Here is a 57,211-nt window from a genome sequence, read left to right as displayed (position 1 = left end):
CTCGGCTCGCTGAAGTCCTTCTCCGGGGCCGACCTCGGCGGATTCGCGATCAAGGCCGCCCTCGACCGTGCGGGCATCGGCGGCGACCAGGTGCAGTACGTGATCATGGGCCAGGTGCTCCAGGCCGGGGCAGGGCAGATCCCGGCACGCCAGGCCGCCGTCAAGGCGGGCATCCCCATGAGCGTCCCGGCTCTCACCATCAACAAGGTGTGTCTCTCCGGCCTCGACGCCATCGCCCTCGCGGACCAGCTGATCCGCGCCGGCGAGTTCGACGTCGTCGTCGCCGGCGGCCAGGAATCCATGACCAACGCCCCGCACCTGCTCCCGAAGTCCCGCGAGGGATACAAGTACGGTGCGATCGAGATGCTCGACGCCATGGCCCACGACGGCCTGACCGACGCCTTCGAGAACATCGCCATGGGCGAGTCCACCGAGAAGCACAACACCCGCCTCGGCATCGAGCGTCCCGCGCAGGACGAGATCGCCGCCCTCTCCCACCAGCGCGCCGCCGCCGCCCAGAAGAACGGCATCTTCGAGGCGGAGATCACTCCCGTCGAGATCCCGCAGCGCAAGGGCGAGCCCGTCGTCTTCAGCAAGGACGAGGGCATCCGCGCCGAGACCACCGCCGAGTCCCTCGGCAGGCTGCGCCCCGCCTTCACCAAGGACGGCACCATCACCGCGGGCAGCGCCTCGCAGATCTCGGACGGCGCCGCCGCCGTGGTCGTGATGAGCAAGGCCAAGGCGCTGGAGCTGGGCCTTGAGTGGATCGCCGAGATCGGCGCCCACGGCAATGTGGCGGGGCCGGACAACTCCCTCCAGTCGCAGCCCTCGAACGCGATCCTGCACGCCCTGAAGAAGGAGGGCCTGGAGGCCGGTGACCTCGACCTGATCGAGATCAACGAAGCGTTCGCGGCGGTCGCGGTCCAGTCGATGAAGGACCTCGGGGTGTCCACGGACAAGGTGAACGTGAACGGCGGAGCCATCGCCCTCGGCCACCCGATCGGCATGTCCGGCGCCCGCCTCGTCCTCCACCTCGCCCTCGAACTGAAGCGGCGCGGCGGCGGCGTCGGCGCGGCCGCCCTGTGCGGTGGCGGCGGCCAGGGTGACGCGCTGATCGTGCGGGTAGCCAAGGCCTGACACGCGTTCCACCCTGATCTCTCGTGAACGGAGCTGTGATGCAGGACGTCTCCTCGCTGGTGTCCCAGGCCAGAGAAGGGCGACCGCGGGCGGTGGCCCGGCTGATCTCCCTGGTGGAGGGGGCGGCACCGCAGCTCCGTGAGGTCATGGCGGCCCTGGCCCCGCTGGCCGGCAACGCCTACGTGGTGGGGCTCACCGGATCACCCGGCGTCGGCAAGTCCACCTCGACGTCGGCGCTGGTGACCGCCTACCGGCGGCAGGGCAAGCGGGTCGGCGTCCTCGCCGTCGACCCGTCCTCGCCGTTCTCCGGCGGCGCGCTCCTCGGCGACCGCGTCCGGATGTCCGACCACTCCTCCGACCCGGGCGTCTACATCCGCTCCATGGCGACCCGCGGCCACCTCGGCGGACTCGCCTGGTCGGCCCCGCAGGCGATCCGGGTCCTGGACGCGGCGGGCTGCGACGTGATCCTCGTGGAGACCGTCGGGGTCGGCCAGTCGGAGGTCGAGATCGCGCGCCAGGCCGACACCTCGGTCGTCCTGCTGGCCCCCGGCATGGGCGACGGCATCCAGGCCGCCAAGGCCGGAATCCTGGAGATCGGCGACGTGTACGTCGTCAACAAGGCCGACCGCGACGGCGCCGACGCGACCGTCCGCGAACTGAACCACATGCTCGCGCTCGGCGAGTCCCGCGGCCCGGGCGACTGGCGCCCCCCGATCGTCAAGACGGTCGCCGCCCGCTCCGAGGGCATCGACGAGGTGGTCGAGGCGCTGGAGAAGCACCGGGCGTGGATGGAGGAGCACGGCGTGCTCGCCGAACGGCGGCTCGCCCGGGCGTCCCAGGAGGTCGAGACGATCGCCGTGACGACCCTGCGCCGCCGCATCGGCGACCTGCACGGAGACCGCCGCCTCAGCGCCCTCGCCGAACGCATCGTCGCCGGCGAGCTGGACCCCTACCGCGCGGCGGACACCCTCGTCGAAGGCCTCACGGAGAGCTGAACGACCCCCGCGTAGCGGGCTGTTCACGCCCGCAGGGCGAGAGAGCCCCCTCGCCCCGCGGCGATAGGCGCAAGCGCACCGACGCCGGGCGGCGCCGGATGCCGGGCCGCCCCGACGTTGAGCCGTATTGGCGTTGAGTAGCACCGGCGCCGGGTCGCACGGTGTCGGGTCGCACGGGCATCGGGCCGCACGGATGCGCAGCCGCACCGCGTCGGGCCGCACGGACGTTGAGCCGTACTGGCGTTGAGCCGTACTGGCGTTGAGCAGCACCGGCGCCGGGTCGCACGGACGCCGGGCCGCACGGATGCGCAGCCGCACCGCGTCAGGCCGCACCGGCGCCGGGCCGCACGGTGTCGGGCTGCACGGGCGTCAGACCGCACCGGCGTTGAGCCGTATTGGCGTTGAGCGGCACCGGCGCCGGGCCGCACGATGTCGGGCTGCACCGGCGTCGGGTCGCGCGGAGATCGGGCCGCACGGATGCGCAGCCGCACCGCGTCAGGCCGCACCGACGCCGGGCCGCACGGTGTCGGGCTGCACGGGCATCGGGCCGCACGGTGTCGGGCTGCACGGGCATCGGGCCGCACGGACGTTGAGCCGTACTGGCGTTGAGCAGCACCGGCGCCGGGTCGCACGGACGCCGGGCCGCACGGATGTGCAGCCGCACCGAGTCGGGCCGCACCGGCGCCGGGACGTGACCACGGAGACGGCATGCCGCCGTCCGAGCGGTGACGCGAGTCCGACTGCCCCGTCCCGCGTCGCGGGCGACGCGAGTCCGGCTGCCCCCTCCGGCGTCGGCGGTGACGCGAGTACGCCTGCCCCCTCCGGCGTCCAGGAGGTGATGGGAGTACGCCGCCCCTTCCGCGCCCGCGTGGTGACGTCGGCAGGCCTGCCCCGACGTCCTCCCGCGGTCGAGGAGCGGCTGCCCGGCGGCCGCCCACCCTGCGGATGCCCGGCGCCGATGCCGGCCCCGGCCGCCGCGAGGCCTCCGCGCCGGTACCCGCGTGATGCGGCGCGGCCGGGAATCCCCTGGCCGACTTCCCGCGCCTGCTGTTACGTTGACCGCATGTTCCTCCTCCTGGCATAGGGCCCGCCCAGGCCCGCGACGCACCCTCAGCACCGAGGCTGCGGCGTCGCGGCACTCCGGCGTCCCCCTTCCCGCCTCGCAGTTGAGGAACCACAGCCATGTCCGGGTCATCCCCGCGGCCTTCGTACGCCGCGCTCCTGCGCATCCCCCACGCCCGCCGCACCTTCGCCGCCGCCCTGACCGGCCGCCTCTCGTACGGCCTCGTCTCGCTGGCGATGATGCTCACCACCGCCCGCGCCACCGGCTCGTACGCCGTGGCCGGCACCGTCATGGCCCTGTTCGGCGCGGCGAGCGTCTTCCTGTCGCCCGCCCGGGCGGCCCTGATCGACCGGCACGGCGCCCGCCGTGCCCTGATCCCGATGGCCTCGCTCTACGCGGGTCTGCTCACCGCTTTCGCGGCGGTCGCCTGGCGGCCCGGCGCACCGGCCCTCGCCATCGGCGCGCTGGCCGTGGCCGCGGGCACCTGCACCCCGCCTCTCGGCCCAACGATGCGCACCGTGTGGAGCCGCATGGTCCCCGACGAGAAGCTGCTGCAGCGCGCGTACAGCCTCGACGGCGTCCTGGAGGAGATCCTCTTCGTCTCCGGGCCGTTGCTCGTCGGAGCCGTCGTCCAGTGGGCGCCGCCCGCCGCCGCGGTCGCGCTGAGCGCCCTGCTGGTCTGGTCGGGAACCCTGGCGTTCGTCCTGTCCCCGGCCGTCGCCGGGGTCCGTCCGGCCACGGCGAAGGCGGCGCACCCGGGGCCGCGCGGGCTGGGCGTACGCGCCCTCGCCCGGCCCGTCGTCGTCGCGCTCGGCGTCGGCCTGTCCCTGGGCGCCGTCGACCTCCTGGTCATGGCGTTCGCCGAACAGCATCACCACCGCACCGACACCGTGGCGTGGGTGCTCGCCGCCCTGTCCCTGGGCAGCGCGCTGGGCGGCCTGCTCAACGGCGCCGTCGACTGGCGCCTGTCCCCGGGCGCGCGACTGCCCCTGACGGCCGGCGGTCTGGGCCTCGCGCTCCTCGCCGCCGCCCTCGCCCCGGGCCTCGGCACCCTGACCGCGGCCGTCGCCTGCGCGGGGTTCTTCGTCGCCCCGGCCCTCACGACGTCCTACCTGGTCGCGGACGCGGCCGCCCCGTCGGACTTCCGTACCCAGGCGGGCGCCTGGGTCAACACCGCGGTGAACGCGGGCAGTTCGGGCGGCGCGGCCGGAGTGGGCCTGATGGTGGGCCATGTGCCCCTGAGCTGGTGCTTCGCGATCTCGGGAGCGGTGTCCCTGACGGCGGCGCTCGTCTCCCTGTGCACGGCGCCCACGGCACCCGGGGCGTCCGCGGCCGGGCGGGAGGCCGGGCCGGAAGTCACCCCGGAGGGCGCCGAACCCAGCCGCGTCTGACCGGTCGGGAGCGGGGCCGGGCCCACGGCAGCGGGGCCGGGCGCGGGCGATGCCGGTGTGCATCGCCCGCGCCCGGCCCTGTCGTTCCCCGGCCGTCCGGTCAGTCGTCGTCCGACCCGTGCCCGGAGCCGTGCCCCGAGCCGTCGTCCGAGTCGTCGTCCGACCCGTGCCGCGCGTGGTGCTCCGTCCCGTCGTCCGACCCGTGCCCGGCCCCATGACGCCCGGTGTGCCCGGCGTCGTCGTCCGAGCCGCGGGCCGCCCCGTCGTCCGAGCCGCGCGCACGCCCCGTACGGTCGTCCGGAGCGTGCGTGGGGTCCGTACGGTCGTCGGCGGAATCGTGGTCGGCGCGGTCGTCCGCCCCGTCGTGCGACCTGTGGTCCGCGGTGACCCGTGCCGTGTCGAGGCCGACGCGCCACTCCTGCTCGACGCCGTCCGACGTCAGGGTCTCCACCTTCCAGGCGGGCGTCCCGCTGTCCTCGTCGACGTCGATCTCCGTGACCCTGCCCTTGGCGGCGGCGGCCCGGGCGGCCTCGGCGGCCGAGACGGACGTCCCGTCCAGCGCGGCCCGCACCCGGGCGGCGTCGTCCTCGTGCCCGGTCCGGGAACCGAGCACCGTACCGGCGGCGGGGGAGACCCGGACCTCGTGCCAGGTGCCGTCGCCGCCGATGATCTCCACCTCCCAGACCACCGAACCGTTCTCGTCGTCGAGTTCCGCGCCGACGGCGGTACCCGGCGTGTGCTCCAGGGCGCGGCCGATGGCGTCCTGCGCCGTCACCGCCTTGCCGCCGGCCAGGTTCGTTCCGTCGACGGTCCTGTCGTCCCTGCGGTCGTCCGCCCCCGGCTGTCCGCTCGCCCGCGTCGCCGGCGCCGCCGTGCCGCCCCCCGTGACGGCGAGGGACGTCGCCGTGCCCCCGGCGATCAGAGCCGCGGCCGCGACCGTGGCGATGACGATGTTGCGCTTCATGGAAAGCCCTCCCGAAGTCCACTGGTTCACGCTGTCCCGCCCCGGACGTCTTGCCGCAAGCGGTGCGGCCGGGACGACGTGGACCAATCTGCGGGACGGACGCTGAAGGCAGCCTGAAGGAACCTGAAGCCGTCTTCAGGTTCGGTTTGCGACCCTGTCTCCATGCGCCTGTTGATCGTGGAGGACGAGAAGCGGCTCGCCCTGTCGCTGGCCGGGGGCCTGCGGGCCGAGGGCTACGCCGTGGACGTCGTGCACGACGGCCTCGAAGGACTGCACCGGGCCGCCGGGGGAGGCTACGACCTCGTCGTCCTCGACATCATGCTGCCCGGCATGAACGGCTACCGCGTGTGCGCCGCACTGCGTGCCGGCGGACACGACGTCCCGATCCTGATGCTCACCGCCAAGGACGGCGAGTACGACGAGGCCGAGGGACTCGACACCGGCGCCGACGACTACCTGACGAAGCCGTTCTCCTACGTGGTCCTCGTCGCCCGGATCAAGGCGCTGCTGCGCCGCCGCGGACAGGCCGGAGCGTCCCCCGTGCACGTCCTCGGCCCGATCCGCGTCGACACCGCCGCCCGCCGGGTCCTGCGCGACGGAGACGAAGTCGCCCTCACCACCAAGGAGTTCTCCGTCCTCGAGCACCTCGTCCTGCGGGCCGGCGAGGTGGTCTCCAAGGCCGACATCCTCGAACACGTCTGGGACTTCGCCTACGACGGCGACCCCAACATCGTCGAGGTGTACGTCAGCGCGCTGCGCCGCAAACTCGGCGCCGAACTCATCCGGACCGTACGCGGCGCCGGATACCGCCTGGAGGCGCGGTGAGGCGGCTGTTCGGTTCCGTCCGGGCCAAGGCGACCCTCGGAGCCACCCTGGTCGTCGCCGTCGTCCTCGTCCTCGCGGGCACCGCCGTGCTCCTGTCGCTGCGCGCGGACCTCGTCGGCCAGGCGGACGCCCAGGCCGACACGGCGGCCCGCCACGTGGCCTCGCAGCTCGCCGCGGGCATCGCCTACAAGGACCTCGAACTCGGCGACGCCGAGGAACACCCCGTCCAGGTCGCCGACGAGGAGGGACGACTCGTCGCCGCGAGCGACGACCTGGAGAGGATCAGCGGTACGGGAGTCACCGCCGTCCGGCCGGTCCCGGCTCCCACCGCGTCCTCCACCCCGTCCGCGTCCTTGGCGCCCCCCACTCCGTCCGCGAGCGCGACGGACGACGACGGCGAGGACGGGGAAGGGGACAGCGGCGGAGACGACGGCAGGCGGGGCCGGGGCGGCGGCAAGGGCAGCGGGAGCGACGACGGCGACAGCGGCAGCGGGAAGGGCAAGGGGAGCGACGACAGCGGAAAGGACAGGGGGAGCGGCGACGACAGCGGCGGGGACGACGATCCCGCCGTCGGGGAGATCTCCGAGGACGTGCACACCAGCCAGGGCACTGCCACCGTCGACGGCGACACCACGGACCACCGGTTCGCGGCCGTCGAGGTCACCACCCCTCAGGACGTCACCCTCACCGTCTGGGCCGGCGCGCCCCTCGCCGCCGAACAGGGCGCCGTCCGCACCGCCCTGACCTCCATGCTGATCGGCCTCCCGCTCCTCCTCGCGACGGTCGCCGCGGTGACCTGGCGGGTGACCCGTCGCGCACTGCGGCCCGTCGAGGGCATCCGCGGCGAGATGGCCGCCATCACCGCCTCCCAGGACCTCGCACGCCGCGTCCCCGTCCCGGACTCGCACGACGAGGTCGCCCGGCTCGCCCGGACCACCAACGAGACGCTGTCCGCGCTGGAGGAGTCGGTGGAACGGCAGCGCCGGTTCGTCGCCGACGCCTCGCACGAACTGCGCAGCCCCATCGCCTCGCTGCGCACCCAGCTCGAAGTGGGCGCGGCCCACCCGGAGCTGCTCGACGTGGCGGGCGCGGTCGAGGACACCGTACGACTGCAGCGGCTCGCCGCGGACCTGTTGCTGCTCGCGCGGCTGGACGCGGGGGAGCGGCCGGCCGACGGGCGCTTCGACCTGGGCGCCCTCGCGGCCGAGGAAGCGGAACGCAGGACCGGGATCGCCGTCACGGCCGAGGACGGGGTCCAGGTGTCGGGGTCCCGCGGGCAGGTGGCGCGGGTGCTGGCCAACCTGCTGGACAACGCCCGGCGCCACGCGTGTGAACGCGTCGAGGTGCGGGTGCGTGCCGACGGCCGCTGGGCGGAACTGACCGTCGCCGACGACGGGGACGGAGTCCCCGCCGGTCAGCGTGAACGGGTCTTCGAACGGTTCGTGCGCCTCGACGACGCCCGCAGCCGGGACGACGGCGGCGCCGGTCTGGGTCTGGCGATCGCCCGGGACGTCGCCGTACGGCACGGCGGAACCCTCACCCTCGGTGAGGCGCCCTCCGGCGGCGCGCTGTTCGTGCTCCGGCTCCCGCGCTCGGCTGCCTGAGGGCCCGGCGCCCCGCGGATTCTCCGGGGTGCCGCACGGAAAAGCCGCGGCGCACTCGCGATGAGTGCGCCGCGGCCCTGGTTCCCTGCCCCCGAGGGGGTACTACGGCTTGCCGCGCTGCCCGCGCAGGTGCTCGGCGATCGGCCGCAGCGACTTGTGCAGGTCCTCCAGCGCCTCGGGCGACAGCAGGTCGATGAAGTGCCTGCGCACCGAGGCGACGTGGTGCGGAGAGACCTTCTTCATGGTCTCCGCGCCGTGCTCGGTCAGGACCGCGTACAGCCCCCGCCGGTCGGATTCGCAGTTCTCGCGGCGCACCAGGTCGGCGCTCTCCATCCGCGTGATCTGGTGCGACAGGCGGCTCTTGGACTGGAGGGTCGCGGACGCCAGGTCACTCATCCGCATACGGTCGCCCTCCGACTCGGAGAGGTTCACCAGAATCTCGTAGTCGTTCATCGTCAGCCCGAACGGCTGAAGATCCCTTTCGAGCTGGTACGTCAACAGCCTGTTGACCTCCAGGTGGGTGCGCCAGGCGCACTGCTCCGCATCGGTCAGCCAGGGTGTGGCCGTCTCGGTCTCCATAGATGAAGTCTACCTAAAATGTTGAAAGGCGAACTAGTGAGGGTGGTGTGACGGTGCGCACGCGTTCGAAGTCACACCCCGCACACTATCGCTCACAGCCCGAAGCGACGCTGGAGGTCCCCCAGCTGTCCGGGAAGGCGCGGTGCCCCGGACTGCTGCCCGTGCTGACCCGGCATCCCGCCCGCACCCGGCACTCCGGGCTGCTGCGGCACCGCCCCCGTCGCCTGCTCCGCCATCAGGATCTCGGTCGACTGGAGCAGCACCGTACCCGCCCCCACGAACTCGAACTGGTGCTCCTCCCCGGACGCCCCGCCGAGGCCCGTCATCGCACGTAGACCGCCCATCACGCCCGTCATGTACCCATGGTCGTAGTGGTGGCACGGGGACGGGCAGTCGGCCCACCCGACAAGGGCCTGCGGGTCCACCCGGATCGGGGGTTCCATGAACACCACCGGACCGTTGGACGCGGCCACGAACTTGCCCGTTCCGATCAGTGTCAGAAAGCCCGGCACGATCGACTGCTTCAGCGCGAGACTTGGCTGAAAAGCGAGCAAGTTGCCAGAGCGAATGGTCAGGTTGCCGTCGTCCAGGTCGTACGAATTCACGTCGAAGGCCCGGTCGGCGAGCAGCATCTTGCCCGAACCCTCCGCCACGACCCAGTCGCTCGCGTGCAGAGGCGAATGGAACGAGGTACGCACCAGACGGTCCAGACGGCCGTGCCCGATCCCGTTGAACTCCATCGATCCGTAATAGGCGATCATCTTGCCCTTCTGCAGGAACCACTGGCTCCCCTTGAGTTCCACGCAGAAGGTGTAGTTGTTCACGTTGTCGTCGACCGGCAGCGACATCGGATCGTGGATCACCGGGCCGCCCGGGACTCCGTACCCGCTCACAGCTTCTCCTCCGAGGCCTGCACGAACACCGAACCGTTGCCGCTCAGCTCCAGCTGGAACGCCTCACCCGAACCGCGCCCCACCATGTCCCGCCAGCCCAGCGCCGTCGACAGCTTGTTCCGCACGTCCCCGTGGTGCGCCACGTACGCCTGCGGATCCACATGCACCGGACGCTGCGGAGTGATCGGCACCTCGAACACACCCCCGTGCGCCATCACCGCCACCGCGCCGTGCCCCTTCAGCGTCGTCGTGAAGAGCCCCTGACCCGTCACCTGGCCCCGGACCATCCCCATCACGCCGCCCTGCGAGCCCAGGAACATCGTCCCCTGCTGCAACGCGCCGTCGAAGGCCAGCAGCCGGTCCGCCTCCACGTACAAGGTGTCCCCGGACAGCTCGATCACCTGCACGTGGTGACCGCCGTGCCCGAACAGCACCGTCCCCGACCCCTCCACCGTCATCAGCGGAGTCGCCTCGTTCGCCAGGCGGCGGCCGATCATCGACATCACACCGCCCTGACCGCCCTGGACGTTCGGCGTGAACGACACCTCGCCCCGGTACGCCAGCATCGCGCCCCGCTGACTGAACAGCCGCTGCCCCGGCAGCACCGTCGCCTCGACCACCTTCGAATTCACCTCGCGGAACGGCATCTCACACATCCCCCGCGATCGTGTTCCGCTCACTGGGCTGGACGTAGACGAGACCGTCGCCCTCGAACCGCATCTGGAACGCCTCGCCGCCGCCCTCTCCCAGCAGAGTGCGGAACGTCACACCCGACTGCAGGGACTGCCGCACGTTCCCCTGATGCGCGATGTACGCCCCCGGGTCCACCGTCAGCGGATACTGCGCACTCACCCGCAGCACCACCGCCGGCCCGTCCGACATGATCGCCGCCTGGCCGTGCCCCTCGACCGTCGTCGTGAACAACCCGTTGCCCTGCGACGCGCCCCGCAGACCCGTGAACGTCGTCCCGGTCCGCAGCCCTGCGTCCGTCACCAGCAGATTGCTCGACTCCACATACAGCTTGTCCCCCTGAAGCCCCACCAGATTGATCTCCGAGGCCCGGTCCGCGAACCAGCACGTCCCGTGCCCCCTCACCTCCATCACCGTCATCTGCTCACCGGTCAGGCGTCGGGTGACCATTCCCCGGACCCCCTCACCGCCCCCGCTCAGCTTCTTGAAGGCCATCTGGCCGTCGTACGCGACCATCGAGCCGTTCTTCGCCTTCACGGCGTCCCCGGTCACATCGACGGCCAGCACCTTGCTGCCTTGAAGTCGAAACATCGCCACGAAGCGAAGGTAGCCCCAGCGTCCGGCCACCGACAGAGTCCTCGGGTGGATCCCACCCCCGAACCGCCCCTCAGGGGACCGCCGGGACACCCGTCCGAACACCCGCCCGGCCCCTCGGACCGGCACCCCACCCCCGGATGCCACAATGGGCACGACGCTTGTGCTTGCGTTCACAAAGCAGCGTCACCCCGCCAGCGAAACTCCCACCGAAGGTGACCCGTGGACATAAAGACCGCCAGCGCACTCCGCCGCCTCCGCCTGGTCTCGGCCCCCGAAGCCGTTTCCTTCCTGCTGCTGCTCGTCTGCTCGGTGCTGAAGCGGACCACGGACTTCAACGCCGTCCCCGTCATGGGCGCGGTCCACGGTGTCCTCTTCGTCCTCTACGTGATCTTCTGGGCCGACGCCTGGAACCGCGCCCGCTGGAGCGCCCGCACCGGCATCCTCTACTTCGTCCTCTCCGTCCTGCCCACCGGCGGCTTCTTCGCCGAGCGCAGGCTCAAGCACGAGGCCGAGAACGCGGTCATCGCCTCGCGCGCCCGCCAGGAAGGGATCGTCAACGCATGATCGTCGCCTTCTCCGTGACACCGCTCGGCGTCGGCGAGGACGTCGGGGAGTATGTCGCCGACGCCGTCCGCGTCGTCCGCGAGTCCGGCCTCCCGAACCGCACCGACGCGATGTTCACCTCCGTCGAAGGCGACTGGGACGAGGTCATGGCGGTGATCAAGCGCGCCGTCGCCGTCGTCGAGGAACGCGCACCCCGCGTGTCCCTCGTCCTCAAGGCCGACATCCGGCCCGGCGTCACCGACGGGCTCACCAGCAAGGTCGAAACCGTCGAACGGCACCTGTCCGCCTGACGGCACCTCACCTCACCGTCCGAGAAACCCCGGTCCCCAGGGCCGGGGTTTCTCGTGTGCCCGCGGCAAAGACCACCCGGCCGCCCGGCCCGCGCACCCCATCGGACGCACCCCGTTCGACACCCGGCGGAAACTCACCTTGTGTGTTGACAACGGCCAGTCAGGCCACCTCGACCACAGGAGGGCGCGTGCGGCCCGAGGGCTACGACTACGACACCTACAGCCGACTCGCCGGACCCCTGACCCACCCCGCCGGCACGGCCCAACAGGTGCAGTACACCAAGCTCCTCCCACCCGGGCCGCGCCGAACAGGCGCTCTCCTCCTGATGACCCTCGCGCCGGCCCTCACCGCCACCCTCCTCGTCTATCTCCTGTGGCCCACCCACTGGGTCGAACGCGAGAACGGCGAGACCTGGCTCGTCGGCCTCGACACGGTCATGCTCGTCGCCATCGGCCTCATCGAGCTCTTCATGCTCGTCAACGTCCTGAGCATCGCCCACGCCACCCTCACCGCGCGCGACCCCGTCCCCCTCGTCCCCGAAGAGGGAACCCGGGTCGCCTTCCTCACCACCTACGTCCCCGGCAAGGAACCCCTTGCCACCGTCCGCGCCACCCTCGAAGGCGCCGTCCGCGTCACCCACGCCGGGCTCCTCCACGTCTGGCTCCTCGACGAAGGCGACGACGACCGGGCCAGGGACCTCTGCGCCGAACTCGGCGTCCGCCACTTCACCCGCCACGGCATCCCCGAATGGAACCGTCCCCACGGCGCCCACAAGGCCCGCACCAAGCACGGCAACTACAACGCCTGGCTCACCCTCCACGGCCACGCCTACGAGTACTTCGCCTCCGTCGACGCCGACCACACCCCCCTGCCCGGCTTCCTCGAGCGGATGATGGGCTACTTCCGCGACCCCGACGTCGCCTTCGTCGTCGGCCCCCAGGTCTACGGAAACTACGAGCACCCCGTCACCAAGGGCGCCGAGTCCCAGCAGTTCCTCTTCCACGCCCTGATCCAGCGCGCCGGCAACCGCTACCGCTCACCCATGTTCGTCGGCACGAACAACGTCGTACGCATCGCGGCCCTCCGCCAGATCGGCGGACTCCAGGACTCCATCACCGAGGACATGGCCACCGGGTTCGAACTGCACCGCCACCGCAACCCCCGCACCGGCCACCACTGGCGATCCGTGTACACACCCGACGTCCTGGCCGTCGGCGAGGGCCCCGCCTCCTGGACCGACTTCTTCACCCAGCAGATGCGCTGGTCCCGGGGCAGCTACGACACGCTCTTCAAGCAGTACGGGAAGGCGGTCCTCACCATGCCTCCGGGCCGCCTCTTCTCCTACACGATGATGCTCATCTACTACCCGATGACCGCCGTCAACTGGCTCCTCGGCATCATCAGCTGCGTCCTCTTCCTGTGGTTCGGAGCCTCCGGAACCCAGGTCAACGCCTCCCTGTGGCTCATGCTCTACAGCGACGCCGCCGCCCTCCGGATCGCCCTCTACCTCTGGAACCGGCGCCACAACGTCTCCCCGCACGAACCCGAGGGCTCCGGCGGCCTCGCCGGCATGGCCATGTCCGCGCTCTCCGCCCCCATCTACCTCAAGGCGCTGGCCGACGCCCTCACCCGCCGCCCCAGCCGTTTCGTCGTCACCCCCAAAGGGGGCGACACCAGCCCCGACCGGCTCCGCACCTTCCGCATCCACCTCGGCTGGGCCGCGCTCCTCGCCGTCTCCCTCGGCGCCTCCACCGTCCTCGGCCACACCCACGCGGCCATGCGGACCTGGGCTCTCCTCGCCATGGCGCTCTCCCTGGCACCCGTCGCCGTATGGATCAGCACCCTCCTCGAGGAACGCCGGACCCGGCGGCGGCACCCCGTCCGCGCCCGCGTCCCCCAGCCCAAGGAACCGGCCCTCGCCGCCCGGACCTCCGCCCCGGTCACCGGCTCCACCCCAGGAGGTAGCTAGGCCATGGCCGACCGGCCCTCGAAGAAGACGCGCAAGACACTCCTCGGCATCACGGGGATCGCCGTCCTCGCGGGACTCAACGCCCCCGCCGCACTCGGTCTCGCCGGCGAGACCTACCACGCCTACACGATCTCCCGGCCCTCCTACCAGGCCGCCTACGGCTCCTGGAAGCAGATCGACATCCCCCGCGCCTACCGCACCAACGCCATCCACGCGGCCCTGCTCCACACCGGGAAAGTGCTCATCGTCGCCGGATCCGGAAACGAACAGAGGAAGTTCGACAAGGGATCCTTCGACACCGTCCTGTGGGACCCGAGGAACGACACCTTCAAGAAGATCCCCACCCCGGACGACTTCTTCTGCTCCGGCCACGCCCAACTGCCCGACGGCAGCATGCTCGTCGCCGGCGGAACCGCCCGCTACGAACAGCTCGACGGCGAGGTCCGGCGGGCCGGCGGCGGCATGCGCGTGAAGAACGAGAACCCCGACAAGGACATCGTCCTCAAGAAGGGCACCGTCTTCCGTTCACCCGCGGGCGTCACGTACGCCAGCCGTTTCGACGTCACCGTCCCCAGGGCCAGACGCGACCAGACGGCCACCTACGACCGGGCCGGCGTCATGCAGCCGTGGCGGACCACCGTCACCGCCGGTGAGGCACGCGTCTTCGTCGAAGCCACGGAGACGGGGCCCCTGGCGGTCACCGGCACCCCGGCCCAGTACGAGATCGCCGGCCTGCGCGGTGCGGACGCCGCCAACACCTACGGCCTCTCCGAGAAGATCACCCTCGACAAACAGGACTTCCAAGGCATCAGGGCCGCCTACGAGTTCGACCCCCGCGCCGAGAAGTACATCCCCGTCGACCCGATGGACAAGGCCCGCTGGTACCCCACCCTCGTCGGACTCGACGACGGACGCGTCCTCGCCGTCTCCGGCCTCGACGACGTCGGAACCATCGACCCCGGCGACAACGAGATCTACGACCCCCGCACCAAGAAGTGGTCCCCCGGCCCCAAGCGCTACTTCCCCACCTACCCCGCGCTCTTCCTCACCCGGGGCGGCAAACTCTTCTACCCGGCCTCCAACGCCGGATACGGGCCCGCCGACCAGGGCCGCGACGCCGGTCTCTGGGACCCGAGGACCAACACCTTCGAAAAGGTGCCCGGGCTGCGGGACGCCGACGAGACCGAAACCTCCGCCTCGCTCCTCCTGCCGCCCGCACAGGACCAGAAGGTGATGATCCTCGGCGGAGGAGGCGTCGGGGAATCGAAGCGGTCCACCCCCCGCACCGCCGTCGTCGACCTGAAGAAGGACAACCCCGCCTTCGAGGACGGACCCGACCTCCCCCAGGGCACCCGCTACCTGAACAGCGTGATCATGCCCGACGACACCGTCTTCACCACCAACGGCTCCCAGGACTACCGGGGGCGCAGCGCCAGCAACATCCTCAAAGCCCAGTTCTACGACCCCAAGGCCAACACCTTCCGCGAGGCCGCGTCCCCGACCGTCGGCCGCAACTACCACTCCGAGGCCCTGCTGCTGCCCGACGGCCGCGTCGCCACGTTCGGCTCCGACCCGCTCTTCGACGACCGGCGGAACACCAAGCTCGGCCACTTCGAGCAGCGCATGGAGATCTACACCCCGCCCGCGCTGCACCGGAACGGGAAGAACCGGCCGGAACTGGGGGAGGGGACGGACAGGCTGGACAAGGACGGACGGGCCACGTTCGCCACGGACCATCCGGAACGCGTCACCAAGGCCCGCCTGATGCGCCCCAGCGCCGTCACCCACACCACGGACGTCGAACAACGGTCCATCGAACTCGGGCTGACGAAGACCGGGAACTCCGTGACCGTCGAGGTGCCGAAGGACCCGGCGCTGGTGCCGCCGGGCTGGTACATGCTGTTCGTGACGGACGCCCAGGGGACGCCTTCCGAGGCGAAGTGGGTGCGGGTCGGATGAGGGGCGGGTGCCGGACCCGGCTGATCCGCACCCTCGCGGCCCTCGCGGCCCTCGCGGCGCTCGGCCTCACAGCGGGTTGCTCGTCCGCCTCCCGGGCCGACGGGACCGCCGTCGCCGAGACCCGGCGGGCCGACACCGGCGACTCCCCCTTCTGGGTCGACCCCGCCGGCCCCGCCGCGGCGCAGATCCGGGCGTGGCGACGCCAGGGCCGTACCGAGGACGCCGCGCTGCTGGAGCGGATCGCCGACGAACCCACCGCACTGTGGCCGGCCGGCGAGGCCGACCCGGGCCCGGTCGTCCGAGCGGCCACCACGGCGGCCGCGCGGCAGGACCGCACGGCACTGTTCGTGGCGTACAACATCCCCCACCGCGACTGCGGCCGGCACTCGGCGGGCGGTGCGGCCGACGCCGACGTCTACCGGCGATGGATCGGACAGTTCGCGGACGCTCTCGCCGACAGCCGGGCCCTGGTCGTCCTCGAACCGGACGCGATCGCCCACATCGTCGACGGCTGCACACCCGGCGAGTACCGGGACGAACGCACCCAGTTGCTCAGCGACGCGGTCAACCGGCTCAAGCACCAGCCCCGCACCAAGGTCTACGTGGACGCCGGCAACCCGGCCTGGATCCGCGACTCAGGCAGACTCGTCGAACCCCTCACACGGGCGGGCATCGCGAACGCCGACGGGTTCTCGCTGAACGTCTCGAACTTCCAGACGGACGCCGTGACCAGGACGTACGGCGTCGAGCTCGCGGCGAGACTCGGCGGGAAACACTTCGTCGTCGACACCAGCCGCAACGGCAACGGCCCCCTCCCGGGTGTCTGGTGCAACCCGCCCGGCCGCGCCCTCGGCACCCGCCCCGCCACGGCCACCGGCGAACCGGCCCTGGACGCCTACCTGTGGATCAAGAGGCCGGGCGAATCGGACGGAGCGTGCGAGGGCGGGCCGGCGGCCGGGCAGTGGTGGCCCGACTACGCGCTGGGGCTGGCCCGCGGTTCCGGGGGCTGACCGACGCCCGCGCCCGGGCGGTCGCCCGCGCCCCGCCTCACCCTCCGCCTCCGCCCGAGGCGAGCGCGATCCCGAGCGGCGTCCGTTCGTACAGCACCTGGTGACCGTAACGGCGTGAGACGAGGAGGCCGGTGTCGCGCAGAGCGGTGAGGTGGGCGGAGACGGAGGACGGGGCGAGGCGCAGCCGGTGGGCGAGGGCCGTGGTGGTGGCGGGTTCGTCGAGGGCCGTGAGGACGACCGCTCGGCCGCGGCCGAGGAGGCGTACGAGGGCGTCGGAGGTGCTGCCGCCGGGTTCGGCCCAGAGGCCGCCGATGCCGCGGGCGGGATAGGCGAGGGTGGGCTGCCAGGGGGGCTCGAAGCCGCTGATCACGTCGGGCCAGGAGAAGACGCTGGGCATGAGGACCAGACCCTGTCCCGCGAGGTGGCGTTCGTGGCGGCCGCCTCCCTCGATGGTGAGGGTGTGGGCGCGCCAGCCGAGCCGGCGGTCGATCTCCGGGAGGAGACCGCCGAGGCCGACGTGGGCGAGGCGGCGTGAGTGGAAGGCGATGTCGGCTTCCAGCAGGGCGCGCAGCCGGGGCCAGTCGGGTTCGACGAGGGCGTGCCAGGCCTGTTCGAGCAGGTCGGTGAGCCGGGTGACGGTGCGGACGGGGTCGGCGAGCAGGGCGCGGCCCTGCGGGGAGGCGAGGGCGCCGGGGGTGTCGGCGAGGGAGCGCGCGGTCTCCTCGCGGGCGGCGGCGGGGTCGGCGGCGCGCACGGCCGCGATCTCCTCGTCGAAGGTGGCGGTGGGGCCGATGGGGGGTGGGCCGAGCCAGTCGGGGGAGTAGCCGCTGCGGGGCATGAGGAGCCACAGCGGGGTGAGGTCGAGTCCGGCGGCCGCGGTGCGGATACGGCGCAGCCAGTGGGCGTGGTAGCCGTGCCGTGCGGGCCGGTTGAGGGTGCGGACCGCCTCCTGGGTCTCCCAGAGGGGGGAGATCGCGAAGCGGCAGTTGAGGAGGTCGTCCTCCCCGAAGTGCAGGAGTGACGGCACGGGGCGGCTCCGGAAGATTCGGCTGGGGCCGAAACTCTACGCCGGCGGCTTCGGCGGGGGCACGCTGCCGCACATGCCAGACACACCGACCGCGCCCACGACGACGAAGACGCCGGGAACCGCCGGGGCGGGCGCCCCTCCGCCCGCCGTCCCCACCGGATACGGCCCGGTCTTCGCCGTGCGCGAGTTCCGTGCCGTGTTCGTCGCGCACGCGTTCTCGCTGCTGGGGCTGGTGGTCAGTGAGATCGCGCTGTCCGTCCTGGTCTACGACCTGACGGGGTCCCCGCTGCTGAGCGCCCTGACGTTCGCGCTGGGCTTTCTGCCCTATCTCGTCGGCGGGACGCTGCTCGCGGGGGTCGCGGACCGCTTTCCGGCGCGGCGGGTGCTGGTGGTGTGCGATCTGGTGTGCGCGGGGTGCGTGGTGGTGATGGCGGTGCCGGGCGCTCCGATCGCGGTGCTGCTGGCGATGCGGGCGGCGCTGGCGGTGGTGGCTCCGGTGTTCCAGGGGACGCGGACGGCGACGCTGGCCGATGTCCTCGGTGACGGGGAGCTGTTCGTGCTGGGCCGTTCGCTGCTGCGCATCGTGTCGCAGAGCGCGCTGCTGACGGGGTTCGGACTGGGAGGTCTGCTGCTGACCGTGGTGTCGCCGCGGCACGCGCTGCTGGTGACGGTCGGTACGTTCCTGGCGTCCGCGGCGTTCCTGCGGTTCGGAACGCGGCGCCGGCCGGCGCGGGTGACCGGGGGGCAGGCGTTGGTGCGGGACTCGTTGCGCGGCGCCCGGCTGGTGCTGGCCGACCGCCGGGTGCGGGTGCTCCTTCTGCTGTTCTGGGTGCCGCCGATGTTCGTGGTGGTGCCGGAGGCGTTGGCGGCGCCGTACGCGCACGGTCTCGGGGTGGGTTCGACGGGGCTGGGTCTGCTGATGTGCGCGCTGCCGGTGGGGACGATCGCGGGCGAGCTGTTCGCGGGGTCGCGGCTGCGGCCCCTGACGCGGCAGCGGATCACGTTGCCGTTGGTGTGCGTGACCCTGCTGCCGTACGTGGGCTACGCGCTGCGGCCGGGTCTGGGCTGGTCGTTGGTGCTGCTGGCGGTGGCGGGCGCCGGCTCGGCGTACACGCTCGGCCTCGACCAGTGGTTCGTGCGGTCGGTGCCCGACGAGCTGCTCGGGCGGGCGATGACGCTGAACACGGCGGGGCTGATGACGGTTCAGGGGGTGGGGATGGCGCTGTCGGGCGCGGTGGCGGAGTTCGCCGGGGTGCGGGCGACCGTGGTGGGCGCGGGAGTGCTGGGAACGGTGCTGTGTGTGGTGCTGGCGGTGGCGGCGCGGCGTGCGGAGCAGGGCGTGGAGCAGGGGGCGGGCGGGCCGTCGGAGGGGGCGCGGATGCCTGTCGTCGTGGGGGAGAGGACCGAAACGCGAGACGGGGCTGACCACGATGTGACCGGCCGGTAAGGTCTTTGGCGTGCCGAAGCCGCTCAGTCTCGCTTTTGATCCCATCGCCCGCGCCGACGAACACTGGCAGCAGCGCTGGGGGTCCGTGCCCTCGATGGCCGCGATCACCTCGATCATGCGCGCGCACCAGATCCTGCTGGCCGAGGTGGACGCGGTGGTCAGGCCGTACGGGCTGACGTTCGCCCGGTACGAGGCGCTGGTGCTGCTCACGTTCTCCAAGGCGGGCGAGCTGCCGATGTCGAAGATCGGTGAGCGGCTGATGGTGCATCCGACGTCCGTCACGAACACGGTGGACCGGCTGGTGCGCTCGGGCCTGGTGGACAAGCGGCCGAATCCGAACGACGGGCGCGGCACACTCGCCTCGATCACGGAGAAGGGCCGCGAGGTGTGCGACGCGGCGACCCGCGACCTGATGGGGATGGACTTCGGTCTCGGGGCGTACGACGCGGAGGAGTGCACGGAGATCTTCGCGATGCTGCGGCCGCTGCGGGTGGCCGCGCACGACTTCAAGGACGAGTAGGACGGTCCGGGCCCGGCGCGGGAGGGCGCGGCGCCGGGGCGGCCGGGTGAGGGCGGGGGCGCGCGAAGATCGCGCAAATGGGGTCGTTACCCTCGTAGCCATGAAGAAGAGCGTGCTGACCCGCTACCGCGTCATGGCCTACATCACCGGTGTGCTGCTGGTTCTGCTGTGCCTCGGCATGATCGCCAAGTACGGCCTGGGCGTCGACGGTGCCGCCGACTTCACCCGTGTCGTCGCCATCGCGCACGGCTGGCTGTACGTCGTGTACCTGATCTTCGCGTTCGACCTGGGGTCGAAGGCGAAGTGGCCGGTCGGCAAGCAGCTCTGGGTGCTGCTGGCGGGGACGATCCCCACGGCCGCGTTCTTCGTGGAGCGCAGGATCAGCCGTGAGCTGGAGGGGCGCGTCGCGGAGGGTTCTCCCGCGGTCGCCAAGGCCTGATCCACACCCGATCCGCACCGGATCAGCACCGCCGTACGGGATCGTACGGCGGTTTGCCATCGACATTTACTAGGACGTCCTAGTAAATTCGTGGGTATGGACGCTCACGCCATCGAGGAAGGCCGCCGACGCTGGCAGGCCCGCTACGACGCTTCGCGCAAGCGCGAGGCCGACTTCACCACGCTCTCCGGCGACGCCGTGGAGCCGGTGTACGGTCCCCGGCCCGGGGACCACTACGAAGGCTTCGAGCGGATCGGATGGCCCGGCGAGTACCCGTACACGCGCGGGCTGTACGCCACCGGGTACCGCGGGCGGACGTGGACGATCCGGCAGTTCGCCGGATTCGGCAACGCCGAGCAGACCAACGAGCGCTACAAGAAGATCCTCGCCAACGGCGGCGGAGGTCTGTCCGTGGCGTTCGACATGCCGACGCTGATGGGCCGCGACTCCGACGACCCCCGCGCGCTCGGCGAGGTCGGGCACTGCGGTGTCGCCATCGACTCGGCCGCCGACATGGAGGTCCTCTTCGGGGACATCCCGCTCGGTGACGTCACGACGTCGATGACGATCAGTGGGCCCGCGGTGCCGGTCTTCTGCATGTACCTGGTCGCCGCCGAGCGTCAGGGAATCGACCCGGCCGTACTGAACGGCACGCTCCAGACCGACATCTTCAAGGAGTACATCGCGCAGAAGGAGTGGCTCTTCCAGCCCGAGCCGCATCTGCGCCTCATCGGCGACCTGATGGAGCACTGCGCCGAGAAGATCCCCGCGTACAAGCCGCTGTCCGTCTCCGGTTACCACATCCGGGAAGCGGGCTCGACGGCCGCGCAGGAGCTCGCCTACACCCTGGCGGACGGCTTCGGCTACGTGGAGCTGGGGCTCTCCCGCGGGCTCGACGTGGACGTCTTCGCCCCTGGGCTCTCCTTCTTCTTCGACGCCCACGTCGACTTCTTCGAGGAGATCGCCAAGTTCAGGGCGGCCCGCCGGATCTGGGCCCGCTGGATGCGCGACGTGTACGGCGCGAAGACCGAGAAGGCGCAGTGGCTGCGGTTCCACACGCAGACCGCCGGTGTCTCGCTGACGGCGCAGCAGCCGTACAACAACGTCGTGCGCACGGCCGTCGAGGCGCTCGCCGCGGTCCTCGGCGGTACGAACTCGCTGCACACCAACGCGCTGGACGAGACGCTCGCGCTGCCGTCCGAGCAGGCCGCGGAGATCGCCCTGCGCACGCAGCAGGTGCTCATGGAGGAGACCGGCGTCGCCAACGTCGCCGACCCGCTGGGCGGTTCCTGGTACGTCGAGCAGCTCACCGACCGCATCGAGGCCGACGCCGAGAAGATCTTCGAGCAGATCAGGGAGCGCGGGCTGCGGGCGCACCCCGACGGCCGGCACCCCATCGGTCCCATCACCTCGGGCATCCTGCGCGGCATCGAGGACGGCTGGTTCACCGGGGAGATCGCCGAGTCGGCGTTCCAGTACCAGCGGTCGGTGGAGAAGGGCGACAAGCGCGTCGTCGGCGTGAACGTCCACCACGGCTCCGTCACCGGCGACCTGGAGATCCTGCGGGTCAGCCACGAGGTGGAGCGCGAGCAGGTGCGGGAGCTGGGCGCGCGCAGGCAGGGGCGTGACGAGGCCGCGGTGCGCGGCGCGCTGGCCGCCATGCTCGCCGCCGCCCGCGACGGCTCGAACATGATCGCCCCCATGCTGGAAGCGGTCCGCGCCGAGGCGACCCTGGGCGAGATCTGCGGCGTCCTGCGCGACGAGTGGGGGGTGTACACGGAGCCGGCGGGCTTCTGAGGCCCCCGCGGCCCCGGCCGCCGCTCCTTGCCGTACGTCCCCGCTCCCGGCCCCTGTCGGCCCCTGCGCCCCCGTCCGTCCCGCTTCCGGGCCCTCCCGCCCGGACCCGCTCCTCGTGCCGCGAGAGAGCCGGGCGGGACCCACGGGGGCGTAGGGCTGCGGGGACCGGGTTCAGTCCTCCGCGGTCGCGCCGGTCAGGCCGAGAAGCAGGACGCGGGTGAACGAGCGCACCCACTCCTCGTCCGCCGGTTCCGCGCTGACCAGAGTGCGGTGGACGACCGCCCCGGCGACCACGTCGAAGATCAGGTCGGCGGTACGGGAGGCGCTGGCGGGGTCGGTCTCCGGGGGGAGTTCGCCGCGGGCCTGCGCGCGGGCGCGGCCCTCCATGACGAGCCGCTTCTGCCGGTCCACGATGGACGTCCTGATGCGTTCGCGCAGCGGCTCGTCGCGAGTAGACTCCGCCACCACCGCCATCAGCGCCGTCTTCGCCTCCGGGCGGTCCAGGATCGCCGCGAACTGGAGCACCACGCCCTCGATGTCGGCGGCCAGACTGCCCCGGTCGGGCAGCTCCAGCTCGTCGAAGAGGACGGCCACGGCGTCGACGACGAGTTCGTTCTTGCCCGCCCAGCGGCGGTAGAGGGTCGTCTTGGCGACGCCGGCGCGGGTCGCCACGTCTCCCAACGTCAGTTTGGACCAGCCCAGTTCGACCAGGGCCGCACGGGTCGCCTCGAGGATCGCGGCGTCCGCGGCGGCGCTGCGGGGGCGGCCCGTCCGGGGGGCCGAGGGGTGACCGTGCATGTCAGTGACCATATCCGGCCGCCTCACCGGCGAAATCCGGCGGTTCTGTGAAGCCGTGAGGGAGATCACCGGGGGGTGGCGGACAGGCGGGTCTCCGGACAGTTACGCTACGACTCGTAGCGAAAGCTCGAACGCGGCGACAACCGCACCGGGCGCCTGGTGGGGACCCGGCGCCGAACAGGCCGGACGGGGACCGGCTTTCAGCATGCTTTTCCTACGGCTTTTCACACGTGCGCGAGGAAGGGGGAGGATGTACTCATGCAGCCACGGAACATGTCCATGAGCGGAGTCGTCGACCTCGCCGCGGTGAAGGCGGCCCAGGAGGCCAAGGCGAAGGCGGAGCAGGCGCGCGCCGACGCCGCCCGGCAGGGCGGCGGAGGGGGCGTGAGTCCCGCGAGCCTCGTCATCGACGTCGACGAGGCGGGATTCGAGAGCGAGGTCCTGCAGCGCTCCACCGAGGTGCCCGTCGTCATCGACTTCTGGGCCGAGTGGTGCGAGCCCTGCAAGCAGCTCAGTCCGGTCCTGGAGCGGCTGGCCCTCGAGTACAACGGCCGGTTCCTGCTCGCCAAGATCGACGTCGACGCCAATCAGATGCTGATGCAGCAGTTCGGGGTCCAGGGGATCCCGGCCGTCTTCGCGGTGGTCGCCGGCCAGGCGCTGCCGCTCTTCCAGGGCGCGGCCGCCGAGTCGCAGATCCGCGGGACGCTGGACCAGCTCGTCCAGGTCGCCGAGGAGCGCTTCGGTCTGACCGGCCTGACGGTCGACGGCGACGCCGAGCCGGGCGACGCCCCCGAGGCCCCGGAGATGCCGGCCGGCCCCTACGACGCCCTGCTGGAGGCCGCCGTACAGGCGCTGGACGCGGGCGACTTCGGCGGAGCCGTACAGGCGTACCGGAACGTCCTGAGCGACGACCCGGGCAACACCGAGGCCAAACTGGGACTCGCCCAGGCCGAGTTGCTCCACCGGGTGCAGGGTCTCGACCCCCAGCAGGTGCGCAAGGACGCCGCCGAGAAGCCGGGTGACGCCGCCGCGCAGATCGCGGCCGCCGACCTGGACCTCGTGGGCGGCCATGTCGAGGACGCCTTCGGGCGGCTCATCGACACGGTGCGCCGCACGGCGGGCGACGACCGGGACGCCGTACGGGTGCGGTTGCTCGAACTCTTCGAGGTCGTCGGGGGCGACGACCCGCGCGTGATCGCGGCGCGCAGGGCCCTCGCGAGGGCCTTGTTCTGACCAGTCCCTAAACGTCAGGGCCTGTGATGCCCGCGTGAAAGATTGGCCGACAGAGGGGCAAGTGGCCGCGCTTTACCAAAACTTGGTAAACGCGGCCGCTGTTACTCCGAGTAAGTCCAGGGCGTTGAACTGTCTGGTTCCGTCCGTCAATCAACCAGTGTGTCACCCCCCTTGGGAGCACCCTGAGTCGCTGACCGACACCGGCCGGTCGTTCTTCGGTTATCCCGCCGTTACTAGCGAGTAACGAACCCCCTTGTGCGGGCGGCGAGAATGCACCACGATCGGCGACGCTCGGTCCATTCCCGCACCCCGCCAGCCAGTCGGGTCAGCGGAGTCCCTGGGTCCCCACCGAGTAGAGCCGGAGGCAGTGCTGCCGGCTCTTGGGCAGGGGGGTCTCCGCCGTCCGGTGGAGCCTGTCCAGCAGGTTGTGCGTGATTGGTGTCAGGCGCGACCAGTGGTTGTCGCTCGGGGGTGATCGCCGGTGATTCGGGTGCAGTCGCACCTCCGGGTACAGGCGCTCTCCTTCCCGAGGACGTAGCACTTCTCCCATCCCTGCCCGGCTGAGCCGCCGCAAGTGGCAGTCAGGGCCAGGAGATGTACGTCCGAGAAGGAGGAAATATGGAGTCCCAGGTGCGTGGCGGGACCAGATGGAAGCGGTTCGCGGTCGTGATGGTGCCCTCGGTGGCCGCCACGGCAGCGATAGGTGTCGCCCTCGCGCAGGGCGCTCTCGCCGCGTCGTTCAGCGTTTCCGGTCAGTCGTTCAAGGTGTCGGCGGACCGACTCGACGGTACGGGCTTCTCGCAGTACGGAGCCATCGACTCGGGTTACACCCTCGACGGCAACAAGACGGCTCACCCCGTCGCGGTCTCGGCGTTCAAGAACGCCACGATCACCAACATGTGCCAGTCCGTCGTCACCCCGGACATCCCGCTGCTCGGTTCCGTCAGCCTCGTGCTGAAGGCCGGCGGCGGTGACACGCCGGTCGAGGCGGACAACCTGTACATCGACGTCGAGGACCTCGAGGCCAACGCGACGTTCCGCGGCATCGACATCGGTGTTGCCGCCAAGGACGCCACCAAGGGTCCGGGTCTGAAGAGCGGCGAGGCTGCCAACCCCTACGGGTTCGCGCAGCAGGCCGACTCCGCGACGCTGACCAAGGTGCGGCAGACGGCGTGGGCGACCACGGCGGGCACCTTCAAGCTCAGCGGCCTGAAGATGTCGGTCGCCAAGGGCGTCAAGGAGTGCTACTAGGCACCCCTGGGGCGGGCGACAGGGGCTTCGGCCGCTTCGCCCGCCCCGCTCCGCACGCATAGGCGGAGCGAACATGCGAACTTCTCACAGCAAAGCCGTTCCAGGGAGCTGTTTTCCATGAGCGCCGAGACTCCTGCCGCGCGCGGCCAGAACGACGAGCACTACCTCCAGGTGTTCCGGCGGAACTTCCGTACATGGAGGGGCGACCGCCCGTTCTGGGCCGGCCTGTTCATCGTGCTCGGCGGTGTCCCCATCGCGTACTTCCCGTACGCGAAGCTTCAGCTCGGACATCTGACGCTGGCGATGTCCACCACCGCGGGTGCCGGTTCCCTCATCATCGGCGTGCTCCTCGTGGTGCTCGGGATCAGCCTCTGGTTCCAGAAGCACGTACGGACGTTCGCCGGAGTCGCGGCGATCCTCCTCGCCCTGGTGTCCATCCCGGTGTCCAACCTGGGCGGCTTCCTGGTGGGCTTCCTCTTCGCCCTCATCGGCGGCGCCATGGCCGTCTCCTGGGTTCCGGGCGAGCCGGGCGAGGAGTACGGCGCACCGGCGTCCCACGCCAAGGACGCCGAGCCGCTGGGCATGGTGCCCCAGCAGCAGGACGCGGGGCCCGAGCCCGTCGCGCCCGCCGCCGCGCACGCTGTGGACGACCCGAACGATCTGTCAGGAACGAGCCCGAGCAACGGGGCGAACGGGAGGCACAGTGCCGGCTGACAAGGTGACCCACGGGACTGAGGTGGACGAGTCCCGTGTGAGAACCGGGCCGCGCCACGCGGCTCCCAGGAAGCCGTTGTTCACCAGGTTCCACGTGCCCGCCGGCAAGGCGATAGCCATAGCCGCGATGCCGACGGCGGTCCTCATGGGAATGGGGCTCACGCCGACGCTCGCCCAGGCGGACGACCACTCCACGGCCAAGAGCCTGACGGCCGACGAGTACCAGGCGTGCGTCGAGGCCGTCGCCGGCACCGAGGACGACAAGAAGGACCCGTCGGAACCGGCGTCGCCGACCCCCTCGGCCTCCGCGAGCGAGTCGTCCGGCACGGCCACACCGACCCCCTCGGCGTCCTCGGACGCGAAGGACTCCACGGACCCGGGCAAGACCTCTTCGTCGGATTCAGGTTCCGACGACAAGGCCGAACCCGCCCCCTCCGCCTCGTCCTCCGCACCGAGCACGTCCGACAAGTCGGCCGACAGCGCGGCCACTCCGGCCCCCACGGCGTCCGCGACGAAGAACCCGCTCGACCCCCTGGGTATCGGCGACGCCATCAAGGACCTCCTGACGCCCGACGAGAAGGAGAGCGCCACCCCCGAGCCCTCCGCGTCGGCCTCCGCGAGCGACAAGGGCGACGAGACGGGCACGACCGCCTCGTCCGGTGACAAGAGCACCTCCGGCACCGTCAAGGACACGACCGACAAGGTCACCGACACGGTCACGGACACCCTCAAGGACGCCACCGACAAGGCCTCCGAGGCGGCGAAGGACACCACCGACGCCGTCAAGAAGGCCGCCGAGGACGCCGGGGTGACGCCGAGCCCCTCAGCGAGCTCCACGACGGACCCCAAGGACTGCCCGGTCGCCACCGACGAGGAGGGCAGCGTCGACAACCCGGTGACCCTGCCCGACGACCCGTGGTACCTCAACGCCAGCTCCCTGCTCCTCAAGGGCGCCGACTACCAGGGCGTCGTCAAGGTGAAGACCGCCGACGGCACGGTCAAGAAGGTCCTGAAGTACGTCATCTCCGACGGCACCGACATCGGGGACCTGCACCAGACGGTGGACGACAAGCAGGCCGGCAGGACCTACCACGTGCAGGCCGGCAAGGGCACGACGTCCACCATCCGCGACGGCAAGACGATCATGTACACGGAGAGCATCTCCGGGAACCTGTTCGGTCTGATCCCGATCACGTTCGACCCGGACAACCCTCCGCCGCTGAACATCCCGCTGATCTACTTCACCAAGGCGAAGGTGGTCCAGGCGGGCCAGTTCGGCGGCACGCTGACCATCCCCGGACTGCACCAGTACACGACCGACTGAGTCGTCCGGAGCCCGTCCGGGCGCCGCGCAACACGCTGAGGGCGCCCCCTGTCCGACAGGGGGCGCCCTCAGTGGCGTACGGCGGCGGGGTCAGGCGTGGTGGACCTCGCCCAGGTGGTGCACCCGGACCATGTTGGTGGTGCCGGGGACACCGGGGGGCGAACCGGCGGTCATCACGACGACGTCGCCCTCGTTGAACCGCTTGAGCTTCTGCAGCTCGCGGTCGACCAGCTCGACCATCTCGTCCGTGCTGTTCACGAACGGCACGACGTGCGACTCGACGCCCCAGCTCAGCGACAGCTGGTTGCGGGTGCCCTCGTCGGTGGTGAACGCCAGGATCGGCTGCGCGGCGCGGTAGCGGGAGAGCCGGCGCGCGGTGTCGCCGGACTTCGTGAACGCCACCAGGCCCTTGCCACCGAGGAAGTCGGCGATCTCGCAGGCGGCACGGGCGACCGAACCGCCCTGCGTGCGCGGCTTCTTGCCCGGGACCAGCGGCTGCAGACCCTTGGAGAGCAGTTCCTCCTCGGCCGCGACGACGATCTTCGACATCGTCTTCACGGTCTCGATCGGGTACGCGCCCACGCTGGACTCGGCGGACAGCATGACCGCGTCCGCGCCGTCCAGGATCGCGTTCGCCACGTCGGACGCCTCGGCGCGCGTGGGACGGGAGTTGGTGATCATCGACTCCATCATCTGGGTCGCGACGATCACCGGCTTGGCGTTGCGGCGGCACAGCTCCACGAGGCGCTTCTGCACCATCGGGACCTTCTCCAGCGGGTACTCCACGGCCAGGTCGCCACGGGCCACCATGACGGCGTCGAAGGCCGCGACGACGCCCTCCATGTTCTCGACCGCCTGCGGCTTCTCCACCTTGGCGATGACGGGGACCCGGCGGCCCTCCTCGTCCATCACCTTGTGGACGTCGTTCACGTCGTCGGCGTCACGCACGAAGGACAGGGCGACCATGTCGCAGCCCATCCGCAGAGCGAAGCGCAGGTCCTCGACGTCCTTGTCCGACAGCGCCGGCACGTTCACCGCCGCGCCGGGCAGGTTGATGCCCTTGTGGTCGGAGATCACGCCGCCCTCGATGACGACCGTCTTGACCCGGGGGCCGTCGATCTCGACGACCCGCAGTTCGACGTTGCCGTCGTTGATGAGGATCTGGTCGCCCTTGGAGACGTCACCGGGCAGACCCTTGTAGGTCGTGCCGCAGATGTGCTTGTCACCCGGCACGTCCTCGGCCGTGATGACGAACTCGTCACCGCGCTCCAGCTCGACGGGGCCTTCGGCGAAGGTCTCCAGGCGGATCTTCGGGCCCTGGAGGTCGGCGAGCACGCCGATGGCGACGCCGGTCTCGGCCGCTGCGGCCCGGACCCGGTGGTACCGGCCCTGGTGCTCTGCCTGGGTGCCGTGGCTGAAGTTGAATCGGGCCACGTTCATGCCGGCCTGGATCAGCGCGACCAGCTTCTCGTGGGAGTCGACCGCGGGGCCGAGAGTACAGACGATTTTCGAACGGCGCATGGGGCGATCCTATCGGTTTGTTTCGCTACGGAATATTCCGTCTGGCGGAAGATACAAATGGGCGGACGGCCGCTCAGGCGTGGCTTTCCGGCCCGCTCAGGCCGCACCCTCTCCGACCAGCGCATACGTCTGTGTGGCGATCTCCAGTTCCTCGTCCGTGGGCACCACGGCGACCGCGACGCGCGCGTACGGCGGCGAAATCAGCCGCGATTCGTCCCCGCGCACGGCGTTCAGGTCACCGTCGACCACGAGCCCCAGCTCCTCCAGGCCCGCGATCGCGGCCTCGCGGACCGGCGCCGCGTTCTCGCCGACCCCGGCGGTGAAGGCGACGGCGTCCACCCGGCCGAGCACCGCGTAGTAGGCGCCGATGTACTTCTTCAGGCGGTGGATGTAGATGTCGAAGGCGAGCCGCGCCTGCTCGTCGCCCTCGTCGACACGTCGGCGGATCTCCCGCATGTCGTTGTCGCCGCACAGTCCGATCAGACCGCTCTTCTTGTTGAGGAGAGTGTCGATCTCGTCCGTGGACATGTTCCCAACGCGCTTCAAATGGAAGATGACGGCCGGATCCACGTCGCCCGACCGGGTCCCCATCACCAGCCCCTCCAACGGCGTGAGGCCCATCGAGGTGTCCACGCAGCGGCCTCCCCTGACCGCGGACGCCGACGCGCCGTTGCCCAGGTGCAGCACGATGACGTTGACCTCCTCGGGCGCCTTGCCGAGCAGTTCGGCCGTCGCCCGCGACACGTACGCGTGCGAGGTGCCGTGGAAGCCGTAGCGGCGGATGCGGTGCTCGTCGGCGGTCCGCACGTCGATCGCGTAGCGCGCCGCGGACTCCGGCATCGTCGTGTGGAACGCGGTGTCGAAGACCGCGACCTGCGGCAGGTCGGGACGCAGGGCCATCGCCGTGCGGATGCCGGTGAGGTTCGCCGGGTTGTGCAGCGGCGCCACCGGGATCAGCCGCTCGATCTCCGCGAGGACCGCGTCGTCGACGACCGTCGGCTCCGTGAACGTCCTGCCGCCGTGCACCACCCGGTGGCCGATCGCGGCGAGTTCGGGGGAGTCCAGGCCGAACCCGTCCGTCGCCAGCTCCGCGGCCACCGCCTTCAACGCGGCCTCGTGGTCGGCGAACTCGACCGCCGACTCACGGGTCTCGCCCGTGGCCGGCGTGGTGTGCCTGAGCAGCGAGGTGCCCTCGCCGATCCGCTCCACCAGGCCGACGGCGAGCCGGGAGCTGTCGCGCATGTCGAGGAGCTGGTACTTCACCGACGAGGAGCCGGAGTTGAGGACGAGCACACGCGTGGCCTCGGAGGCCGGGCGCGTCTCGCCGGACGGGGCGGGGGCGGGGGACGGGTCGGCAGTCACTGCGCGGAAGCCTTCTGGTCGGGGGTCTGGGCCTGGATCGCCGTGATGGCGACCGTGTTGACGATGTCCTGGACGAGCGCACCGCGCGACAGGTCGTTGACGGGCTTGCGCAGCCCCTGGAGCACCGGGCCGACGGCGATCGCGCCGGCGGAGCGCTGCACGGCCTTGTAGGTGTTGTTGCCGGTGTTGAGGTCCGGGAAGATCAGCACGGACGCCTGGCCCGCGACCTCGGACTCCGGCAGCTTGGTCGCCGCGACCGACGGTTCCACGGCGGCGTCGTACTGGATCGGCCCCTCGATCCGCAGGTCGCCGCGGCGCAGCCGCACCAGGTCCGTCGCCTCGCGCACCTTGTCCACGTCGACGCCCGTGCCCGAGGTGCCCGTGGAGTACGACAGCATCGCGATCCGCGCCTCCACGCCGAACTGCTCCGCCGTGGCCGCCGACTGGATGGCGATGTCGCACAGCTGCTCGGCGTCGGGATCGGGGTTCACCGCGCAGTCGCCGTAGACGAGGACCTTCTCGGCCAGGCACATGAAGAAGACGGACGAGACGATCTTCGACTCCGGCCGGGTCTTGATGATCTCGAACGCGGGCCGGATGGTCGCGGCCGTCGAGTGCACGGCCCCCGACACCATGCCGTCGGCGAGGCCCTGCTGCACCATCAGCGTGCCGAAGTAGTTGACGTCCGCGACGACGTCGTACGCCAGCTCGACGGTGACGCCCTTGTGGGCGCGCAGCTCGGCGTACTTCTCGGCGAAGGAGTCCCGCAGCTCGGAGGTCTGCGGGTCGATGAGCTGGGTGGCGCTGAGGTCGATGCCGAGGTCGGCGGCCTTCTTGCGGATCTGGTCGACCGGGCCGAGCAGCGTCAGGTCGCAGACGCCCCGCCGCAGCAGCACCTCGGCGGCGTGCAGGACCCGCTCCTCGGTGCCCTCGGGCAGCACCACGCGGCGCCTGTCGGAGCGGGCCTGCTCCAGCAGCTTGTGCTCGAACATCATCGGGGTGAGCCGGTCGCTGCTCGGCGCGGACACCCGCTTCAGCAGGTCCGAGGTGTCCACGTACCGCTCGAACAGGCCGAGCGCGGTCTCCGCCTTGCGGGGCGTGGCCGCGTTGAGCTTGCCCTCCAGGGAGAACAGCTCGGCCGCGGTCGGGAAGGAGGTCCCGGCCACCGAGACCACCGGGGTACCGGGCGCGAGGCGCGCCGCGAGCGTGAGGATGTCCTGGCTGGGCCGCTCGTTCAGGGTGAGCAGGATGCCGGCCACGGGCGGGGTGCCGGCGCTGTGCGCGGCGAGGGTGCCGATCACCAGGTCGGCGCGGTCGCCGGGGGTGACGACGAGGCACCCCGGGGTCAGCGCCCGCAGGAAGTTCGGCAGCATCGCGCCGCCGAACACGAAGTCGAGGGCGTCCCGCGACAGGCCCGCGTCGTCGCCGAGGAGCACCTCGCCGCCGAGCGCCTGGGTGATCTGCGCGACGGTCGGCGCGGACAGCGCGGGCTCGTCGGGCAGGACGTAACAGGGCACCGGGAGGCGGGAACCGAGCCGCTCCAGGATCTCGGTCCGGATCTCGGGCTCCACCCGGTTCACGACCATCGCGAGGACGTCGCAGCCGAGCCCGTCGTACGCGCGGTACGCGTTGCGGGTCTCGGCGCGCACCGACTCGGCGGTCTGCGCCCGGCCGCCGACGACCGGGATCACGGAGGCGGCGAACTCGTTCGCCAGCCGGGCGTTGAGCGCGAGCTCGTCGGGGAGCTGGGTCGCGGCGAAGTCGGTGCCGAGGACGAGGACGACGTCGTAGTCGCGGGCCACCAGGTGGAAGCGGTCGACGAGCGTGGACACCAGCTCGTCGGTACCCTGCTCGGCCTGGAGCGCGGACGCCTCGTGGTAGTCCATGCCGTAGACCGTCGCCGGGTCCTGCGCGAGGCGGTAGCGGGCCCGCAGGAGTTCGAAGAGGCGGTCCGGACCGTCGTGCACGAGAGGGCGGAAGACGCCCACCCGGTCGACCTGGCGGGTCAGGAGCTCCATGACCCCCAGCTCGACGACCTGACGGCCGTCGCCGCGGTCGATCCCGGTCACGTACACGCTGCGCGTCACGCGTGCTCTCCATCCGTCTCGGCGCCAGGCGGTGCGCTGGGCTCGCAAAGGGGCCCACCAACGTGAGCAGAACCCTCTTGACAATACCTCTGGCGCTGGCTAAGGCGCCCGCCAGGACAAACGCCCTGGTCGGGCCGGACCGGGCGCCCGTACGGCCTCCGGCGGGCAAGGGGGGATCGGCGGCGGCCCCCGGGCCGTGGAACAATCGGACTGGCTCACACGTACCAGCAGCGAGCAGGAGACACAGCACGATGCGCATCGGAGTTCTCACCGCAGGCGGCGACTGTCCTGGCCTGAACGCAGTGATCCGGTCGGTCGTGCACCGAGCGGTCACCAATTTCGGCGACGAGGTCATCGGCTTCGAGGACGGCTACGCCGGCCTCCTCGACGGCCACTACCGCACGCTCGACCTCAACGCGGTCAGCGGCATCCTCGCCCGCGGCGGCACCATCCTCGGCTCCTCCCGGCTGCAGCGCGACCGGCTCCGCGAGGCCTGCGAGAACGCGCAGGACATGGCGCGCGAGTTCGGCATCGACGTCCTCATCCCGATCGGCGGCGAGGGCACGCTCACCGCGGCGCGGATGCTGTCCGACGCGGGTCTGCCCGTGGTCGGCGTGCCGAAGACGATCGACAACGACATCTCCGCGACGGACCGCACCTTCGGCTTCGACACCGCCGTCGGTGTCGCCACCGAGGCCATGGACCGGCTGAAGACGACCGCCGAATCGCACCAGCGTGTGATGGTCGTCGAGGTCATGGGACGGCACGCCGGCTGGATCGCCCTGGAGTCCGGCATGGCGGCCGGCGCGCACGGCATCTGCCTGCCGGAGCGCCCCTTCGACCCCTCCGACCTGGTCGCGATGGTCGAGGAGCGGTTCGCGCGCGGCAAGCGGTTCGCCGTCATCTGTGTCGCCGAGGGCGCCCACCCCGTCGAGGGCGCCATGGACTACGGCCACGGCGAGATCGACCAGTTCGGCCACGAGCGCTTCCAGGGCATCGGCACGGCCCTCGCGTACGAGCTGGAGCGCCGCCTCGGCAAGGAGGCCAAGCCGGTCATCCTCGGCCACATCCAGCGCGGCGGCACCCCGACCGCGTACGACCGCGTGCTCGCCACCCGCTTCGGCTGGCACGCCGTGGAGGCCGCGCACAGCGGAGCGTTCGGCCGGATGACCGCGCTGCGCGGCACGGACGTCGAGATGGTCCCGCTCGCGGACGCGACGACCGAGCTGAAGACGGTCCCCAAGGACCGGATGGACGAGGCCGAGTCGGTGTTCTAGGCCCCGCCGGGGGATCGGATCGATCCCGCGGTGCGGGCGGCGCACGGCTTGTGGCCGCGGCGCGCGGACCGTCGCGTGCGGCTCGTGGCGCACGGCCCGTCGTCCCGACGCGTCAGTACGTGTTCGCCCGGATCGTCGACCAGAAGTGGTCGACGATCCGGTCGAGGTAGTCCCGGCCGGACTCGCCGGAGTCGGCCGCGGCCGGTCCCGGGCTCCAGCTGAGCGTGGCGACCATCTGCCCCTGGTAGTCGGTGTGCAGCTCCCGCAGGGTGTCCTCCAGGAGCTGCCGGTCCAGGGGCACGGTCTTGGCGACCGGCCGCACGTACGCCTGCCAGCGCGTGGTGACCGCGCTGCGCAGCAGGTCGGCGAGTCTGCCGTCGCGGCCCGTCACGGTGACGAAGTCGGGCAGCGACAGTTCGAGCGCGTCGGCGAGCGCGGTCGACTGGCGCTCGGTCCCGCGCCAGGTGCCGGAGTCCTCCATCCGCTGGTAGGCGAGGAGTTCGAGTCCGACGGCCCGCGCGACGTCCTCCTGGGCGAGGTCGCGGGCGACGCGGTGTTCGCGCAATGTGCGCGGGGCGCCGATGAGTTCGCCCGGTGAGCACCACAACACCCCGGCGAGTGCGGTGAGTTCCGGGCTGCTCGGGGCCATGGTGCCGCGCTCCCACGCGGTGATGAGATCGGGTGTCGCGTACGGCAGCCCGTAGGAGGCTCGCAGTCCGTAGGCGACGTGTTCGGGCCCCATGCCGAGCGCCGCCCGCAGTCTGCGGGCGGCGAGGGCGTTGAAGGGCGGGGTGGGCTGTTGGGCTTGCGGTCGGTGCACGCGCACAAGGTATGGGGCCCGGGCGGCGCTGACTACGGTCTGTTCGGCCACAATCACGGATCGTAGGAACCTACGGTTCCGGACGGCGTGCCTCGTACGGGCGGTCCGACGAGTGTCATCCCTTCACGGCGCCGCCGAGCGCGAACCCCCCGCCCAGCCGTCGGGCCACCAGGACGTACAGCAGGATCACGGGCGTCGAGTAGATGACGGAGAACGCCGCGAGCTGCCCGTAGACCACCGTGCCCCGGTTGCCGAAGAACTCGTTGATGCTCACCGACGCCGGCATCTGGTCCGGGGTGAGCAGCAGCATGAACGGGACGAAGAAGTTCCCCCACATCATCACGAACGAGAAGACCGTCACCACCGCCACCCCCGGTCCCATCAGGGGCAGCACGATCCGGATCAGGGACTGCAGGGAGGACGCCCCGTCCGTCCAGGCCGCCTCCTCCAGCTCCTTCGGGACGCCGTCCATGAAGTTCTTCATCAGCCAGATGGCGAAAGGCAGTTGGGAGGCGGCGAAGAAGAAGATCGTGCCCTGCATGGTGTCGATGAGGTTCACCTGCACGAACAGCGCGTACACCGGCACCATGATGGCCGTGACCGGCAGGCTCGTCGCGAACAGGACGGTCAGCAGGAAGGGCCGGTTCAGCCGGGACCGGAAGCGGGACAGCGGATAGGCCGCGAGCGCCGCGCACACCACCGTCAGGAGAGTGCCGCCACCGCACAGGATCAGGCTGTTCAGCAGGGGCGTGAAGGTGATGTCCGGCGTCATGACGGCGTCGTAGTTCGACAGCGTCACCCCGTCCGGCAGCTTCACCCTGAGGTCGGCGTGCGCGTCCAGCGACGACAGGACCACCCACGCGAGCGGCAGCGCGAACGCGGCCGCCACCACCAGGAGTCCGGCGTCCGCCGCCAGCCGCCGGGACGAGCGGCGGGACCTCGGCCTCGCGCCGCGGGTCAGGACAGCCATCTCACACCTCCGTCCGCAGCAGCCGCATGTACACCAGCGAGAACAGCGAGCCCACCACCAGGAGCAGCAGGGCGACCGCCGTCCCGTACCCGATCATGCTGTTCTGGAAGGCCTGTTCGTACATGAACAGGGGCAGTGTCTGGCTGCGGTCGCCCGGACCGCCCCGCGTCATCACCCAGATCAGTCCGAACACCGAGAGCGTCTGCAGGGTGTTGAGCATCAGGTTGGTGCCGATCGAGCGGCGGATCATCGGCAGCGTGATGTGCCACATCCGCCGCCAGCCGCCCGCGCCGTCCACCTCCGCGGCCTCCGTGATCTCCCTCGGGATCTCGTTCAGGGCCGCCGAGTAGACCAGCATCGAGAAGGCCGTGCCCCGCCACACGTTGGCGAACGACACCGCGAGGATCGGCAGCGTGAACATCCAGTTCTGGGAGGGGAGATGGAGCCAGTCCAGGATGGCGTTCAGGGTCCCCTCGCGGCGGAAGAAGGCGTAGAGCAGGAAGCCCGCGACCACCTCGGGCAGTACCCACGCGGTGATGACGACCGCCCCGACCAGCGTGCGCACCGGCTTCGACGCCCGCTGCATCAGCGCGGCGAGCGCGAGGCCCAGCGTGTTCTGCCCGACCAGCGCCGACAGCACCGTGAACACCAGCGTCAGCCATACGGCGTTGAGGAACGCGTCGTCCCGGAAGGCCTCCCGGAAGTTGTCGAACCCGACGAACGAGGAGTGCGCCTGACCCGTCAGCTGCAGGTCCGTGAAGGCGATGTACGCGCAGTAGGCGATCGGACCGGCGAGGAAGAGGAGCAGCAGGACGACCGCGGGCGTGAGGGGCAGGGCCCGGGTGGCGGAGCGGAGGAGGCCTCCCCGGCGGGGGGAGGCGACCTTCGTGGCCGGCGGGCGGAGCGGGGGGAGCGCCGCCTTCGTGGTGACGCTCACTTGCGGGTCACCTGGTCGTCGGTGGCCGACTTCAGTTCCTCGTCGTAGGCGCCCGCCGCCTTGTCGACGGAACTGTCCCCGGTCGTCACACTCTCCATCGCCTCCTGGATGGCGGTCGACACCTTCGGGTAGGCCGGGTAGGCGGGCCGGTAGTGCGTGCTCGCGACGAGGTCGGTGAAGAACTTGATGCCGGGCTGCGCCTGTGTGTACGCCGGATCCTCGGCGACGTCCTTGCGGACCGCGATACCGGAGTTGGCGATGTACCACTTCTGGGCGTTCGCCTTCGTCTGCATCGTCTTGATGAAGTCGAAGGCCAGATCCGGGTTGCCGGCCTTGGCGGGGATCGACCAGGTCCAGCCGCCGGACATGCTGACCTTGCCGGGGGCCTGGCCGTGCTGGGTGGGCATGTGGGCGAGGCCGAGCTTCCGCGACCACTCGGGCCACTCGTGCCCGGAGCCCTTCAGCCAGTCCTGCGGGAGCCAGCTGCCGTCGAGGTCGATGCCCAGCTTGCCGCCCGGCAGCAGGTCGCCGCGGACGCTCGTGGCGAAGTTCGGGTCGAGGGCGTCGGCGACGTCGGGGCCGAGCTTCTCCTTGTAGACCGTCTCCACGAACGTGAGCGCGTCCTTGAATGCCTGGCTGCCGGCGACCCACTTCTTCGACGACGTGTCGTACAGCGGGTCCGCCGTGCCGTCGCCCGTCCCGTAGAGCAGCATCTCGAAGCCCTGCATGGTGGCGGCCTCACCTGCGGGTTTGCCGGTGTAGACGTTCAGCGGGGTGACGCCGGGGACCTTCTTCTTGATGGTGCGGGCGGCGGTGAGGACGTCGTCCCAGGTCTTCGGCTGCCAGTCGGCGGGCAGGCCCGCCTTCGCGAAGACGCCCTTGTCGAACCAGAGGCCTCGGGTGTCCGTCCCGTCCGGGACGCCGTACGTCTTCCCGTCCTGCGCCTTGGCCGCCGCCTTCGCGGTGTCGATGAACCGGTCCCAGTCGGGCCACTTGTCCAGGTACGGGTCGAGCGGCTTCAAGTACCCGCTGGTGATGTCCGAGTTGATGAGGAAGGTGTCCTCGTAGACCAGGTCCGGGGCCGTCTTGGGCGACCTCAGCATCTGCTGGAGCTTCGTGTAGTACTCGGAGTCCGGGGCCTTGATGGGGACGAGTTCGACCTTCTTCCCCGGGTTCGCCTTCTCGAACTGCTTCTTCATCTCGCCCAGGTAGGTGTCCATCACCCGGACCGAGTTGTCGGTGGACTGCTTGAACGACACCTTCACGGTGTCCGGATCGCTTCCCGATCCCGACCCGCACGCGGTGAGGGTGGTCGCGGCGAGGAGCGTGGCGAGAAGTACGGGGGCGGCGGTGGGGCGCACGGGTACGACCTCCTACTGGGCCTACGTCATTGAGGGCCGAGTTGTCTGCCGGTGAACGTAAGGGGGCGCCGGATCGGGGGTCAATGGCCGTGCAACAGCCCAAGTCACCAACATGACAACGTTGTTGTCCGCCGACGCCCTCCCCGGCCGCCGCGCGGGCCCGGACCGCGCTCCGGCCGGGGCCCGGAACGCGCCGGTGATCGGGGTCCAGCACGGTGTCCCCGTGAGACTCATGTCCCATTGGGCCTCATGTCCCACTGGGACATTTCTGGGTGTACGGTCGAGGACATGGGAGACATCGAGGCAACGGAGCCGAACGCGACCCCGGGCGGCACGCCCGTCGGGGCGGACGTCGAGGACCGGCGGCGGCGCAAGGCCCGCCGGACCCGCGAGACGCTCGCCACGGCCGCGATCGAGCTGATCCTCGACCAGGGGCTGGAGAACGTCACCGTCTCCGCCGTGGCCGACCGGGCCGACGTCACCCGCCGCACCTTCAGCCGCCACTTCGTCGGCAAGGAGGACGCGGCCCTCGACTTCGTCCGCGGCGACGGCGACCGCATCAACGCCTGCCTGCGCGCACGGCCGGCCGCCGAACCACCGCTCGTCGCCTACCGTCGCGCCGTCGCCGACTGGCTCGCCGACCAGACGGACCCGGCCCGGCATCTGCGCCCCGACATGCGCCGCCTGTTCGCCCTGCTGGACACCGAACCCGCGCTCTTCGCCGCCTACGAGCGCATCCGGGTCGACGCCCAGGAGGAGTCGATCCGCATCATCGCCGCCCGGCTCGGCACCGACGAGGTCCGGGACCTGCGCCCGGCCGTCGTCGTGGACGCCGCCGCCGGTGTCCTCACCGCCGCGCTGCGCGCCTGGGCGCGCGACAGCACGGCCCCCACGGACTCGGCCGCCGCCGACCTGGCCTCCCTGGTGGAGCAGGCCTACGACGCGCTGATGGGAGAGGCCGCGCTGGCCGCCTCCCACGCCACCCACCCCGGATCAGGAAAGTGATCAGCACCATGAGCACCACCCCCTCCACCCCCGCCGCCCTCACCGACGCCGCCACCGAGTTCTCCGGCCGCACCGCCCTGGTCACCGGCGCCGCCTCCGGCATCGGCCTCGCGACCGCCCGTCGGCTCGGCCTCGGCGGCGCCTCCGTCGTCATCGCGGACCACAACGAAGAAGGCGCCGAGAAGGCCGCCGCCGAGCTGCGCGCCGAGGGCGTCAAGGCGGCAGCCGTCGCCGTCGACGTCACCCTGCCCGCCTCGGTCGAGGCCGCCGTCGCCTTCGCCGTCGACACCTTCGGCGCACTCCACCTCGCCGTGAACAACGCCGGCGTGGGCGGCCCGGTCGTCCCGACCGGCGCGTACGACATCGACGCGTACACCCGCGTCGTCCGCACCAACCTCGACGGTGTCTTCTACTCGCTGCGCTACGAGATCCCGGCGCTCCAGGCGGCCGGCGGCGGCGCCGTCGTGAACGTCTCCTCCATCCTCGGCTCGGTCGGCTCCGCCGGATCCTCCGCGTACGTCGCCGCCAAGCACGGCGTGGTCGGGCTGACGCAGACGGCCGCCGCCGAGTACGCCTCCTCCGGCATCCGGATCAACGCGGTCGGCCCCGGCTTCATCGAGACGCCCCTGCTCCAGGGCATGGACCGGGCGCAGTACGACGGCCTCGTCGGACTCCACCCGGCAGGACGGCTCGGCCGTCCCGAGGAGGTCGCCGAGCTGATCGTCTTCCTGTTGTCCGAGCGCGCCTCCTTCGTCCACGGCAGCTACCACCTGGTCGACGGCGCCTACACCGCCGTCTGAGCCGCACCGAGCCGTTCGAGAGGAGCAGAAACGACATGAAGGCACTCCAGTACCGCACCATCGGCGCCGCCCCCGAGGTGGTCACCGTCCCCGACCCCGAACCCGGCCCGGGACAGGTCCTGTTGAAGGTCACCGCCGCCGGCGTGTGCCACTCGGACATCGCGGTCATGAGCTGGCCCGCCGAGAGCTTCCCCTACGCCCTGCCGCTGACCCTCGGACACGAGGGCGCCGGGACGGTCGCCGCACTCGGCGACGGCGTGCGCGGGGTCGCGGTGGGCGACGAGGTCGCCGTGTACGGCCCGTGGGGCTGCGGCATCTGCGCCAAGTGCGCGGAGGGCAAGGAGAACTACTGCCTGCGCGCCGACGAGCTGGGCATCCGCCCGCCGGGACTCGGCGCCCCCGGTGCGATGGCCGAGTACCTCCTCGTCGACGACCCCCGTCACCTCGTACCCACCGAGGGCCTCGACCCGGTCGCGGCCGTCCCGCTCACCGACGCCGGCCTCACCCCGTACCACGCGATCAAGCGGTCGCTGCCGAAGCTGACGCCCGGTTCGACCGCCGTGGTCATCGGCACCGGCGGCCTCGGACACGTCGCCATCCAGCTGCTGCGCGCGATGACGTCCGCCCGGGTGATCGCCCTCGACGTCAGCGAGGACAAGCTCGCGCTCGCCCGCGCGGTGGGCGCCCACGAGGCCGTGCTCTCCGACGCCGGGGCGGCCGCGAAGGTCCGCGAACTCACCGGTGGTCTCGGCGCCCGGGCCGTGTTCGACTTCGTCGGTGCCGAGCCGACCGTCCGCACCGCCGGGGCCGTCGCCGCCGTCGAGGGCGACATCAGCATCGTCGGCATCGGCGGCGGCGCGCTGCCCGTCGGGTTCGGCTCGCTGCCGTTCGAGGTGTCCGTCACCGCGCCCTACTGGGGCTCCCGCGGCGAGCTGATCGAGGTTCTCGACCTCGCCCGCGCAGGCGCCGTCTCCGTCCACACCGAGACGTACTCGCTCGACGAGGCACCCCTCGCGTACGAACGCCTGCACGCCGGCAGGATCAACGGCCGCGCCGTGATCCTGCCGAACGGCTGACGGCCTCCCGGCCCGTGGGGCTCCACCCGTCGGACAGGCCCTGCCCGGTCAGCCCTTCACCCACCGGTACTGCAGCTCCGGCCGCCCCACCGTCCCGTACTGCGGGGCGCGGGCGGCCCGGCCCGCCTCCACCAGGTGTTCCAGGTAGCGGCGGGCCGTGATCCGGGAGATGCCGACGGCCTCGGCGACCTTGGCCGCCGTCAGCCCGTCGGCACAGTCCCGCAGAGTGACGGTCACCCGCTCCAGGGTCGGCGCGCTCAGCCCCTTGGGCAGCGCGGCCGGACCCGGCGCCCGCAGGGTCGCCAGCGCCCGGTCCACCTCGTCCTGACCGCTCGCCTCACCGGCGGCGGCGCGGAACTCGGCGTACCGGACGAGCCGGTCGCGCAGGGTCGCGAAGGTGAACGGCTTCAGTACGTACTGCACGACCCCGAGCGACACGCCCTCCCGCACGACCGCCAGGTCCCGCGCGGACGTCACCGCTATCACGTCGGCGTGGTACCCGGCGGCCCGCAGCGAACGGGCGAGCTGGAGCCCGTGCACGTCCGGCAGATGCAGGTCGAGCAGCAGCAGATCCACCGGGGTACGGTCCAGCGCGCGGCGCGCCTCGGCCCCCGTGTGCGCCTTGCCCACAGCGGTGAACCCGGGCACCCGCCCCACATACATGACATGCGCGTCGGCCGCGACGGGATCGTCCTCGACCACGAGCACCCGGATCGGATCGGTCATACGTCGCCTCCGTGCAGAGCGGGCCGCGTCGGCCACCCGGGGTGAACGGACTGATGCGGCACGGATCCCGAGCCCGGGCCCGACGCCGGGTCCGAGGGCCTGCCCGTGTCCATGGCTGTCGTCACCAGCGGGAGGCGGGCCTCGAACTCCGCTCCGCCGCCCGGTGCTTCCCGGACCGTGAGGGTGCCGGCGTGGCGGAGCACCGTCTGGCGGACCAGGGCCAGACCGAGGCCGCGGCCCGCGGGACCCGCCGGTTTCGTCGACCAGCCGCGCTGGAAGACCTGCTCGGCGTGCGACGGGTCCACCCCCGCCCCGGTGTCGGCGACCCGCAGGACGAGCACCGCGTCGTCCGTGAACGCCGTCACCGTGACCCGGGCGCGGGTCGTGCCCTGAGCGGCGTCCACCGCGTTGTCGATCAGGTTGCCGAGGACGGTGACCAGGTCGCGGGCGGAGAGCGAGGCCGGGAGCAGGCCGTCGTCGATGCCGCTGTCCTCGGAGACCACCAGCTCCACGCCGCGTTCGTTCGCCTGTGCCGCCTTGCCCAGCAGCAGCGCGGCGAGGACGGGCTCGCTGACCGCGGAGATCACCTCGTCGGTCAGGGCCTGCGCCAGCTCCAGCTCCGCGGTGGCGAAGTCGACGGCCTCCTCGGCGCGGCCCAGTTCGATCAGCGAGACCACCGTGTGCAGCCGGTTCGCCGCCTCGTGGGCCTGCGAGCGCAGCGCCTGAGTGAAACCCCGCTCCGAGTCCAACTCGCCCGTCAGAGCCTGGAGTTCGGTCACGTCGCGCAGGGTGACCACGGTGCCCCGGCGTTCCCCGCCGGACACCGGTGAGGTGTTCACCACGAGGACCCGCGCGTCCGTCAGATGCACCTCGTCCACGCGGGACTCCGCCGACAGCAGCGCGCCGGTGAGCGGCGCCGGCAGCCCGAGGTCGGCGACCGAGTGGCCGACCACCTCGTCCGTGACGCCGAGCAGTTCCCGGCCGCCGTCGTTCATCAGCGCCACCCGGAACTGCCCGTCCAGCATGAGCAGCCCTTCGCGCACCGCGTGCAGCGCGGCCTGGTGGTAGTCGTGCATACGGCTCAGCTCGCCCGCGTTCATGCCGTGGGTGGAGCGGCGCAGCCGGGCGTTGATGACGTACGTGCCGATGCCGCCGAGCAGCAGCGCGCCCGCCGCGACCCCGATGAGTGCCGCGACCTGGTCCTGGACGCGCTTGGTGATCGCCTCGACCTTGATGCCCGCGCTGACCAGGCCGATGGTCCCGCCGCCGGCCCGGATCGGGGTGACGGCGCGGACGGAGGGGCCGAGGCTGCCCGTGTACGTCTCCGTGAAGGAACGGCCGGCGAGGGCCGGGCCGATGTGCCCGAGGAAGTGCTGCCCTATCAGGGTCTCGTCGGGATGCGTCCAGCGGATGCCGCGCGGGTCCATGATCGTGACGAAGTCGACCTCGGTGTCCCGCTGCACCTGGAGGGCGTACGGCTGGAGCCGCTCGGTCGGGCGGGCGGTGCCGATGGCCTCGTGGACCGACGGGGCGTCCGCGACGGAGCGGGCGACCGCCATCGCCTGCCGGCCCGCGGCCTCCTCGGCCTGGCTGCGGTCGCTGACGTACGTGAACAGCGCGTACCCGGCGACGAGGACCGCGATCAGCACGGCCTGCATGCCGAACAGCTGGCCGGCGAGGCTGCGGGGTCGCGGGACGCGGGGAAGGCGCATGCCGTTCAGTGTGCCTCGCCCGGACGGGTGTTCCACCGGGCAGGCCCCGCGCGGTCCTCGCGGCGTGACATCGGCCGATGGCGCGGCGTGAACTCAATGAACGGAAGGGTGACCGCCCTCACACGCCGGGAGATAGTCCCCTCATCCCCCCGGGAGCCCACGCCTCCCGGACCCCGGACGTGAGCCGCACGCCGGGTACCGCCGGACGTGAGCCGCACGCCGGATGATGCCGATGACGTCGTCAAGGAGGGCAGCCGTGGCCAGCACATCGCAGACGGCACCTGCCGCACCCGCCGCCAAACGGGACCGCACGCACTACCTGTACCTCGCCGTGATCGGTGCCGTGATCCTCGGTATCGCCGTGGGCCTGATCGCCCCCGACTTCGCGGTCGAGCTCAAGCCCATCGGCACCGGCTTCGTGAACCTGATCAAGATGATGATCTCGCCGATCATCTTCTGCACGATCGTGCTGGGCATCGGTTCCGTGCGCAAGGCCGCCAAGGTCGGCGCCGTCGGCGGGATCGCCCTCGGCTACTTCCTGGTGATGTCGCTGGTCGCGCTCGCCATCGGCCTGGTCGTCGGCAACATCCTGGACCCGGGCAGCAGCCTCGCGATGACCGACGCGGTCAAGGAGGCGGGCCAGGGCCAGGTGTCGGCGGAGGCGCTGCCCCCGGTCGACTTCGTGCTCTCGATCATTCCGACCACCATGGTCTCGGCGTTCACCGAGGGCCAGGTCCTGCAGACCCTGCTCGTCGCGCTCCTCACCGGCTTCGCCCTGCAGGCGATGGGCTCGGCCGGGCAGCCCGTGCTGCGCGGTATCGAGCACATCCAGCGGCTCGTCTTCCGCATCCTCGCGATGGTCATGTGGGCCGCCCCGCTCGGCGCGTTCGGTGCCATCGCCGCCGTCACCGGCTCCGCGGGCGTCGACGCGCTGAAGAGCCTCGCCGTACTGATGCTCGGCTTCTACGTCACCTGCTTCCTCTTCGTGTTCGTCGTGCTCGGCGCGGTGCTGCGCGTGGTGACGGGCCTGAACATCTTCACGTTCCTGAAGTACCTGGGCCGGGAGTTCCTGCTGATCCTGTCCACGTCCTCCTCCGAGTCCGCGCTGCCGCGGCTCATCGCGAAGCTGGAGCATCTGGGCGTCGGCAAGTCGGTCGTCGGCATCACCGTGCCGACCGGCTACTCCTTCAACCTCGACGGCACGATGATCTACATGACCATGGCGTCGCTGTACATCGCCGACGCGATGGGCACGCCGATGTCGATCGGGGAGCAGATCCCGCTGCTGCTCTTCCTCCTCGTCGCCTCCAAGGGTGCCGCGGGTGTCAGCGGTGCGGGCCTCGCCACGCTGGCCGGCGGCCTCCAGTCGCACAAGCCCGCCCTGGTGGACGGCGTCGGCCTGATCGTCGGTATCGACCGCTTCATGAGCGAGGCGCGCGCGCTGACGAACTTCGCCGGCAACGCCGTGGCCACGGTCCTGATCGGCACCTGGACGAACGAGATCGACAAGGAGCGGGTGGCCGAGGTCCTCGCCGGGCGGCTGCCCTTCGACGAGAAGACCCTGCTCGACGAGTCCGGCACCGCCGGGGCCGCCGACGCCGACGCACCGGATGTTCCGGAGCAGGGCGGCGAGAAGGAACTGGCCAAGGCGTAGACCACCGCACCGGACCGGCACACGCCGGACCTCCGGAGCGGACGGCACCACCCCACCCGGACCGGCGCACGCCGGTCCGCCAGGACGCCGGACGGCCGGGCCGCACCCCCCGCGGGCCCGGCCGTCCGGTTCACGGCCGGGCGACGGACGGGACGGGACCCCTGACCCCGGCCCGTTCAGTCGCTCAGCCTCGCCACCAGGTCGGTGGCGCGCGAGGCGGGCACGCCCGCCGCGGCCAGCATGGTGACCGCGGCGGAGCGGCCCGCCTCCCGTGCTTCCAGCAGCCCGTCGTTCACCGCCTCCATGAGGGCGAACAGGGTCTGCTCGTGCACGTACGCCAGCGCGTGCGGCGGCAGCGGCGACATGAACACGCCCTGCTCCAGGCCGCGTCGGAGGATCTCCGCGCACGCCTCGCGGACCGGCGTGAGCCGCTCGCGGATGCCCTGCATGGTGACGCTGCGCTGGGCGAGCGCGACCAGCAGCCGGTAGCGGTCGGCGATCTCCCAGACGGCGAGCGTCGAGCGGGCCAGGGACTCCACGGGGTCCGTGACGCCCTCGCGGCCCGCCGCGTGCGCCGCGGCCACGGCCGCCACCGCCTCGTCGGTCAGCGTGCCGATCAGCGCCTCCCGGCTGGGGAAGTGCCCGTACACCGTGCGCCGTACGACGCCCGCCGCCCGGGCGATCTGGTCCATGGACGCGTCGGGGTCGCGCAGCAGCTCGGCCAGCGCGACATCGAGGATGCGGCGGCGGTTCACATCGGCGCGGCTCGGGTTACCCGTGGTCATGGCTGCCATTCTGCCCGGCTCCCGGGCGTCCTCACGTTCTGCGGTCGGCATGGCCCCACCTCCTGATTTGCACAGCGCTGTGCAATCTCGTACATTGCACATGGTTGTGTAATTGCACGCCATTGTGCAAGTCCCGGCGCGGGCCGATCCCCGCTCCGGACGACGGAGGAGGGCGACCGTGGCCATGCGTCTCGTCATGAACGAACCGGTCGAGAGGATGGACCGGCCCTATGCCCGGCGCTGGTGGGCACTGCTCGTGCTCTGCCTGAGCCTGCTGATCATCGTGATGGCGAACACCGCCCTCACCGTCGCGGCCCCGGACATGACCCAGGACCTGGGCCTGTCCAGCGCCGACCTGCAATGGGTCATCGACGGCTACACGGTGCCCTACGCCGCGCTGATGCTGCTGCTCGGCGCGATCGGCGACAAGTACAGCCGCCGCGGCGCGCTCATCCTCGGGCTCGTCGTCTTCGGCGGCGGAGCCGTCGCCGGATCGCTCGTCGGCAGTTCGGCGGGCGTCATCGCCGCCCGCGCCGTGATGGGTGTCGGCGCCGCGCTGATCATGCCGGCGACGCTCTCCCTGCTCGCCGCCACCTTCCCGCGCGCCGAGCGGGCCAAGGCGATCGTCCTGTGGACCGCCACGGCCGGCCTCGCCATCGCCGCCGGACCGCTGGTCGCGGGCGCCCTCCTGGAGCACCACGGCTGGTCGTCGACGTTCCTGATCAACGTGCCGGTCGCCGTCCTCGCCATCGTCGGAGCCCTCGTCCTCGTCCCGCCGTCCCGGGCCGCGCACCGGCACCGCATCGACTACGTGGGCGGCCTGCTCTCGGTGGTCTGGATCGGCTCCCTGGTCTACATGATCATCGAGGGGCCGCACTTCGGCTGGGGCGTGAAGGCCGTGTCCGCCGCCGTGGTAGCCGGCGCGGGCCTCCTCCTGTTCGTCCTGTGGGAGCTGCGCCACCCGCGCCCGGTGGTCGACGTCCGCCGCTTCGCGCAGCGCCGCTTCGCGGGCTCGAACCTCGCCGTCGCCCTCTTCTTCCTCGCCGTCTTCGGCGCCTTCTACTACCTCACCCAGCACCTCCAGTTCGTCCTCGGCTACGACGCCCTGGACACCGGCGTACGGATGCTGCCGCTGGCCGGCGCCGTCTTCGTGGGCTCGGCGCTCACCGGGTACCTCACCCCGCGCGTCGGCATGAGGATCACGGTCACCGCCGGCATGGTCGGCGGGACGGCGGCCCTCGCGCTCCTCACCCGGGTCGACGCCGCCTCGTCGTACGGCGACTTCGTCCTGCCGCTCGTCATCCTCGGCCTCGCCATCGGGCTCGCCCTGTCGCCCTGCACGGACGCCATCATGGGCGCGTTCCCCGAGGCGGAACTGGGCGTCGGCGGCGCGGTCAACGACACCTCGCTCGAACTCGGCGGCTCGCTCGGCATCGCGATCCTCGGCTCGGTGCTGGCGGGCTCGTACTCCTCGCACCTCGCCGACGCGACGGCGGGCGGCAAGCTGCCGGCGGACGCGCTGTCCACCGCCCAGGACTCGGTGGGCGCCGGGTACGCCGTCGCCCAGGGCATCGGCGACAAGGCCCGTCAGCTCGGCGAGCAGGCGGCCCAGACGACGGACCCCGGGCAGGCCGCCCAACTGAAGGCGCAGGCCGGTCAACTCGCCGACGGGGCACGGCAGATGACCGACGCGGTCGGCTCGTCCTTCTCGGACGCGGTGGCGCACACCAGCCTCGTCGGCGCGCTGGTGCTCGGCGTCGGCACGGTGCTGGTCGCCGTGCTGCTGCCCCGCAAGGGGCACCCGGGGACCGACGCGGAGACCGGCACCGGGCCGGGGGAGCGCGCCGACGCCGGGACGGACACGGAGGCCGGCACGGACTCCACGGCCCGCACCGCGCCGGAAGCCGACTCCGGCACCGACTCCGGCACCGACTCCGACTCCGGCGCCGACTCCGACGACGCGGCCGAGGTCGCCGAGTCGGCGGAGGCGGGCGCCTCGGCGGGGAACACCGCCCGCTGATCCCGGCCCTCCGGAACCGCGGCCCCCTGGCCGCCGTCTCGTACACCGTGCACTAGCGTGCCGGGCCGGACAGACCGGCACGGCACGGCACGTTCTGCGGAGGACGGCGAGCATGAAGATCGACTGGGACCGGCGTACCTGCGCACGGCGCGGGCATGTGACGTACGCGCCCGACGAAGGGGTGCTGCGGGAGCGGCTGCGGGCCGAGACGGGGCTCGGCGAGGCCTGGCGCTGTCTGCGCTGCGGCGACTTCGCGCTCGGCGACCCGCACGGCTCGGGCCCCGCGGACGAGGCGCCGCTCGTGCCGCGCGGCAAGGTGCTGCGCGACCTGTTCATCCTGCGCTTCCTGGCGATCGAGCGGGCCGTGCGCGGCGTGTTCATCGTGCTGGTCGCCGCGGCGGTGTGGAGGTTCAGCAACAGCCAGGACGCGGTGCGCCGGCTCTTCGACGAGTACCTGGACGTCTTCCGGCCCGTCTTCCGGCACTTCCACTACGACCTCGACCATTCGCCGGTGGTCGGCACGATCCAGAAGACGTTCGGCTACAAGCACTCCACGCTGCTGCTGGTGGCGGTCCTGCTGGTGGCGTACGCCCTGATCGAGATCGTCGAGGCGGTCGGCCTCTGGTACGCCAGGCGCTGGGCGGAGTACCTCACGGTCGTCGCCACCGCCGCGTTCCTCCCGCTGGAGATCTACGAACTCACCGAGCACATCAGCTGGCTGAAGATCGCCACTCTGGTCCTGAACATCCTCGCCGTGCTCTACATCGCCCTGGCCAAGCGCCTGTTCGGCCTGCGCGGCGGACACCGGGCCTTCGAGGCCGAGCGGCAGAGCGCCTCGCTCCTGGAGGTCGAGCAGTCGGCCGGCGTCATGGTGTGACCCCCGGCCCGGGGGCCCTCACATCGACAGGGCGGTCACCGCGTCTGCCTCGGCAGGTCGGCCGGCCTTCCCGAGGGTCTCCGCGACGGCCCGCGCGAGCCACTCCCGGGCGTCACCGAAGGCGAAACCGAGCCTCGTCGCACGGGAGTTGTCCATGCCGTAGGAACGGCTGAAGGAGAAGGGGGAGACCTCACCCGACTCCACGGCCCGCAGGAGGGTCCGGCCCCCCGGGAGGTGCGCGGCGATCGCGTCGCACAACTCCCGCGTCGTCAGGGGCCCGTGGGAGGCGGCGTTGACCGGGCCGGTGAAGTCCTCCCCGACGGTCCAGAACAGGAAGTCGGCGATCTCCTCGACGTGGATGTAGGTGGCCGGGTGGTTGACGGGCGGTACGGCGATCGCCTCGCCGGTGCGCACGCGCTCGGCGTAGTGCTCCAGGCGGCCGGTGAAGTCGTCGTCCCCTCCGAGGACATGGGCGACGCGCACGGTCACGTGGGGAAAGAAGGGGTCGGCCGCGAACACGGCCTCGGCCTGCCGCTTGCCCTCGCCGTAGTGCGCGTCGAGGAACTCCGGGTCGCCCCAGGGGAGGCCCTGGTCGACGGCGACCGTTCGGGGATCCACGGCGCTTTCGGCCACCGGGGCCGCGGCGTCCTCGTACTCATACACCTCGACGGTCGACGTCATCACGTACCGGCGGGTGCGTCCCGCGAAGACGCGGCGGGCGATCTCCGCCTGCCGCGGTGTGTAGCAGACCTGGTCGACGACGACGTCGAACGTCCGTGACCCCAGGGCCTTCTCCAGGGAGTCCTCGTCGTCGCGGTCGGCGATCAGGTGGACCGTGCCGGTGGGCGGTGCCGACGAGCCGCGATTGACGACGGTGACCCGGTCTCCCGCGGCCGTCAAACGGTCGATGAGGCGCTTTCCGAAATACCGGTTCCCGCCGATGACACAGATCTCCCGCATGTCGCCCTCCCGCATTCCCGCATTCCCGTCCCGCTGTTCCCCGGCACCGGATGCCGGGGAACGGGCACCGCTCGGCGACGGCCGAGTGGCCCGTGGTCATAATTCTCCCGTCGCGGGGGGAACGCCTGAAGGGGGAGACGTGGGAGATCCGGCCGTCACACCGAAGGAACCACGGCATGTGCGCGCCGCCGCCAACGGAACGTCGGTGGGCTTCGACGCGCTGGACCGGCAGATCCTGGAACTGCTCCAGCGTGACGGCCGGATCAGGCTCAGCGAGCTGGGTCGCCGCGTCCGGCTGAGCCCGGCGGCGGTCGCGGAGCGGGTGCGCCGGCTGGAGAGCACGGGCGCGGTCACCGGCTACGGCGCCCACGTGTCCGCACCCCGTCTCGGCTACGGTATCCAGGCCTTCATCCGCGTCAATCCGCACGGCGGCTACACGCTGAGGCATCCAAGGACCCTGGAACTGCTGGCCCGGCCCGAGATCATCGAGGCCCACCACGTCGTCGGCGAGGACTGCTGGATCCTGAAGGTCGCCGTCGAGGACACGATCCATCTGGAGAGCGTCCTGGAACAGACCTCCGCGCTGGGGCGGACGACGACGTCGATCGTCCTGTCGTCGCCGGTGGACCGGAAACCGTTGCTGCCGCCCGCCGCCCCCTGAGACGGTGCGGCCCGCGGGCGCTTGCCTTGACGTCGGCGTCAAGGATTACCGTCGGGGCATGCGAATCGGCGAGCTGGCGACGCGGGCCGGGACGACCACACGGACCCTGCGCTACTACGAGTCGCGGGGGCTGCTGCCCGCGCGGCGCGGCGAGAACGGGTACCGGACGTACGGCGAGGACGACCTGAAGCTGCTCCGGCAGATCAGGACGCTCCAGGACTTCGGGTTCGACCTGGAGGAGACGCGGCCCTTCGTGGAGTGTCTGCGGGCCGGGCACCCCGAGGGCGACGCGTGCCCCGCCTCCCTGGAGGTCTACCGCCGCAAGCTCGGCGAGCTCGACGCGCTCATCGACGAACTGCGGTCGGTGCGCGCACAGGTCGGCGAGCAGCTGACGCGGGCCGAGCTGGCCCGCGACGAGCTGGCGGCCGACGCACTGGTTCCGGGCGGTCCGGAACCCGTATGCGAGCTGGGAGGGCGGACACGATGATCAGAGCGGCAGGCGTGACCGAGGTGACGGACGCGGACTTCGCGGCGGAGGTGATCGGGGCGGAGCTGCCCGTCCTGGTGGAGTTCACCGCCGACTGGTGTCCACCGTGCCGGCAGATGGGCCCGGTCCTGAGCGAGCTGGCCTTCGAGGAGGGCGACCGGTTCCGCGTCGTCCAGCTGGACGTGGACACCAATCCGGAGACGACACTCGCCTATGGAGTGCTCTCGATGCCGACGTTCATGGTTTTCCGTGACGGCGAACCGGTGAAGTCGATGGTGGGCGCCCGCGCGAAGCGGCGACTGCTCCAAGAGGTGTCCGACGCGCTCTGATCCCGTCGGCACATCCCACCCGGAACACAGAAAATCCCCTGGGCAATTGCGCCCGGGGGATTCTTTTGCGTATATTCAATGCTTTGCGACTTCGGAACATCGAGTCACAAAGAAGTGCACGATGCAGAGTATATCCGGGCGGGAGCGGAATTGTCAAACAAGGGCTCACACACAGAATTCCCCGATGATGAACTGCGGCATGAGCAGGAATTCATCGACGGGCTGTACGCACGCGTGGACGCCCTGCGCGGTGTCACCGAGGCCTCCGTCGAGGACGCCCTCGCCCAGGGCAACACGCCCATGCAGGCACGCCTCGAACGGGACGTCCTGGTCGCCGAGCGCTCGGGTCTCCTCGCCGCGCTGAACGCCGTGGACGGCTCGCTCTGCTTCGGCCGGATCGACCTGTCCCCGGAACAGGGCGCGTCCACCCCCGCGGTCAGCCACCACATCGGCCGCATCGGCATCCGCGCCGACGACACCGAGCACACCCCGATCCTCATCGACTGGCGGGCCCCGGTCGCCCGCCCCTTCTACCTGGCCACCGGCCACACCCCCATGGGCCTGCGCCGCCGCCGGCACATCACCACCGACGGGCGCCAGGTCACCGACCTGCACGACGAGATCCTCGACCTCGGCGACCGCGAGCGCACCGGCCACGAGGACCCGACCGGCGACGCCGTACTGCTCGCCGCGCTCAACTCGGCCCGCACCGGCCGCATGAGCGACATCGTGCAGACCATCCAGGCCGAGCAGGACCGGATCATCCGCGCCCCGCACCGGGGCGTCATGGTCGTCGAGGGCGGCCCCGGCACCGGCAAGACGGCCGTCGCCCTGCACCGCGCCGCCTACCTGCTCTACGAGCACCGCGAACTGCTCGCCAAACGGGCCGTGCTCATCGTCGGCCCCAACCCCGCCTTCCTCGGCTACATCGGCGAGGTGCTGCCCTCGCTCGGCGAGACGGGCGTCCTGCTCTCGACCGTCGGCGAACTCTTCCCCGGGGTGCACGCGACCGCCGCCGACACCCCCGAGGCGGCCGCAGTGAAGGGCCGCGCCGGGATGGCCGAGGTCCTCGCCCGGGCGGTCCAGGACCGTCAGGCGCTCCCGGACCCGGTGATCGCCATCGAGCACGACCGGGACATCCTGATGCTCGACGCGGGTCTCGTCCAGGTCGCCCGGGACCGCACCCGCGCCGCGGACCTGCCGCACAACGTGGCCCGCGAGCACTTCGAGGGACACATCCTCAACACCCTCACCGACATGCTCGCCGAACGCATCGGCACGGACCCCTTCGACGGCTCCAACCTGCTCGACCCGAGCGACATCACCCAGATCCGCGAGGAACTCGCCGAGAACCCCGAAGTGTGGTCGGCCATCGACCGGTTGTGGCCGCGGCTGACCCCGCAGCGGCTGGTCGCCGACCTGCTGGCGGACCCGCGCGGACACGTCACGGACGAGGACGCGGCGGTGATCCGCCGCCCGGTCACCGGACCCGACGACTGGACCGGCGCGGACGTCCCCCTCCTCGACGAGGCCGCCGAACTGCTGGGTGAGGACGACCGGATCACCCGGGCCCTCGCCGACCAGGAGCGGCGCACCCAGATCGCCTACGCCCAGGGCGTGCTGGACGTCTCCTACGCCTCCCGGACGTACGAGTTCGAGGACAAGGAGGAGGAGGACTCCGAGATCCTGTCCGCGCACAACATCATCGACGCCGAGCGGATGGCCGAACGGCACGAGGAGGACGACCACCGCAGCGCCGCGGAACGGGCCGCCGCCGACCGGACCTGGGCCTTCGGGCACATCATCGTCGACGAGGCGCAGGAACTGTCGCCGATGGCCTGGCGGCTGCTGATGCGGCGCACCCCCACCCGCTCGATGACCCTGGTCGGCGACCCCGCGCAGACCGCCGAGGCGGCGGGCGTCGGCTCCTGGGAGGAGATCCTCTCCCCGTACGTCGGGGACCGCTGGGACCACACCCGCCTGGGCGTCAACTACCGCACGCCGTCCGAGATCATGGACGTCGCCGCCGGTGTACTGCGGTCCGAGCGCCCCGGTTTCGAACCGCCCCGTTCCGTCCGCTCCACCGGAGTGCGTCCCTGGGCCCGCGACGCCGGGGACGACCTGCCCGGTGCCGTGGCCAAGGCGGTCGGCGAGCTGACCCCGGCCGAGGGGCGGCTCGCCGTGATCGCGCCGCGCGCCCTGCACACCGCGCTCGCCGCCCGGCTGGACGGGGTCACGGCGGGCGAGGAGCCGGACCTGACCCGCACGGTGGTCCTCCTCGACCCCCGGCAGGCCAAGGGCCTGGAGTTCGACTCCGTGCTGGTGGTCGACCCCGCGTCGTACGGCACGAGCGACCTGTACGTGGCGCTGACCCGGGCCACCCAGTCCCTGGGCATCCTGCACACGGGTGAGCTGCCCGCGTCGCTCCGGGACGCCGGACTGGAGTGACCGCCGGGCACGCCGGTCGCACCCGGCCCCGCGCACGCCGCGTCCCCCGGCGGTCCCGCCGCCGGGGGACGCGCCGCGCCGGTCAGGCCGGCCGCAGCCACACCGTCGAGAGCGGCGGCAGGGTCAGCTGGATGCTGGCCGGACGGCCGTGCCAGGCCGTGGGCTCCGGCTTGACCGGGTGCGAGGTGGTGACGTCACTGCCGCCGTAGCGCAGGGCGTCGGTGTTGAGGACCTCGGTCCAGGCGGGGATGTCCTCGGGGACACCGAGACGGTAGTTGTGGCGCACGGCGGGCGAGAAGTGCGAGACGGCGAGCAGCGGGGTGCCGTCGGCGGCGTGGCGGAGGAACGCGAAGACGTTGTCGTCCGCGGAGTCACCGGTGACCCAGGCGAACCCGGAGGGATCGGTGTCCCGCTCCCACAGGGCCGGGTCGTGCCGGTAGACCGTGTTGAGGTCCCGGACCAGGTCGCGCACACCGCGGTGGTCGGCCTCGGCGCCGTACGCCGGATCGAGCAGCCACCAGTCGGGCCCGTGCACCTCGGACCACTCCGCGCCCTGGGCGAACTCCTGCCCCATGAAGAGGAGTTGCTTGCCGGGGTGGGCCCACATGAAGGCGAGGTAGGCGCGCAGGGTGGCGCGCTGCTGCCACCAGTCGCCGGGCATCTTGGAGACGAGCGAGCGTTTGCCGTGGACGACCTCGTCGTGGGAGATCGGCAGCACGTAGTTCTCGCTGTACGCGTACACCATCGAGAACGTCATCTCGTTGTGGTGGTACTTCCGGTGGACCGGCTCGTGGGCCACGTAGTCCAGCGAGTCGTGCATCCAGCCCATGTTCCACTTCAGCCCGAAGCCCAGCCCGCCGAAGCCGCCGGGGCCGGTGTGATGGGTGGCCCGCGTGACGCCGCCCCAGGCCGTCGACTCCTCGGCGACCGTGACGACGCCCGGGTTGCGGCGGTAGACCGTCGCGTTCATCTCCTGGAGGAACGCCACCGCGTCCAGGTTCTCCCGGCCGCCGTGTTCGTTGGGGCTCCACTGGCCGGGTTCGCGGGAGTAGTCGAGGTAGAGCATGGAGGCCACGGCGTCGACGCGCAGGCCGTCGATGTGGAACTCCTCGCACCAGTAGGTGGCGTTGGCGACGAGGAAGTTGCGGACCTCGCGGCGGCCGTAGTCGAACTCCAGGGTGCCCCAGTCGGGGTGGTCGGCGCGCTGCGGGTCGGCGTGCTCGTACAGCGGGCGTCCGTCGAAGGCGGCCAGGGCCCAGTCGTCGCGCGGGAAGTGGGCGGGAACCCAGTCCATCAGGACGCCGATACCGGCCTGGTGCAGTGCGTCGACGAGGTACTTGAAATCGTCCGGGGTGCCCAGGCGCGCGGTCGGCGCGTAGAAGCCGGTGACCTGGTAGCCCCAGGAGCCGCCGAAGGGATGCTCCGCTATGGGCATCAGTTCCACGTGCGTGAAGCCGAGGTCGGCGACGTAGGCGGGAAGCTGGTCCGCGAGTTGACGATAGGTCAAGCCCGGTCGCCAGGACGGAAGATGGACCTCGTAGACGGAGAGCGGGGCCTCGTGGGCGGGCCGTTCGGCCCTCTTCTCCAGCCACCGCGCGTCCTGCCAGACGTGATGCGACGCGTGCACGACCGAGGAGGTCCTGGGCGGCTCCTCGGTACGCCGGGCCATCGGGTCGGCCCGCTGCGTGTGGGAACCGTCGGGGCGCGTGATGTCGTACTTGTACAGCTCGCCCTCACCGACCCCGGGCACGAACAGCTCCCACACCCCGGTCGAGCCGAGCGAGCGCATCGGATGCCCCGTGCCGTCCCAGAAGTTGAAGGCACCGGTGACCCGGACCCCCTGTGCGTTCGGGGCCCACACGGTGAACCGTGTTCCGGCGACGCCCTGGTGCTCCATCGGCTCGGAGCCGAGCGCCTTCCACAGTTCCTCGTGCCGGCCCTCGGCTATCAGGTGCAGGTCCAGCTCGCCGAGCGCCGGAAGCAACCGGTACGCGTCCTCGGCCTCCACCACCGTGTCCTCGTACGCCACGAGCAGCCGGTAGGTCTCCGGGACCGCGAGCAGCGGCAGCAGCCCGGAGAAGAACCCGCCGCCGTCGTGCTGGAGTTCGGCCCTCAGGTCCTGGGTGACGACGGTGACGCCGAGCGCGTACGGGCGGAAGACCCGGAAGGCGATGCCGCCCGGCAGCGGATGCGCCCCCAGCACCCCGTGCGGATTGTGGTGCGTGCCGCTCAGCAGCCGCTCACGGTCGGCCCCGTCGACCCCGGCGAAGACGGGAGCCGCCTCCCTCACGCCGGAGTCGGAGCCGGGGCCGTCGGCGGGGAGTCCGGAACCGCCGTCCGGCAGGCCGGGGCCGCTCTCGGTGAGCGCGGACTCCGGGATCCTCGCCATGGCGCTCACGCCCTTCTTGGAGCCCTTCTTGGCGGAGGACTTCTTGCCGGTGCCGGACGTGCCGGACACCGCCTTCTCGGCCGCCGTCTTCTTCCCGGCATCCGGCTTCTTCGAGCCGTTCTTCTTCGGACTGTCGTCGGACGGGGGGCGGGGCGTCACGGGCAGGGCCTCCTCGGGAGGGTGAACGGAGCAACGGCACAGGGGGTGTTCAGGACGACGCGGCTAGCCGCCGCACCGCCGCCAGCGGAACCGGCAGCCAGTCCGGGCGGTGCCGGGCCTCGTACACGACCTCGTACACCGCCTTGTCCGTCTCGAAGGCGCGCAGCAGGACGGGGTCCGTGCGCGGGTCGCGTCCGGAGACCTCGGCGTATCCGGCGCAGTACGCGGCCCGGCAGGCGTCGGCCCAGCCGGTCGACGGGGGCGCGGAGGTGCCCTCCGCCCGTGGGGAGCCGGCGGCCGGGGGCAATGAGTGGGCCGCGTAGTCGAAGGAACGCAGCATGCCCGCGATGTCGCGGGCCGGGGGCTGCGGCATACGGCGTTCGGCGAGCGGTTTGGACGGCTCGCCCTCGAAGTCGATGAGGGACCACTCCCCGTCGGGCGAGCGCAGGCACTGGCCGAGATGCAGATCGCCGTGGATGCGCTGCGCGGTCCAGGTGCGGCCCTCGGCGGACAGCTCCGCCAGCGCCTCGAACGCGGTGCGCAGGCCGGGCGCGTAGGGCCGCAGGGCCGGGACCGCCTGTGCGGCGGCCTCCAGGCGCTCGGTCATCGTGTCGACGAGCGGCGCCATCTGGTGGTGGCCCAGGGTCACCGTGGGCAGCGCCCGGGCGAGTGACGTGTGGACCTCGGCGGTGGCCCGGCCCAGCGCCCGTGCCTCGGCGGTGAAGTCCTCGCTCTTGGCCAGCTCGCGCAGCGCCAGCTCCCAGCCGTCGGACGCGCCCTGCACGAAGGGCTGGAGGACCCCGAGCACGTACGTCTCGGCGTCCAGGTCCGCGAGCATCCAGGCCGCGGGCGCCGGGACCCGTGCGCAGCCCTCGCGGGCCAGCGCCAGCGGGAGCTCCAGGTCCGGGTTGACCCCGGGCACGATCCGGCGCAGCAGCTTCAGGATGAACGTATCTCCGTACACGATCGAGGAGTTGGACTGTTCCGCCGTGACCAGGCGCGGAACGAGGTCCTCGCGTATCTCCTGGCGCAGGTCACGTTCGAAGCGCAGGTCGCCGACGTGGGCCCCGGTGCGCAGGGCCTCCAGGAGGACACCGGCGGGGCGCGGGTCGTAGAGCGCCTCGTACACCGTGCGGCCGGCCAGCGGCCCGTCCTCCAGGTGCCCGATCAGCGCGGGCGCCAGATGCGGCGGCAGTACGTCGCGCACACCGATGAGCAGTTGGTAGCAGTCCCCGGGCTGCGGGGACGCGCCGTGCGCCGCGGTGAGCGGCTGATGCGCCCGCACGAGCAGGTGGATCAGACCCAACTGTGCGGTGGGCGGCAGGAGTTCCACCGCGGCCACCAGTGAGAATCCGGTCACCGGACGCCCCTTGCCCGCGAACCAGCGCTGCCGTGGCAGCCATTCCCGCAGCAGTGGATCGAGCGACGCGAGCAACTCGGGGCGTGCGAGCGGGGCCGGGGCGGAGTGGGTTACGGCTTCCGACATGGGCGTCGCGTCCTTTCCCCAGTGCCCGGATTCCCGGATACCGGGCGAGTCGGGGGTGTTCCTGATGGGTGCCCCGGGCGGGGCGGTGGAAACCGCCCCGCCCGCAGCTTCTAGACCGCGTCCGTCCGCAGCCGGAACCAGTAGAAGCCGTGTCCGGCGAGGGTGAGCAGGTAGGGCAGTTCGCCGATGGCGGGGAAGCGGACGCCGCCGATGAGTTCGAC

Annotated in this window: 50 protein-coding genes (1 of these 50 cut by a window edge); 29 read left to right on the top strand and 21 right to left on the bottom strand. The window is 71.5% G+C overall.

Annotated elements, in window-relative coordinates; genetic code table 11:
- The 3 genes from ABZT74_RS10905 to ABZT74_RS10895 form a co-directional block, all read left to right on the top strand.
- On the top strand, positions 1-1,137 hold the 3' portion of the coding sequence (locus ABZT74_RS10905) for an acetyl-CoA C-acetyltransferase (RefSeq protein WP_355875672.1). It extends 66 nt beyond the left edge of the window; only the last 1,137 of its 1,203 coding nucleotides appear in the window; its start codon lies beyond the left edge, outside the window; it ends in the stop codon at positions 1,135-1,137.
- A gap of 38 nt (positions 1,138-1,175) precedes the next feature.
- Positions 1,176-2,132: a methylmalonyl Co-A mutase-associated GTPase MeaB gene (gene meaB, locus ABZT74_RS10900; RefSeq protein ID WP_356166893.1), complete on the top strand. Its 957-nt coding sequence runs from the start codon at positions 1,176-1,178 to the stop codon at positions 2,130-2,132.
- A 1,182-nt stretch (positions 2,133-3,314) separates the two neighbouring features.
- The gene (locus ABZT74_RS10895) at positions 3,315-4,586 is read left to right on the top strand and encodes an MFS transporter (RefSeq protein ID WP_356434115.1); all 1,272 of its coding nucleotides are present in this window, start codon (positions 3,315-3,317) and stop codon (positions 4,584-4,586) included.
- A gap of 100 nt (positions 4,587-4,686) precedes the next feature.
- Here ABZT74_RS10895 and ABZT74_RS10890 read toward each other — a convergent pair whose 3' ends face one another.
- Complete coding sequence (locus ABZT74_RS10890) at positions 4,687-5,550, bottom strand: PepSY domain-containing protein (protein ID WP_356434113.1); 864 nt, start codon at positions 5,548-5,550, stop codon at positions 4,687-4,689.
- Positions 5,551-5,712: 162 nt separating this feature from the next.
- Here ABZT74_RS10890 and ABZT74_RS10885 point away from each other — a divergent pair, with 162 nt between their 5' ends.
- Together ABZT74_RS10885 and ABZT74_RS10880 are read left to right on the top strand one after the other, a co-directional pair.
- Entirely contained in the window at positions 5,713-6,375 is a 663-nt protein-coding gene (locus ABZT74_RS10885; protein ID WP_355875663.1) for a response regulator transcription factor, read from the top strand.
- Positions 6,372-7,979, top strand: coding sequence for a HAMP domain-containing sensor histidine kinase (locus ABZT74_RS10880; protein WP_356166790.1), 1,608 nt, complete (start codon positions 6,372-6,374; stop codon positions 7,977-7,979). Before ABZT74_RS10885 ends, ABZT74_RS10880 begins: the two co-directional genes overlap by 4 nt.
- Positions 7,980-8,081: 102 nt before the next feature.
- On the opposite strand, the gene ABZT74_RS10875 is transcribed toward ABZT74_RS10880, so the two are convergent.
- The 4 genes from ABZT74_RS10875 to ABZT74_RS10860 form a co-directional block, all read right to left on the bottom strand.
- Positions 8,082-8,558: a MarR family transcriptional regulator gene (locus ABZT74_RS10875; RefSeq protein ID WP_355875657.1), complete on the bottom strand. Its 477-nt coding sequence runs from the start codon at positions 8,556-8,558 to the stop codon at positions 8,082-8,084.
- Between the two features lie 92 nt (positions 8,559-8,650).
- Positions 8,651-9,451 (bottom strand): AIM24 family protein, encoded by an 801-nt coding sequence (locus ABZT74_RS10870; RefSeq protein WP_356166793.1) that lies wholly within the window; start codon positions 9,449-9,451, stop codon positions 8,651-8,653.
- Positions 9,448-10,098 (bottom strand): AIM24 family protein, encoded by a 651-nt coding sequence (locus ABZT74_RS10865; RefSeq protein WP_355875959.1) that lies wholly within the window; start codon positions 10,096-10,098, stop codon positions 9,448-9,450. The genes ABZT74_RS10870 and ABZT74_RS10865 overlap by 4 nt, the downstream gene beginning before the upstream one ends.
- A gap of 1 nt (position 10,099) precedes the next feature.
- Positions 10,100-10,732 carry an AIM24 family protein gene (locus ABZT74_RS10860; protein ID WP_355875956.1) on the bottom strand — a complete coding sequence of 211 codons (633 nt, stop codon included), beginning with the start codon at positions 10,730-10,732 and terminating at the stop codon, positions 10,100-10,102.
- Between the two features lie 225 nt (positions 10,733-10,957).
- On the opposite strand from ABZT74_RS10860, the gene ABZT74_RS10855 reads away from it, so the two are divergent.
- From ABZT74_RS10855 to ABZT74_RS10835, 5 genes are all read left to right on the top strand, one after another.
- Positions 10,958-11,302, top strand: a complete 345-nt coding sequence (locus tag ABZT74_RS10855) for a DUF3817 domain-containing protein (protein WP_355875652.1) — start codon at positions 10,958-10,960, stop codon at positions 11,300-11,302.
- Positions 11,299-11,592: an MTH1187 family thiamine-binding protein gene (locus ABZT74_RS10850; RefSeq protein ID WP_355875649.1), complete on the top strand. Its 294-nt coding sequence runs from the start codon at positions 11,299-11,301 to the stop codon at positions 11,590-11,592. The genes ABZT74_RS10855 and ABZT74_RS10850 overlap by 4 nt, the downstream gene beginning before the upstream one ends.
- 188 nt (positions 11,593-11,780) lie before the next feature.
- Positions 11,781-13,562 (top strand): cellulose synthase catalytic subunit, encoded by a 1,782-nt coding sequence (locus tag ABZT74_RS10845; protein ID WP_356166796.1) that lies wholly within the window; start codon positions 11,781-11,783, stop codon positions 13,560-13,562.
- Between the two features lie 3 nt (positions 13,563-13,565).
- A complete protein-coding gene (locus ABZT74_RS10840; RefSeq protein WP_356166798.1) occupies positions 13,566-15,521 on the top strand; it encodes a kelch motif-containing protein in 1,956 nt (651 codons plus the stop codon).
- Entirely contained in the window at positions 15,518-16,531 is a 1,014-nt protein-coding gene (locus ABZT74_RS10835) for a glycoside hydrolase family 6 protein (protein ID WP_356166801.1), read from the top strand. Before ABZT74_RS10840 ends, ABZT74_RS10835 begins: the two co-directional genes overlap by 4 nt.
- Positions 16,532-16,568: 37 nt before the next feature.
- On the opposite strand, the gene ABZT74_RS10830 is transcribed toward ABZT74_RS10835, so the two are convergent.
- Positions 16,569-17,558, bottom strand: coding sequence for a DUF5937 family protein (locus ABZT74_RS10830; RefSeq protein WP_356166804.1), 990 nt, complete (start codon positions 17,556-17,558; stop codon positions 16,569-16,571).
- Between the two features lie 73 nt (positions 17,559-17,631).
- On the opposite strand from ABZT74_RS10830, the gene ABZT74_RS10825 reads away from it, so the two are divergent.
- From ABZT74_RS10825 to ABZT74_RS10810, 4 genes are all read left to right on the top strand, one after another.
- Positions 17,632-19,005: an MFS transporter gene (locus ABZT74_RS10825; protein WP_356434110.1), complete on the top strand. Its 1,374-nt coding sequence runs from the start codon at positions 17,632-17,634 to the stop codon at positions 19,003-19,005.
- Between the two features lie 10 nt (positions 19,006-19,015).
- Positions 19,016-19,525, top strand: coding sequence for a MarR family transcriptional regulator (locus ABZT74_RS10820; protein ID WP_355875633.1), 510 nt, complete (start codon positions 19,016-19,018; stop codon positions 19,523-19,525).
- Between the two features lie 100 nt (positions 19,526-19,625).
- Positions 19,626-19,964, top strand: a complete 339-nt coding sequence (locus ABZT74_RS10815) for a DUF3817 domain-containing protein (protein ID WP_356166810.1) — start codon at positions 19,626-19,628, stop codon at positions 19,962-19,964.
- Positions 19,965-20,060: 96 nt separating this feature from the next.
- Positions 20,061-21,761, top strand: coding sequence for a methylmalonyl-CoA mutase family protein (locus tag ABZT74_RS10810; RefSeq protein ID WP_355875627.1), 1,701 nt, complete (start codon positions 20,061-20,063; stop codon positions 21,759-21,761).
- Positions 21,762-21,932: 171 nt separating this feature from the next.
- Here the strand turns inward: ABZT74_RS10810 and ABZT74_RS10805 are convergent, their stop codons facing one another.
- Complete coding sequence (locus ABZT74_RS10805) at positions 21,933-22,559, bottom strand: TetR/AcrR family transcriptional regulator (RefSeq protein ID WP_356166813.1); 627 nt, start codon at positions 22,557-22,559, stop codon at positions 21,933-21,935.
- Positions 22,560-22,817: 258 nt separating this feature from the next.
- On the opposite strand from ABZT74_RS10805, the gene ABZT74_RS10800 reads away from it, so the two are divergent.
- The 4 genes from ABZT74_RS10800 (at position 22,818) to ABZT74_RS10785 (ending at position 27,081) form a co-directional block, all read left to right on the top strand.
- Positions 22,818-23,792 carry a tetratricopeptide repeat protein gene (locus tag ABZT74_RS10800; RefSeq protein WP_355875621.1) on the top strand — a complete coding sequence of 325 codons (975 nt, stop codon included), beginning with the start codon at positions 22,818-22,820 and terminating at the stop codon, positions 23,790-23,792.
- A 618-nt stretch (positions 23,793-24,410) separates the two neighbouring features.
- Positions 24,411-25,043, top strand: a complete 633-nt coding sequence (locus ABZT74_RS10795; protein ID WP_355875618.1) for a DUF6230 family protein — start codon at positions 24,411-24,413, stop codon at positions 25,041-25,043.
- 117 nt (positions 25,044-25,160) lie between these two features.
- Positions 25,161-25,757, top strand: a complete 597-nt coding sequence (locus tag ABZT74_RS10790; RefSeq protein WP_356434108.1) for a DUF6114 domain-containing protein — start codon at positions 25,161-25,163, stop codon at positions 25,755-25,757.
- Entirely contained in the window at positions 25,747-27,081 is a 1,335-nt protein-coding gene (locus ABZT74_RS10785) for a hypothetical protein (RefSeq protein ID WP_356434107.1), read from the top strand. Before ABZT74_RS10790 ends, ABZT74_RS10785 begins: the two co-directional genes overlap by 11 nt.
- A 90-nt stretch (positions 27,082-27,171) precedes the next feature.
- On the opposite strand, the gene pyk is transcribed toward ABZT74_RS10785, so the two are convergent.
- The 3 genes from pyk to pta all read right to left on the bottom strand — a co-directional run bounded on the left by pyk (position 27,172) and on the right by pta (position 32,051).
- Positions 27,172-28,602, bottom strand: coding sequence for a pyruvate kinase (pyk, locus tag ABZT74_RS10780; RefSeq protein WP_356434105.1), 1,431 nt, complete (start codon positions 28,600-28,602; stop codon positions 27,172-27,174).
- Positions 28,603-28,698: 96 nt separating this feature from the next.
- Entirely contained in the window at positions 28,699-29,895 is a 1,197-nt protein-coding gene (locus ABZT74_RS10775; protein WP_356166896.1) for an acetate kinase, read from the bottom strand.
- 65 nt (positions 29,896-29,960) lie between these two features.
- Positions 29,961-32,051: a phosphate acetyltransferase gene (pta, locus tag ABZT74_RS10770; protein WP_356434103.1), complete on the bottom strand. Its 2,091-nt coding sequence runs from the start codon at positions 32,049-32,051 to the stop codon at positions 29,961-29,963.
- A 251-nt stretch (positions 32,052-32,302) separates the two neighbouring features.
- Here pta and ABZT74_RS10765 point away from each other — a divergent pair, with 251 nt between their 5' ends.
- Positions 32,303-33,328 carry an ATP-dependent 6-phosphofructokinase gene (locus ABZT74_RS10765; RefSeq protein WP_355875607.1) on the top strand — a complete coding sequence of 342 codons (1,026 nt, stop codon included), beginning with the start codon at positions 32,303-32,305 and terminating at the stop codon, positions 33,326-33,328.
- Between the two features lie 112 nt (positions 33,329-33,440).
- Here ABZT74_RS10765 and ABZT74_RS10760 read toward each other — a convergent pair whose 3' ends face one another.
- The 4 genes from ABZT74_RS10760 to ABZT74_RS10745 all read right to left on the bottom strand — a co-directional run bounded on the left by ABZT74_RS10760 (position 33,441) and on the right by ABZT74_RS10745 (position 37,416).
- Positions 33,441-34,154, bottom strand: a complete 714-nt coding sequence (locus tag ABZT74_RS10760) for a helix-turn-helix transcriptional regulator (protein WP_355875950.1) — start codon at positions 34,152-34,154, stop codon at positions 33,441-33,443.
- A 109-nt stretch (positions 34,155-34,263) separates the two neighbouring features.
- The gene (locus ABZT74_RS10755; protein WP_355875604.1) at positions 34,264-35,118 is read right to left on the bottom strand and encodes a carbohydrate ABC transporter permease; all 855 of its coding nucleotides are present in this window, start codon (positions 35,116-35,118) and stop codon (positions 34,264-34,266) included.
- 1 nt (position 35,119) lies between these two features.
- Positions 35,120-35,953 carry a sugar ABC transporter permease gene (locus ABZT74_RS10750; protein ID WP_356434442.1) on the bottom strand — a complete coding sequence of 278 codons (834 nt, stop codon included), beginning with the start codon at positions 35,951-35,953 and terminating at the stop codon, positions 35,120-35,122.
- A gap of 98 nt (positions 35,954-36,051) precedes the next feature.
- Entirely contained in the window at positions 36,052-37,416 is a 1,365-nt protein-coding gene (locus tag ABZT74_RS10745; protein ID WP_356434101.1) for an extracellular solute-binding protein, read from the bottom strand.
- Between the two features lie 288 nt (positions 37,417-37,704).
- Here ABZT74_RS10745 and ABZT74_RS10740 point away from each other — a divergent pair, with 288 nt between their 5' ends.
- The 3 genes from ABZT74_RS10740 to ABZT74_RS10730 are packed head-to-tail and all read left to right on the top strand — an operon-like array spanning position 37,705 to position 40,297.
- Positions 37,705-38,421: a helix-turn-helix domain-containing protein gene (locus ABZT74_RS10740; protein WP_356434099.1), complete on the top strand. Its 717-nt coding sequence runs from the start codon at positions 37,705-37,707 to the stop codon at positions 38,419-38,421.
- Between the two features lie 8 nt (positions 38,422-38,429).
- Positions 38,430-39,221 carry an SDR family NAD(P)-dependent oxidoreductase gene (locus ABZT74_RS10735; protein ID WP_355875594.1) on the top strand — a complete coding sequence of 264 codons (792 nt, stop codon included), beginning with the start codon at positions 38,430-38,432 and terminating at the stop codon, positions 39,219-39,221.
- Positions 39,222-39,256: 35 nt separating this feature from the next.
- A complete protein-coding gene (locus ABZT74_RS10730; RefSeq protein WP_356166830.1) occupies positions 39,257-40,297 on the top strand; it encodes an NAD(P)-dependent alcohol dehydrogenase in 1,041 nt (346 codons plus the stop codon).
- 48 nt (positions 40,298-40,345) lie between these two features.
- Here ABZT74_RS10730 and ABZT74_RS10725 read toward each other — a convergent pair whose 3' ends face one another.
- Together ABZT74_RS10725 and ABZT74_RS10720 are read right to left on the bottom strand one after the other, a co-directional pair.
- A complete protein-coding gene (locus ABZT74_RS10725) occupies positions 40,346-41,023 on the bottom strand; it encodes a response regulator (RefSeq protein WP_355875588.1) in 678 nt (225 codons plus the stop codon).
- Entirely contained in the window at positions 41,020-42,735 is a 1,716-nt protein-coding gene (locus ABZT74_RS10720; RefSeq protein WP_356434097.1) for a sensor histidine kinase, read from the bottom strand. The genes ABZT74_RS10725 and ABZT74_RS10720 overlap by 4 nt, the downstream gene beginning before the upstream one ends.
- 256 nt (positions 42,736-42,991) lie before the next feature.
- Between ABZT74_RS10720 and ABZT74_RS10715 the strand changes: the two genes are divergently transcribed.
- Positions 42,992-44,389: a cation:dicarboxylase symporter family transporter gene (locus tag ABZT74_RS10715; protein ID WP_356434096.1), complete on the top strand. Its 1,398-nt coding sequence runs from the start codon at positions 42,992-42,994 to the stop codon at positions 44,387-44,389.
- A 176-nt stretch (positions 44,390-44,565) separates the two neighbouring features.
- Here the strand turns inward: ABZT74_RS10715 and ABZT74_RS10710 are convergent, their stop codons facing one another.
- The gene (locus tag ABZT74_RS10710) at positions 44,566-45,183 is read right to left on the bottom strand and encodes a TetR/AcrR family transcriptional regulator (RefSeq protein WP_355875944.1); all 618 of its coding nucleotides are present in this window, start codon (positions 45,181-45,183) and stop codon (positions 44,566-44,568) included.
- Between the two features lie 175 nt (positions 45,184-45,358).
- On the opposite strand from ABZT74_RS10710, the gene ABZT74_RS10705 reads away from it, so the two are divergent.
- Positions 45,359-47,194 (top strand): MFS transporter, encoded by a 1,836-nt coding sequence (locus ABZT74_RS10705; protein WP_356434439.1) that lies wholly within the window; start codon positions 45,359-45,361, stop codon positions 47,192-47,194.
- A gap of 112 nt (positions 47,195-47,306) precedes the next feature.
- Positions 47,307-48,071 carry a DUF2127 domain-containing protein gene (locus tag ABZT74_RS10700; protein ID WP_356434094.1) on the top strand — a complete coding sequence of 255 codons (765 nt, stop codon included), beginning with the start codon at positions 47,307-47,309 and terminating at the stop codon, positions 48,069-48,071.
- An 18-nt stretch (positions 48,072-48,089) separates the two neighbouring features.
- Here the strand turns inward: ABZT74_RS10700 and ABZT74_RS10695 are convergent, their stop codons facing one another.
- Positions 48,090-49,031: an NAD-dependent epimerase/dehydratase family protein gene (locus ABZT74_RS10695; protein ID WP_356434092.1), complete on the bottom strand. Its 942-nt coding sequence runs from the start codon at positions 49,029-49,031 to the stop codon at positions 48,090-48,092.
- Positions 49,032-49,236: 205 nt separating this feature from the next.
- Between ABZT74_RS10695 and ABZT74_RS10690 the strand changes: the two genes are divergently transcribed.
- The 4 genes from ABZT74_RS10690 (at position 49,237) to ABZT74_RS10675 (ending at position 52,956) form a co-directional block, all read left to right on the top strand.
- Entirely contained in the window at positions 49,237-49,692 is a 456-nt protein-coding gene (locus ABZT74_RS10690) for an Lrp/AsnC family transcriptional regulator (RefSeq protein ID WP_356434436.1), read from the top strand.
- Between the two features lie 58 nt (positions 49,693-49,750).
- Entirely contained in the window at positions 49,751-50,179 is a 429-nt protein-coding gene (locus tag ABZT74_RS10685; protein ID WP_356434090.1) for a MerR family transcriptional regulator, read from the top strand.
- Positions 50,176-50,508: a thioredoxin domain-containing protein gene (locus tag ABZT74_RS10680; protein WP_355875570.1), complete on the top strand. Its 333-nt coding sequence runs from the start codon at positions 50,176-50,178 to the stop codon at positions 50,506-50,508. The genes ABZT74_RS10685 and ABZT74_RS10680 overlap by 4 nt, the downstream gene beginning before the upstream one ends.
- Before the next feature lie 192 nt (positions 50,509-50,700).
- Positions 50,701-52,956, top strand: a complete 2,256-nt coding sequence (locus ABZT74_RS10675) for a UvrD-helicase domain-containing protein (RefSeq protein ID WP_356434433.1) — start codon at positions 50,701-50,703, stop codon at positions 52,954-52,956.
- Between the two features lie 82 nt (positions 52,957-53,038).
- On the opposite strand, the gene glgB is transcribed toward ABZT74_RS10675, so the two are convergent.
- The 3 genes from glgB to ABZT74_RS10660 all read right to left on the bottom strand — a co-directional run.
- Positions 53,039-55,504, bottom strand: coding sequence for a 1,4-alpha-glucan branching enzyme (gene glgB, locus ABZT74_RS10670; RefSeq protein WP_356434088.1), 2,466 nt, complete (start codon positions 55,502-55,504; stop codon positions 53,039-53,041).
- 49 nt (positions 55,505-55,553) lie between these two features.
- The gene (locus ABZT74_RS10665) at positions 55,554-56,990 is read right to left on the bottom strand and encodes a phosphotransferase (RefSeq protein ID WP_356434086.1); all 1,437 of its coding nucleotides are present in this window, start codon (positions 56,988-56,990) and stop codon (positions 55,554-55,556) included.
- 110 nt (positions 56,991-57,100) lie between these two features.
- A partial coding sequence (locus tag ABZT74_RS10660) for an alpha-glucosidase C-terminal domain-containing protein (RefSeq protein WP_355875933.1) occupies positions 57,101-57,211 on the bottom strand: 111 nt, incomplete at its 5' end.

The sequence above is a fragment of the Streptomyces sp. NPDC005302 genome (genome assembly GCF_040607345.1).
In the GTDB taxonomy this organism is placed as follows: Bacteria; Actinomycetota; Actinomycetes; order Streptomycetales; family Streptomycetaceae; genus Streptomyces.
Note: the sequence above shows the minus strand (reverse complement) of the source record. Positions and strands in the feature narration are given on the sequence as shown.

What these genes read in the sequence shown, in the direction of transcription:
- meaB (WP_356166893.1), top strand. Translation starts at nt 1,176, where the DNA reads ATGCAGGACGTCTCCTCGCTGGTGTCCCAGGCCAGAGAAGGGCGACCG.
- ABZT74_RS10895 (WP_356434115.1), top strand. Translation starts at nt 3,315, where the DNA reads ATGTCCGGGTCATCCCCGCGGCCTTCGTACGCCGCGCTCCTGCGCATC.
- ABZT74_RS10890 (WP_356434113.1), bottom strand. Translation starts at nt 5,550, where the DNA reads ATGAAGCGCAACATCGTCATCGCCACGGTCGCGGCCGCGGCTCTGATC.
- ABZT74_RS10885 (WP_355875663.1), top strand. Translation starts at nt 5,713, where the DNA reads ATGCGCCTGTTGATCGTGGAGGACGAGAAGCGGCTCGCCCTGTCGCTG.
- ABZT74_RS10875 (WP_355875657.1), bottom strand. Translation starts at nt 8,558, where the DNA reads ATGGAGACCGAGACGGCCACACCCTGGCTGACCGATGCGGAGCAGTGC.
- ABZT74_RS10865 (WP_355875959.1), bottom strand. Translation starts at nt 10,098, where the DNA reads ATGCCGTTCCGCGAGGTGAATTCGAAGGTGGTCGAGGCGACGGTGCTG.
- ABZT74_RS10860 (WP_355875956.1), bottom strand. Translation starts at nt 10,732, where the DNA reads ATGTTTCGACTTCAAGGCAGCAAGGTGCTGGCCGTCGATGTGACCGGG.
- ABZT74_RS10850 (WP_355875649.1), top strand. Translation starts at nt 11,299, where the DNA reads ATGATCGTCGCCTTCTCCGTGACACCGCTCGGCGTCGGCGAGGACGTC.
- ABZT74_RS10840 (WP_356166798.1), top strand. Translation starts at nt 13,566, where the DNA reads ATGGCCGACCGGCCCTCGAAGAAGACGCGCAAGACACTCCTCGGCATC.
- ABZT74_RS10835 (WP_356166801.1), top strand. Translation starts at nt 15,518, where the DNA reads ATGAGGGGCGGGTGCCGGACCCGGCTGATCCGCACCCTCGCGGCCCTC.
- ABZT74_RS10825 (WP_356434110.1), top strand. Translation starts at nt 17,632, where the DNA reads ATGCCAGACACACCGACCGCGCCCACGACGACGAAGACGCCGGGAACC.
- ABZT74_RS10815 (WP_356166810.1), top strand. Translation starts at nt 19,626, where the DNA reads ATGAAGAAGAGCGTGCTGACCCGCTACCGCGTCATGGCCTACATCACC.
- ABZT74_RS10810 (WP_355875627.1), top strand. Translation starts at nt 20,061, where the DNA reads ATGGACGCTCACGCCATCGAGGAAGGCCGCCGACGCTGGCAGGCCCGC.
- ABZT74_RS10805 (WP_356166813.1), bottom strand. Translation starts at nt 22,559, where the DNA reads ATGCACGGTCACCCCTCGGCCCCCCGGACGGGCCGCCCCCGCAGCGCC.
- ABZT74_RS10800 (WP_355875621.1), top strand. Translation starts at nt 22,818, where the DNA reads ATGCAGCCACGGAACATGTCCATGAGCGGAGTCGTCGACCTCGCCGCG.
- ABZT74_RS10795 (WP_355875618.1), top strand. Translation starts at nt 24,411, where the DNA reads ATGGAGTCCCAGGTGCGTGGCGGGACCAGATGGAAGCGGTTCGCGGTC.
- ABZT74_RS10790 (WP_356434108.1), top strand. Translation starts at nt 25,161, where the DNA reads ATGAGCGCCGAGACTCCTGCCGCGCGCGGCCAGAACGACGAGCACTAC.
- pyk (WP_356434105.1), bottom strand. Translation starts at nt 28,602, where the DNA reads ATGCGCCGTTCGAAAATCGTCTGTACTCTCGGCCCCGCGGTCGACTCC.
- ABZT74_RS10765 (WP_355875607.1), top strand. Translation starts at nt 32,303, where the DNA reads ATGCGCATCGGAGTTCTCACCGCAGGCGGCGACTGTCCTGGCCTGAAC.
- ABZT74_RS10755 (WP_355875604.1), bottom strand. Translation starts at nt 35,118, where the DNA reads ATGGCTGTCCTGACCCGCGGCGCGAGGCCGAGGTCCCGCCGCTCGTCC.
- ABZT74_RS10740 (WP_356434099.1), top strand. Translation starts at nt 37,705, where the DNA reads ATGGGAGACATCGAGGCAACGGAGCCGAACGCGACCCCGGGCGGCACG.
- ABZT74_RS10735 (WP_355875594.1), top strand. Translation starts at nt 38,430, where the DNA reads ATGAGCACCACCCCCTCCACCCCCGCCGCCCTCACCGACGCCGCCACC.
- ABZT74_RS10730 (WP_356166830.1), top strand. Translation starts at nt 39,257, where the DNA reads ATGAAGGCACTCCAGTACCGCACCATCGGCGCCGCCCCCGAGGTGGTC.
- ABZT74_RS10725 (WP_355875588.1), bottom strand. Translation starts at nt 41,023, where the DNA reads ATGACCGATCCGATCCGGGTGCTCGTGGTCGAGGACGATCCCGTCGCG.
- ABZT74_RS10720 (WP_356434097.1), bottom strand. Translation starts at nt 42,735, where the DNA reads ATGCGCCTTCCCCGCGTCCCGCGACCCCGCAGCCTCGCCGGCCAGCTG.
- ABZT74_RS10710 (WP_355875944.1), bottom strand. Translation starts at nt 45,183, where the DNA reads ATGGCAGCCATGACCACGGGTAACCCGAGCCGCGCCGATGTGAACCGC.
- ABZT74_RS10705 (WP_356434439.1), top strand. Translation starts at nt 45,359, where the DNA reads ATGCGTCTCGTCATGAACGAACCGGTCGAGAGGATGGACCGGCCCTAT.
- ABZT74_RS10700 (WP_356434094.1), top strand. Translation starts at nt 47,307, where the DNA reads ATGAAGATCGACTGGGACCGGCGTACCTGCGCACGGCGCGGGCATGTG.
- ABZT74_RS10695 (WP_356434092.1), bottom strand. Translation starts at nt 49,031, where the DNA reads ATGCGGGAGATCTGTGTCATCGGCGGGAACCGGTATTTCGGAAAGCGC.
- ABZT74_RS10685 (WP_356434090.1), top strand. Translation starts at nt 49,751, where the DNA reads ATGCGAATCGGCGAGCTGGCGACGCGGGCCGGGACGACCACACGGACC.
- ABZT74_RS10680 (WP_355875570.1), top strand. Translation starts at nt 50,176, where the DNA reads ATGATCAGAGCGGCAGGCGTGACCGAGGTGACGGACGCGGACTTCGCG.
- ABZT74_RS10665 (WP_356434086.1), bottom strand. Translation starts at nt 56,990, where the DNA reads ATGTCGGAAGCCGTAACCCACTCCGCCCCGGCCCCGCTCGCACGCCCC.